Annotated in this window: 47 protein-coding genes (2 of these 47 running past the window's edge); 19 read left to right on the top strand and 28 right to left on the bottom strand. The window is 45.1% G+C overall.

Annotated features, from left to right (window positions below; translation table 11 throughout):
• Together D8S93_RS05695 and cls are read right to left on the bottom strand one after the other, a co-directional pair.
• Window positions 1-864: the 5' portion of a cystathionine beta-lyase gene (locus D8S93_RS05695; protein ID WP_152812397.1), read on the bottom strand. Its footprint begins 345 nt before the window's first position; the window shows 864 of its 1,209 coding nt (coding positions 1-864); the start codon lies at window positions 862-864; its stop codon lies beyond the left edge, outside the window.
• 241 nt (window positions 865-1,105) lie between these two features.
• Window positions 1,106-2,560 (bottom strand): cardiolipin synthase, encoded by a 1,455-nt coding sequence (gene cls, locus D8S93_RS05690; protein WP_005393277.1) that lies wholly within the window; start codon window positions 2,558-2,560, stop codon window positions 1,106-1,108.
• A 430-nt stretch (window positions 2,561-2,990) separates the two neighbouring features.
• On the opposite strand from cls, the gene D8S93_RS05685 reads away from it, so the two are divergent.
• From D8S93_RS05685 to D8S93_RS05675, 3 genes are all read left to right on the top strand, one after another.
• Window positions 2,991-4,361 (top strand): sodium-dependent transporter, encoded by a 1,371-nt coding sequence (locus tag D8S93_RS05685; protein ID WP_043884644.1) that lies wholly within the window; start codon window positions 2,991-2,993, stop codon window positions 4,359-4,361.
• A gap of 82 nt (window positions 4,362-4,443) precedes the next feature.
• Window positions 4,444-5,136, top strand: a complete 693-nt coding sequence (locus tag D8S93_RS05680; RefSeq protein ID WP_152812395.1) for a TIGR01621 family pseudouridine synthase — start codon at window positions 4,444-4,446, stop codon at window positions 5,134-5,136.
• A gap of 31 nt (window positions 5,137-5,167) precedes the next feature.
• Entirely contained in the window at window positions 5,168-6,106 is a 939-nt protein-coding gene (locus tag D8S93_RS05675) for a class I SAM-dependent methyltransferase (protein ID WP_152812393.1), read from the top strand.
• Window positions 6,107-6,322: 216 nt separating this feature from the next.
• Here D8S93_RS05675 and D8S93_RS05670 read toward each other — a convergent pair whose 3' ends face one another.
• The 9 genes from D8S93_RS05670 to D8S93_RS05625 form a co-directional block, all read right to left on the bottom strand.
• A complete protein-coding gene (locus D8S93_RS05670; RefSeq protein WP_152812391.1) occupies window positions 6,323-7,378 on the bottom strand; it encodes a hybrid-cluster NAD(P)-dependent oxidoreductase in 1,056 nt (351 codons plus the stop codon).
• Between the two features lie 81 nt (window positions 7,379-7,459).
• Window positions 7,460-9,121: a hydroxylamine reductase gene (gene hcp / locus D8S93_RS05665; RefSeq protein ID WP_152812389.1), complete on the bottom strand. Its 1,662-nt coding sequence runs from the start codon at window positions 9,119-9,121 to the stop codon at window positions 7,460-7,462.
• 174 nt (window positions 9,122-9,295) lie between these two features.
• Window positions 9,296-10,825: a nitric oxide reductase transcriptional regulator NorR gene (norR, locus tag D8S93_RS05660; protein WP_152812386.1), complete on the bottom strand. Its 1,530-nt coding sequence runs from the start codon at window positions 10,823-10,825 to the stop codon at window positions 9,296-9,298.
• A 212-nt stretch (window positions 10,826-11,037) separates the two neighbouring features.
• Window positions 11,038-11,517 carry a glycine zipper 2TM domain-containing protein gene (locus tag D8S93_RS05650; protein WP_012841939.1) on the bottom strand — a complete coding sequence of 160 codons (480 nt, stop codon included), beginning with the start codon at window positions 11,515-11,517 and terminating at the stop codon, window positions 11,038-11,040.
• 124 nt (window positions 11,518-11,641) lie between these two features.
• Window positions 11,642-12,253, bottom strand: coding sequence for a CDP-alcohol phosphatidyltransferase family protein (locus D8S93_RS05645; RefSeq protein ID WP_053807232.1), 612 nt, complete (start codon window positions 12,251-12,253; stop codon window positions 11,642-11,644).
• Window positions 12,246-12,893 carry an ATP-binding cassette domain-containing protein gene (locus D8S93_RS05640; RefSeq protein WP_152812384.1) on the bottom strand — a complete coding sequence of 216 codons (648 nt, stop codon included), beginning with the start codon at window positions 12,891-12,893 and terminating at the stop codon, window positions 12,246-12,248. The genes D8S93_RS05645 and D8S93_RS05640 overlap by 8 nt, the downstream gene beginning before the upstream one ends.
• Window positions 12,859-14,568 (bottom strand): ABC transporter permease, encoded by a 1,710-nt coding sequence (locus tag D8S93_RS05635; RefSeq protein ID WP_152812381.1) that lies wholly within the window; start codon window positions 14,566-14,568, stop codon window positions 12,859-12,861. The genes D8S93_RS05640 and D8S93_RS05635 overlap by 35 nt, the downstream gene beginning before the upstream one ends.
• Before the next feature lie 9 nt (window positions 14,569-14,577).
• Entirely contained in the window at window positions 14,578-15,738 is a 1,161-nt protein-coding gene (locus tag D8S93_RS05630) for an ABC transporter substrate-binding protein (protein ID WP_074191134.1), read from the bottom strand.
• Between the two features lie 465 nt (window positions 15,739-16,203).
• A complete protein-coding gene (locus tag D8S93_RS05625) occupies window positions 16,204-16,650 on the bottom strand; it encodes an META domain-containing protein (RefSeq protein ID WP_005393252.1) in 447 nt (148 codons plus the stop codon).
• Window positions 16,651-16,860: 210 nt separating this feature from the next.
• Between D8S93_RS05625 and D8S93_RS05620 the strand changes: the two genes are divergently transcribed.
• Complete coding sequence (locus D8S93_RS05620; protein WP_048626242.1) at window positions 16,861-17,109, top strand: DUF1289 domain-containing protein; 249 nt, start codon at window positions 16,861-16,863, stop codon at window positions 17,107-17,109.
• Between the two features lie 98 nt (window positions 17,110-17,207).
• On the opposite strand, the gene D8S93_RS05615 is transcribed toward D8S93_RS05620, so the two are convergent.
• Window positions 17,208-17,429 (bottom strand): hypothetical protein, encoded by a 222-nt coding sequence (locus D8S93_RS05615; RefSeq protein ID WP_005393249.1) that lies wholly within the window; start codon window positions 17,427-17,429, stop codon window positions 17,208-17,210.
• 413 nt (window positions 17,430-17,842) lie between these two features.
• Window positions 17,843-19,531 (bottom strand): bifunctional UDP-sugar hydrolase/5'-nucleotidase UshA, encoded by a 1,689-nt coding sequence (gene ushA / locus D8S93_RS05605; RefSeq protein WP_041852973.1) that lies wholly within the window; start codon window positions 19,529-19,531, stop codon window positions 17,843-17,845.
• Window positions 19,532-20,279: 748 nt separating this feature from the next.
• Here ushA and D8S93_RS05600 point away from each other — a divergent pair.
• Entirely contained in the window at window positions 20,280-20,795 is a 516-nt protein-coding gene (locus D8S93_RS05600) for a GNAT family N-acetyltransferase (protein ID WP_152812377.1), read from the top strand.
• A 147-nt stretch (window positions 20,796-20,942) separates the two neighbouring features.
• On the opposite strand, the gene rplY is transcribed toward D8S93_RS05600, so the two are convergent.
• From rplY to D8S93_RS05570, 5 genes are all read right to left on the bottom strand, one after another.
• Entirely contained in the window at window positions 20,943-21,221 is a 279-nt protein-coding gene (rplY, locus tag D8S93_RS05595) for a 50S ribosomal protein L25 (RefSeq protein WP_005393245.1), read from the bottom strand.
• Between the two features lie 284 nt (window positions 21,222-21,505).
• Window positions 21,506-22,855 carry an ATP-binding protein gene (locus D8S93_RS05585; protein ID WP_152812374.1) on the bottom strand — a complete coding sequence of 450 codons (1,350 nt, stop codon included), beginning with the start codon at window positions 22,853-22,855 and terminating at the stop codon, window positions 21,506-21,508.
• Window positions 22,845-23,504: a response regulator transcription factor gene (locus tag D8S93_RS05580; RefSeq protein ID WP_005378073.1), complete on the bottom strand. Its 660-nt coding sequence runs from the start codon at window positions 23,502-23,504 to the stop codon at window positions 22,845-22,847. Before D8S93_RS05580 ends, D8S93_RS05585 begins: the two co-directional genes overlap by 11 nt.
• A 76-nt stretch (window positions 23,505-23,580) precedes the next feature.
• Window positions 23,581-24,006, bottom strand: coding sequence for a PepSY domain-containing protein (locus D8S93_RS05575; RefSeq protein ID WP_012841930.1), 426 nt, complete (start codon window positions 24,004-24,006; stop codon window positions 23,581-23,583).
• A 95-nt stretch (window positions 24,007-24,101) separates the two neighbouring features.
• Window positions 24,102-25,853, bottom strand: coding sequence for a DEAD/DEAH box helicase (locus D8S93_RS05570; RefSeq protein ID WP_012841929.1), 1,752 nt, complete (start codon window positions 25,851-25,853; stop codon window positions 24,102-24,104).
• Window positions 25,854-25,974: 121 nt separating this feature from the next.
• Between D8S93_RS05570 and rsuA the strand changes: the two genes are divergently transcribed.
• From rsuA to D8S93_RS05550, 3 genes are all read left to right on the top strand, one after another.
• Entirely contained in the window at window positions 25,975-26,676 is a 702-nt protein-coding gene (gene rsuA / locus D8S93_RS05565) for a 16S rRNA pseudouridine(516) synthase RsuA (protein ID WP_152812372.1), read from the top strand.
• Window positions 26,677-27,112: 436 nt separating this feature from the next.
• Window positions 27,113-28,315, top strand: coding sequence for a Bcr/CflA family multidrug efflux MFS transporter (locus tag D8S93_RS05555; protein ID WP_152812370.1), 1,203 nt, complete (start codon window positions 27,113-27,115; stop codon window positions 28,313-28,315).
• Window positions 28,315-28,974, top strand: coding sequence for a DUF2913 family protein (locus D8S93_RS05550; RefSeq protein ID WP_046874809.1), 660 nt, complete (start codon window positions 28,315-28,317; stop codon window positions 28,972-28,974). Before D8S93_RS05555 ends, D8S93_RS05550 begins: the two co-directional genes overlap by 1 nt.
• A gap of 86 nt (window positions 28,975-29,060) precedes the next feature.
• On the opposite strand, the gene D8S93_RS05545 is transcribed toward D8S93_RS05550, so the two are convergent.
• Genes D8S93_RS05545 through D8S93_RS05535 form a run of 3 tightly spaced genes read right to left on the bottom strand, consistent with a single transcriptional unit; the run spans window position 29,061 to window position 34,351 of the window.
• Window positions 29,061-31,043, bottom strand: coding sequence for an MtrB/PioB family decaheme-associated outer membrane protein (locus tag D8S93_RS05545; RefSeq protein WP_152812368.1), 1,983 nt, complete (start codon window positions 31,041-31,043; stop codon window positions 29,061-29,063).
• A 9-nt stretch (window positions 31,044-31,052) separates the two neighbouring features.
• Window positions 31,053-32,033 (bottom strand): DmsE family decaheme c-type cytochrome, encoded by a 981-nt coding sequence (locus tag D8S93_RS05540; protein ID WP_152812366.1) that lies wholly within the window; start codon window positions 32,031-32,033, stop codon window positions 31,053-31,055.
• A 53-nt stretch (window positions 32,034-32,086) separates the two neighbouring features.
• Complete coding sequence (locus D8S93_RS05535; RefSeq protein ID WP_152812364.1) at window positions 32,087-34,351, bottom strand: OmcA/MtrC family decaheme c-type cytochrome; 2,265 nt, start codon at window positions 34,349-34,351, stop codon at window positions 32,087-32,089.
• A gap of 451 nt (window positions 34,352-34,802) precedes the next feature.
• Here D8S93_RS05535 and D8S93_RS05530 point away from each other — a divergent pair, with 451 nt between their 5' ends.
• Both D8S93_RS05530 and D8S93_RS05525 read left to right on the top strand, forming a co-directional pair.
• The gene (locus tag D8S93_RS05530; RefSeq protein ID WP_152812362.1) at window positions 34,803-35,426 is read left to right on the top strand and encodes a c-type cytochrome; all 624 of its coding nucleotides are present in this window, start codon (window positions 34,803-34,805) and stop codon (window positions 35,424-35,426) included.
• A gap of 22 nt (window positions 35,427-35,448) precedes the next feature.
• A complete protein-coding gene (locus D8S93_RS05525; protein ID WP_152812360.1) occupies window positions 35,449-36,033 on the top strand; it encodes a NapC/NirT family cytochrome c in 585 nt (194 codons plus the stop codon).
• Here the strand turns inward: D8S93_RS05525 and D8S93_RS05520 are convergent.
• Window positions 35,990-37,468: a DUF2867 domain-containing protein gene (locus tag D8S93_RS05520; RefSeq protein WP_152812358.1), complete on the bottom strand. Its 1,479-nt coding sequence runs from the start codon at window positions 37,466-37,468 to the stop codon at window positions 35,990-35,992. The genes D8S93_RS05525 and D8S93_RS05520 overlap by 44 nt on opposite strands.
• A gap of 95 nt (window positions 37,469-37,563) precedes the next feature.
• Here D8S93_RS05520 and D8S93_RS05515 point away from each other — a divergent pair, with 95 nt between their 5' ends.
• From D8S93_RS05515 to fabV, 8 genes are all read left to right on the top strand, one after another.
• Window positions 37,564-38,940 (top strand): MATE family efflux transporter, encoded by a 1,377-nt coding sequence (locus D8S93_RS05515; protein ID WP_085343134.1) that lies wholly within the window; start codon window positions 37,564-37,566, stop codon window positions 38,938-38,940.
• Window positions 38,941-39,127: 187 nt separating this feature from the next.
• Window positions 39,128-39,799: an ABC transporter ATP-binding protein gene (locus D8S93_RS05510; RefSeq protein WP_005393230.1), complete on the top strand. Its 672-nt coding sequence runs from the start codon at window positions 39,128-39,130 to the stop codon at window positions 39,797-39,799.
• Complete coding sequence (locus tag D8S93_RS05505) at window positions 39,780-42,233, top strand: ABC transporter permease (protein ID WP_005393229.1); 2,454 nt, start codon at window positions 39,780-39,782, stop codon at window positions 42,231-42,233. The genes D8S93_RS05510 and D8S93_RS05505 overlap by 20 nt, the downstream gene beginning before the upstream one ends.
• On the top strand, window positions 42,233-43,357 hold the full coding sequence (locus D8S93_RS05500; protein ID WP_046874817.1) for a lipocalin-like domain-containing protein: 1,125 nt from the start codon (window positions 42,233-42,235) through the stop codon (window positions 43,355-43,357). The genes D8S93_RS05505 and D8S93_RS05500 overlap by 1 nt, the downstream gene beginning before the upstream one ends.
• Before the next feature lie 329 nt (window positions 43,358-43,686).
• Window positions 43,687-44,838, top strand: coding sequence for a Na+/H+ antiporter NhaA (gene nhaA / locus D8S93_RS05495; protein WP_006742626.1), 1,152 nt, complete (start codon window positions 43,687-43,689; stop codon window positions 44,836-44,838).
• A 724-nt stretch (window positions 44,839-45,562) separates the two neighbouring features.
• Window positions 45,563-46,207 carry a TetR/AcrR family transcriptional regulator gene (locus tag D8S93_RS05490; RefSeq protein ID WP_005393225.1) on the top strand — a complete coding sequence of 215 codons (645 nt, stop codon included), beginning with the start codon at window positions 45,563-45,565 and terminating at the stop codon, window positions 46,205-46,207.
• 62 nt (window positions 46,208-46,269) lie between these two features.
• The gene (locus D8S93_RS05485; protein ID WP_152812356.1) at window positions 46,270-48,552 is read left to right on the top strand and encodes an acyl-CoA dehydrogenase; all 2,283 of its coding nucleotides are present in this window, start codon (window positions 46,270-46,272) and stop codon (window positions 48,550-48,552) included.
• Between the two features lie 174 nt (window positions 48,553-48,726).
• Window positions 48,727-49,929 (top strand): enoyl-ACP reductase FabV, encoded by a 1,203-nt coding sequence (gene fabV / locus D8S93_RS05480; protein ID WP_006742624.1) that lies wholly within the window; start codon window positions 48,727-48,729, stop codon window positions 49,927-49,929.
• Between the two features lie 76 nt (window positions 49,930-50,005).
• Here fabV and D8S93_RS05475 read toward each other — a convergent pair whose 3' ends face one another.
• Together D8S93_RS05475 and D8S93_RS05470 are read right to left on the bottom strand one after the other, a co-directional pair.
• Entirely contained in the window at window positions 50,006-51,688 is a 1,683-nt protein-coding gene (locus D8S93_RS05475; protein WP_006742623.1) for an aspartate:alanine antiporter, read from the bottom strand.
• A gap of 174 nt (window positions 51,689-51,862) precedes the next feature.
• Window positions 51,863-52,129: a GrxA family glutaredoxin gene (locus D8S93_RS05470; protein ID WP_005378026.1), complete on the bottom strand. Its 267-nt coding sequence runs from the start codon at window positions 52,127-52,129 to the stop codon at window positions 51,863-51,865.
• Between the two features lie 377 nt (window positions 52,130-52,506).
• Here D8S93_RS05470 and D8S93_RS05460 point away from each other — a divergent pair, with 377 nt between their 5' ends.
• Window positions 52,507-53,751: an iron-containing alcohol dehydrogenase gene (locus D8S93_RS05460; protein WP_152812352.1), complete on the top strand. Its 1,245-nt coding sequence runs from the start codon at window positions 52,507-52,509 to the stop codon at window positions 53,749-53,751.
• Between the two features lie 77 nt (window positions 53,752-53,828).
• On the opposite strand, the gene D8S93_RS05455 is transcribed toward D8S93_RS05460, so the two are convergent.
• From D8S93_RS05455 to D8S93_RS05440, 4 genes are all read right to left on the bottom strand, one after another.
• Window positions 53,829-54,683: a MurR/RpiR family transcriptional regulator gene (locus D8S93_RS05455; protein ID WP_005378021.1), complete on the bottom strand. Its 855-nt coding sequence runs from the start codon at window positions 54,681-54,683 to the stop codon at window positions 53,829-53,831.
• A gap of 311 nt (window positions 54,684-54,994) precedes the next feature.
• Window positions 54,995-56,641 (bottom strand): pyridoxal-dependent aspartate 1-decarboxylase PanP, encoded by a 1,647-nt coding sequence (gene panP / locus D8S93_RS05450; protein ID WP_152812350.1) that lies wholly within the window; start codon window positions 56,639-56,641, stop codon window positions 54,995-54,997.
• A 199-nt stretch (window positions 56,642-56,840) separates the two neighbouring features.
• Entirely contained in the window at window positions 56,841-57,353 is a 513-nt protein-coding gene (locus D8S93_RS05445) for a hypothetical protein (RefSeq protein ID WP_012841922.1), read from the bottom strand.
• A gap of 206 nt (window positions 57,354-57,559) precedes the next feature.
• On the bottom strand, window positions 57,560-57,671 hold the 3' portion of the coding sequence (locus tag D8S93_RS05440; RefSeq protein WP_152812348.1) for a lysine exporter LysO family protein. The gene runs 794 nt beyond the window's last position; the window shows 112 of its 906 coding nt (coding positions 795-906); the start codon falls outside the window, past its right edge; the stop codon is at window positions 57,560-57,562.

The raw sequence follows: 57,671 nt of genomic DNA, 5'->3' as shown, positions 1-57,671 counted from the left end.
CAAAGCTGGATGGCGGACATGATCAACTTCCGGACGAGAAGTCAGCCACTTGGCGACTTTCAAGCTACTTTCTGCGTGTTGTCTTAGGCGAACATCCAGCGTGCGAATACCACGAAGGCCTAGGTATGCGTCGTCAGGAGAAACGCACTGACCCATCAAGTAGCTTTGTTCGCGCAGTTGGGGCCAGTATTTTTCGGAAGCTACGGCTGTACCTAACATTACATCAGAGTGACCAACTATGTATTTGGTGGCGGCTTGAATGGAAATATCGACACCATGTTCAAATGGTGAGAAGTTCACGCCAGCTCCCCATGTGTTATCAAGCATCACAATAATATCGTGCTTGTGAGCAATGCGCGCCAATGTTGGTACGTCCTGCACCTCCATTGTGACTGACCCCGGAGATTCTAGGAAAAGGACTTTGGTATTTGGTTGAATCAAATCACGAATACCTTCTCCAATCATTGGATCATAATAGGTAGTTTCGATGCCCATTTTCTTCATGATGGTATTACAAAAATCACGAGTTGGTTCGTAACAAGTGTCCACCATCAGAATGTGATCGCCAGTTTCGACGAAAGAGAGAATCGCATTTGAAATTGCTGCCGTGCCACAAGGGTAGAGAGCACAACCTGATCCACCTTCAATCTCAACCATTGCATCTTGAAAAGCGAAGTGCGTGTTGGTGCCACGGCGACCATAAAATAATGTTTTATTGGTGCGGTTCATGGTGGCTTGGTTCTTCTCTGCAACCGTGTTGAATACCACGGTTGAAGCGCGTTGAACGGGTGGGTTTACAACACCGTTTGTCCACTTTTTATCGCGGCCAGCGGTAATGAGCTTGGTTTTTTTGCCCTCTGACATAAAAGTTCCCTGTCTTAAATATTACGATTTTGATTATTTAAAACATGGACGACATAACGTTTGCAAGGGAAAAGTCAACTATCACCCAATAATAGCCGAGATTATCGAGTGAAGGCGTCAAAGCTGAAAGGTTGAGTTGTAGGCTTAGAGTGTATCGCTAAGGTGAAAAACGTAAGTAGAACAAACCTCCGGCAAGATGTTTGAAGCGCTGGAGGTTTTTTTAGTCGGTGTATTTGAGGTATTAGAGGAGTGGATTGAAGAGATAGAATACTCGCTCTAAGAATCGAGAAAATAGACTTCTTTTCTCCCATTCTTCCAATACAACAGTGTGAGATTGCTTAATATAGCTATCTTGTAACCAAGACATTTGCTTCGTGAACTCTTCGTCGTCAACGGCGAGGGTCACTTCGAAGTTCAGCCACAAGCTGCGCATATCCATGTTTACGGTGCCAACTAAACAGAATTGGTCGTCAATTACGACGGATTTCGTATGCAGCAAACCACCATAAAACTCATAGATTTTGACTCCTGCACACAAAAGCTCACTATAAAACGCGCGTGACGCCCATTGCACCATCATCGAGTCATTTTTATGTGGAATAATGAGTTCAACATCAATGCCTCGTTGTGCTGTCATCTTTAACGTTTCAAGTAAGTCTGCATTGGGCACGAAATATGGCGTTGTAATTCGTACCGAGCGATTGGCTTGGTTGATTGCCAATGTTAATACTTGATAGATCAGATATTCCGGCATACCAGGGCCAGAAGGCACAACCTGAATAGGGTGTTGGAATTCACTCTCATCGATCTTGCATTCAGGTAGTCTCGGTAAATGACGTTCGCCAGTTTCGACTTCCCAATCCCAACAGTGGATAGCACTCAATACGTTTACCGTTGGTCCCGTAATGCGAACCATGATGTCCACCCAATGCCCGACGCCACTGTTTTGTTTGAAGTAAGCTGGGTCAACCAAGTTCATTGAACCTGTATAAGCAATTTCATCATCAATTACGATGATCTTGCGATGTTGGCGAAGATCAAGACGACGTAAGAAAATACGCCACATCTTCACTTCTAGCGCTTGAATAACTTCAATTCCAGCATCCTGCATCATTCGATACCAAGGACTTCTGAAAAAACGTGGACTACCTGCTGAATCGAGCAATAGTTTGACATCTACGCCGCGTTTAGCCGCTTGGATAAGTGCAGAAGCGACAGAGTCAGCCAAACCACCTGGATGCCAAATGTAGAATACCATTCGAATACTGCTCTGCGCGTTTTCGATGTCTTCAATAATGGAATGCAAAATCTCATTAGGTGACTGTTGCAGCGACAATGTATTACCGCTCAATGCAGGAAGACCAAGGCGGTTGTTACAAAGTTCATCAATTCGGTAGATGTGCCTTCCCATTGTTTCTGGGTTGTGCGCGTTACAGTCGTTAAGCTGACTGAACCACTTCTCGAATGGTGTAAACATCTCTTTTGCGCGTTCGGCCCGTTTTCTGCCTAAGTTCAGTTCACCGAAGAGGAAATAACATGCGACACCCAGAACGGGAAGGATATAAATGATCATTAGCCAAGCTAAAGACACGCTCACTGCACGGCGCTTTAAAACGACACGAATGGTCACACCTGCGACCAGTAACCAATATAGCCCGATGCCAGCTAAAGTAAGAAAGTGATAAAACTTGTCCATATACGCTCAGAGTAATATGCCCTTCTAGGATATTAAGCATAAAAGTGGGTTGGGGGAATAGATTTCCCATTTAGACGTGGGATTGACCTTATATGAGGAACGAATTTCATAACAGCTGATTCTGTTATTTTAATGTGAAAAATAAGGCCATTCTTTAACTTTTGAACAAAAAAGCAGCATTTAACCTGCGTAACTCGACACTTGTGCGATAAATGTACTTTTTTGGGGTTCCAATTTTAAAGGGGAGCTGCTTTACTTTCTAGACATAGTGCGTCGAACGCTTATTTTATAAGTGTACAATAATTTTTACATAAACTTTTTAGGCGCCTATCTCTATGCATACACAACAAACTAATTTTGGAGAAAAAGCGTGGCTACAACTAATACAGCAGCACCACGTGATACGTGGGGGTCTAAACTAGGCTTCGTAATGGCAGCAGCGGGTTCCGCTGTCGGTTTAGGCAATATATGGAAATTCCCTTACACAGCGGGTGAGAGTGGCGGCGGTGCATTCGTTGCTATCTACCTTATCTTTGTTATTTTTATCGGCTTTAGCGTGATGCTGACAGAGTTCGCTATTGGTCGTAAGACAGGTCTTTCTGCCGTAGGTGCATTCAAAACAACTGACCGACGCTGGACGTTCACTGGCGTTATGGGAGTCTTCAGTGGTCTTTTGATCATGGGCTTCTACCCAGTGGTTGGTGGTTGGGCATTGGCCTACATCTTTAAAGTGGGCGGTGGTCTACTCAGCGCGCCAGAAGCAATTGGCGACAGCTTTGGCGGTTTCATCTCAGATCCGATTCAACCTTTAATGTGGATGGGGGTTTACCTGTTCCTTAACGTCATGATTGTGATGAAAGGGATTTCGGGTGGTATTGAGAAAGCCGGTAAGGTTCTGATGCCGCTTCTGTTCTTAATCCTAATCGTTGTTTCTGTTAAAGGCTTGATGCTGCCAGGTGCAATGGCTGGCCTTGAGTTCTTATTCATGCCGGACTTTTCTAAAGTCGATAGCAATGTGGTTCTTGCTGCACTAGGGCAGGCGTTCTTCTCACTTAGCTTAGGTATGGGCTGTATGATGACGTACGGTTCTTACCTGAAGAAGAAAGAGAACCTAGTTCAAACAACCGGTATGGTTACTGCGATGGATACAGGTGTAGCGATTCTTGCTGGTGTTGCTATGTTCCCTGCTATGTTTGCCTTTGGCATGGAGCCTGCGGCAGGCCCAGGTCTTGTATTCGTTGTCGTTCCTCAACTATTTGCTGAAATGGGCGGTGTGATTGGGTTGCTATTTGCGTTGCTATTTTTCATCGGCTTGACGGTGGCGGCATTAACTTCTTCAGTATCACTATTGGAAGTTGTCGTGTCTTACCTAATCGATGAGAAAGGCATGAAGCGCTCTAACGCGGTTCTGTCTGCAAGTGCAGTTATGGCGGCATTATGTATTTTTGCGTCACTATCGTTAGGTGGAATGGGGCCAACGCTGTTTGGTACAGGTGCCTTTGATATCTTCGACTTGCTAACGGACAAAATCTTCCTAGCGGTTGGTGGTATGTTGGTTTGTATCTTTGCTGGATGGCGCCTAAGCCGTGCTGAGCTAGAAAAAGAGATCACTAATGACGGCGAAGTATCCTTCCCGCTATTTGGATTGTGGTACAACCTAGTTAAATACCTGATTCCTGTTGCGATTGCTATTGTTGCCTTCATGGGGATTAAGTCTGGCTTTGATAGTGGTAAAGGTGAAATCATGCTGCTGGGTATCGCGATCATTGGTCTTGCTGGTATTTTCTCTAGAAAGCTCTAGCTCAGGCCTTGGGGCAAGCCTCGATAGCTTTGTCCGATAACTTATGTATACTGCTGGCTCCAAACGTGGAGCCAGTTTTTTTATGTTCGATATTCTACATACCCATCCCGATTTTCTGATCATCAATAAGCATCCCAACGTCTCTGTTCATAAAGACGATGGCGACACAATGCTGCTGCAAGAAGTGGCCAAGCAGAGTGGTGATGAGCAGCTCTATCTGATCCATCGCTTGGATAAAATGACATCGGGTATTCTGCTCCTCGGACGCAACGCCAAAGCGGCCAGTGCGTTATCGCAAGCCTTCGCTGACCGCCAAGTGGAAAAGTTCTATCTGGCGATTGGCTCTAAAAAGCCGAAAAAGAAACAAGGTTTGGTCGTTGGTGATATGGAGCGTTCGCGCCGTTCATCATGGAAGCTGGTCAACAGCAAAAATAACCCAGCCGTCACCCAGTTTTTCTCTCTTGCGGCAGAGCCAGGAGAGCGCCTATTTTTATGCAAGCCACACACGGGTAAAACGCATCAAATCCGCGTGGCATTAAAATCGGTTGGCTCAGGTATTGTTGGCGACCCGATTTACAATGCAGGCAATGAGGCTGATCGCGGTTATCTGCATGCATTTTCACTTTGCTTCCAATACCGAGATGAGCAATATCGCTTCGTTTGCGATCCACGAGAATACCAAGTGCTGGGTAACAAATGGCACAGTGAAATCGTCTCTAAGGGTTTGGATACTTGGCTTTCCCCTTGGGAACTGAACTGGCCTACGATCAAATAACCGTCACAAAGAAAACTAATAAGAGAACTCGATGCAAGCATCACAACTTCCGCTGTTCTTTCAGCATCTAGAAACCGAGCTCGCGCAAGCTCCTAACGAAATTCGTCGACTGTTTCATGGTCGTGGCCGTCGTTTTGAGGGCCTAGAGCAAATCACCTGTGATTGGTTACAAGGTCAGTTGATTATCAACTTGTTTAAAGAAGTCGACGACGCGTTTCTCGCTGAGCTGAAAAACGGCCTCAATGCGTTGGCACAATCACAACTGTGGGCAGATAAGCAAGGTCGCACAATGGTTCTTCAGCACCGTTATGCCGATGGTGCGCCTTCAGAAGTGCTTGTCGGTGAATTAGACGCTCACCCTGTCGTTGAAGAAAGCGGTTTGAAATACCAATTGGATATTGGCCGCAACCAAAACTTCGGTCTGTTTTTGGACATGCGCTACGGTCGTGATTGGGTACGCGAAAATGCGAAGCATAAAAACGTGCTTAACTTGTTTGCTTACACGTGTGGCTTTTCTGTCGCTGCCATTGCGGGGGGCGCAGATAAAGTGGTTAACGTCGACATGGCAAAAGCGTCGCTGTCTAAAGGTCGTGAGAACCACAAGCTAAATGGTCATAACATCAACCAGGTAAGCTTTATGGGGCACGATATCTTTAAATCGTGGGGTAAGATTAAAAAATCTGGTCAGTATGACTTGATTATCATCGATCCGCCTTCATTCCAGAAAGGCAGCTTTGCGCTGACTAAAGATTACAAAAAGATTCTACGTCGATTGCCGGATTTGTTGGCAGACGGCGGTCAAGTGATGGCATGTGTGAACTCGCCATCTGTGACAAGCGACTTCTTGATTGAAAGCATGAAAGAAGAAGCGCCAGAGTTGACATACCGTGAGCGTCTGGATAACCCACCAGAGTTTATGGACGTAGACAGCGAAGCTGCATTGAAAGTGTTGTTATTTAGCGAGAAGTAATGACGACGAAACGAAAGTTGTACCTATCTATAATACCAGCCGTTTGAGTACGGCTGGCATTTCCGCGATACCCCGTCAATCTGAATAGCGAGACAGGAGTGTGATTCAGAGTCTATTCTCAGAGTGAGTTATTCCTAACACGCTGATATTAGATTCCTGATCTCGCCCAGGCTCGTCGGAATGACGGGAAACAATAAAAGATCGATACCAGCAGCATTAACCGATCTGCACTTCAAGATCCGCTTCGATGGTTGATGAGCAGGCGAGCACATAGCCTTGTTCAATTTCTTCTGGCGTTAGTGTTTCTAGGCTGGTGGAAGAGACGTTGCCTTGACGAACCTTGCATTTGCACGAGCCACAAATGCCGCTACGACAAGCGACGATTAATGGTAAGCCTGCGCCTTCAAGCACATCGGCCAGTACCTGACCTTTTTGCGCATCGATGGTTTGAGCAAAGTCAGGAACAGAAACACGAACAACTTCATCGGAGATCGATGTTTCTGCGCCAGTCGCTGGCGTAAAACTCTCTTGGTAGAAGTTCGTCATGTCAAAACCAAGGTCATTCAAATAGCCGTGAACATCTTGCATAAACTGGCTTGGGCCACACAGGTAAACGGTGCGTTGCTTGAAATCAGGAACAAGCTCTTTAAGCCAGTCGGCATTCAAACGACCTTGTGGATGTGACGTTCCTTCGCGGTTTTGTAGCAACAGCTTTAAATGGAAGTTGGGATACACAGTGTCGAACGTTTCTAGTTGATCGTAGTAAATCGTCTCTTCTGGGCTGCGTGCGATATGAAGAAATGCGATGTCCACATCGTTGTCGTTTTCATCGTGATTACTCAGCCAGTGTTTTGCCATCGAAAATACGGGCGTGACGCCGCAACCTGCACTGATAAGCAAGGCTTTTGTTTCGCCATCACGTAAAACGGGTGGGTGGTCAATGCAGTTAAATTCGCCCGCTGGTGGTAATGCTTGAACGGTATCACCGAGCAGCAGCGAGTCAACGATGTAGTTCGATACTTTACCGCCAGATACTCGTTTGATGGTGAGTTGAAGGTGATCGTCTTCATTGATAGAGCTGATTGAATAGGCGCGAAACTCCATTTTTCCATCAATTTCGATGCCCAAGTTAATAAACTGGCCAGGCTTAAACTGAAACAGAAGTGACTCGGTTAGTTCAGCCAACTTGATGCTGACGGTATCGTGTGTTTCGAAGTATTTGTCGATGCAACGGAGTGTGACGGGTTGGTTACCTTGCCATTCAAAAAACATAACAATCTCTTTGGTTGTGGCTATTTTTAGTTCGAAATAGATAGCGCCTCCACGTAAGGAGGCGCGTAACAAGCAGGTTTATTAAGCTGCTAGGATGGCTTTTAGATCATCTTGAACATTGCCAATACAGCGCATATCGAACTTCTCTTGGATGATCGCGATTAGGTTTGGCGTTAGGAATGCCGGTGCAGTAGGGCCTGTGTAAATGCCTTTCACGCCCAATGCAAATAGCGTTAGCAAGATAACGATCGCTTTTTGCTCGAACCAAGAAAGTACAAGCGTGAGTGGCAGTTCATTGATGTCACAGTCAAACTCTTTCGCCAGTGCAAGTGCAAGCTGGATTGCAGAGTAAGCATCGTTACATTGGCCCACATCCAATAGGCGAGGGATGCCGTTGATATCGCCAAACGTATTCTGGTTAAAGCGGAACTTACCACACGCCAACGTCAGGATGAGCGTATCTTCTGGCGCTTCAGCCGTAAAATCGGTGTAGTAGCTGCGTTCCGCTTTATCGCCGTCACAACCGCCGACTAGGAAGAAGTGTTTGATGTTGCCTTGCTTAACTTGGTCGATAACCGCAGGGGCGGCGTTCATCAGTGCATTGCGACCAAAACCAACCGTGATGTGGTGTTCGATTTCATCGTGTTGGAAACCGTTTTGCGCTAGAGCACATTCAATCACTTGGCTAAAATCATCGCCTTCGATGTGAGCCACTCCAGGCCAGCCAACAATACTACGGGTGAATAGACGGTCTGCGTATTGACCCACATTTGGATTCAACAAGCAGTTTGACGTCATTACGATTGCGCCAGGGAAGTTTGCGAATTCTTTCTGCTGGTTTTGCCATGCGCTGCCGTAGTTACCGACGAGATGAGGGTATTTCTTCAGCTCAGGGTAGCCGTGTGCAGGCAGCATTTCACCGTTGGTGTAAACGTTAATGCCTTTGCCTTCAGTCTGTTGCAGGATTTTTTCTAGGTCATGCAAATCATGGCCAGAAACAAGAATACACTTGCCTTTTACTGGCTTGACGTTCACCGTAGTTGGTTCTGGATGACCGAAGGTCGTTGTTTCACCTTGGTCGAGCATTTCCATCACTTTATAGTTCATCAGGCCAATGCGCATTGAGCAATCAAGTAGTTCACCGAGATCTTCAGGATCAGTACCTAACCACGCCATGATTTCATGATATTCGGCATAGATATCGTTGTTGGTTTGCTCAAGAACACGTGCGTGCTCCATGTACGCGGCTGCACCTTTAAGTCCGTATAGGCAAAGTAGGCGCAGGCCAATAACATCTTCATGTACTTGGTCTTTACCACGGTTAACCGCAACTTGAGGAGCAAAAGCTAAGATCGCTTCTGCACTGTTTGGTAGCTCAAAGTTAGCAACCGCAGGAATGTCAGCGACTTCGGTATCGGCGAGCGTGGCTGCAGACATCACTTGCTCTTTTAGCAATGCTTTATACGTTGCAGCTTGAGAAGTCAGCTCTAGAACACGTTTAGGGTCGAAGTTTACGTTCGTCAATGTAGAGAAAAATGCTTTTGGTGCCCATTGGTTGATTTCATCGTTAATGATATTGAATTCAAGTGCTTTTGATGCCCAAAAAGAAACCCCTTGCAGTGTGTAAACCAACACGTCTTGTAGGTCTGATACTTCAGAAGTTTTGCCACACATGCCTTGTGCAAAAGAACAACCTTTAACAGCAGGGGTTTGAATTGTCTGTTCACATTGAATACAGAACATATTGGGTTCTCCAGTGATTGTTTTAATAGTCGTGATGTTGACCACTAGAGAGCAGAATGCGTGCCAATTTTTATATCATTGATTTTTAATGATTTTGTGTGTTTTTGATAGGGCGGGTGATGTAATTAAGACAACGCATATGATGTCTTAATTACATCAGCTTCTTGTGGTTGGTTATTTATTGATCCCAAGTTTTTTACCCATTCGATATAAGTTCCCGCGATCCATTTGTAAAAACTCCGCTGCTTTTGCCCAAACGCCACCAGTTTGGCTCAAAGCATGTTCAATTAAATCACGCTGATAGCTTTCTATCAGCTCCCGCATTGGTTGGCTTTCTTTAGGCAGATAATGCGATGTGTTTTTTACATCATCGAGAGCCAATGAGGTGTCGAAATGGTTAAGCATGATCGTGCTTGCGCCTTGTTGAATGGCGTGTAAAGCCGCGCGAGTTAAAGTGTGTTCGAGCTCGCGCACGTTTCCGTACCAAGGTAAAGATTCCAATTGAGTCAACACTTTAGGATGAACGTGAAGATTGGGTGCATTGAATTGTTGGCGTACTTTTTCCAACAAATATCCTGCTAAAACGGGAATATCCCCGTCACGGGCACGCAGTGGGGGGACTTGGATTGGGAACACGTTCAAACGGTGGAAAAGGTCTGCTCGAAACGTGCCAGATTCGACCTCTTTTTCTAATTGTCGATTGGTCGCGGCGATGATGCGCACATTGACCATCAAATGCTGATCGCTACCTACTCGTTGCAGCTCGCCTTGCTGAATAACACGCAGCAATTTTGCCTGTAAAATCAAAGGCAGTTCGCCCACTTCATCAAGGAAGATAGTCCCGCCGTCTGCCAGTTCAAACTTACCGGCGCGATGGCTATTGGCTCCAGTGAATGCGCCTTTGACATGGCCAAACAGTTCACTCTCAGCCAGACCTTCAGGCAGGGCCGCACAGTTTACGTAAATCATCGGCTTATCGCTACGATGAGATTGCGCGTGCACCGAGTGCGCGACCAGTTCTTTACCAGTACCGGTCTCTCCTGTGATAAGTACCGCGTAATCTGATTGAGCAACGGTCGCAATGTTGCTTCGTAAGTGGTTAATCTGCGGACTCAAACCCACCATTTCGCCATGTTGAGAACGGGCTTGCTGGATAAGGGTTTGAGTGACGCTTTTTTGCTTCTGGTTTTGCGCTTTGAGTGCTTTTAATTGAGCAATGTTACGCAATGTCGCAGCGGTCAAAGCCGCAAAGGTTTCGATAGCGACAGGGTCAATGTCATCAAACGCGCCCACCGTTAGAGCATCCATAGTTAGTGCGCCAACAAGTTGGCCTTCTACATACAAGCTAAAGCCCATGCAATCGTGAACATCAATGCACTGGTCTTCGGTTAATAGTGTGCCGTCAAAAGGATCAGGCAGTGAACAATCGGCATCGAAACGCACCGGTTCGCGGCTATGAATAATGGCATCTAAGCGTGGATGCGCTTTGGGGAAATAGCGACGACCTAAGACCGAGCTGGATAAGCCTTTTACCGCGACAGGAGTCAGAAACCCATCCTCATCGAAGATAAACAGGCAACTAGCATCACATGGGAATACTTGCGCGACCCCATCAATGAGGTTTTGATATTGCTGTTCGTGAGAGCGATTAGAGCTGAGGTTTAGCGCGATATTAAGGAGTACGTGGTCAACAGTCGGAGTCATAACAAGCCCAAAGTTATCTGGAATGGGCTCATGCTAGCAACTTGATGTCATTTGAACATCGAAAGGTGTGGGAGATTGATGTTCCATTGACGACGATCAAACTTGATACAAATAGAATCGCGCAAGCCGATAAGTAAGCAATGTACGCTTGCGCGGATTAAGCTCTTTGAAACAAAACAGCAGACCAATGGAACGGAGTCATCGTGTTCAAATTAGCGAGGTACAACCCTTGCGTCATTACCAGACATGTTGATTTGAACCGCTTGGCCTGGCTGAAAAATCATGTTTGGGTTTGCTTCTTGAACGACAGAGATTATTTTTCCATCCTCTAAGCGAATGGTCAGATTCACACCATTTCGTTTCGCGGTTGCTTCAGCGGCTTTACTGCCGGCATAACCACCCAGCAGACCACCACCAATAGCTGCGATATCCGAGCCAGAGCCGCCCCCGACTTTTGAGCCTAATATACCACCCACGGCGGCACCAGCGATTGTACCTATGGCGTTGGATTGGGTAGAGGCATCAATGGTTACTGGTTCAACTTTTTCAATCGTTCCGTAGTAAACCTGCTGAACTTTGCGTGTGTCTGAAGAGCCGTATGCATCTCCGTACGGGTTAGGTGAGGTACAGCCGCTAAGCATAACAATACAAGACATGATGAGCAGCATACCTAGCTTGACGTATTTTTTCATATAGCCTCCGAATGATTTCTCTCCATCCAAAGAGTATATACCCCAATTTAATATATGCTTTAGTGTTATATAAAACAGGTACTTAGCGGCTGTTCTCTCAAGAAAACGTGAACTTCTAAGTGGTTTAATGGCCTTTAAGCGTATGAAACCCAGAGTAAATACGTGTGAATGTGGTAAACCAACATGCTGCACCAAAGATATAAGCAATGACGGCAAAGTGTTGCGGTAACAAACAAAATAGCACCAAACAACCAATGGTTTCAGTACCTTCGGTTAAACCGCTCATGTAGTAGAGAGATTTGTGTTTATACACTGGATTATCGATGCCTTGTTTGCCTGCCATGATGGCAAAAGCCAAAAAGCTGCTTCCCGTCCCGACAAAGGAAAAAATCAAAAATGCCCCTGCAATGGCATTTTGTTCTGGGTTTGCCAACACAAAACCAAAAGGAATCAGGGAATAGAACAGAAAATCCAAGCTGATATCGAGAAAACCACCCGCATCGGTAATGCCTTGAATTCTCGCCAGTGCGCCGTCTAATCCATCACAGATTCTGTTCAGCAAAATAAACAGCAACGCCAACAAGTACTGTTCGGCGATCAAAGCTGGTAGGGCAAAACAGCCAAGCACAAAACCAAATACTGTCGTCTGATTTGCGGTGATGCCACATTTATCGAGGTATGTCGCACTGATGGCCAGCGGTTTGCGGATGAGCTTTATACTCAGGCTATCAAGCATGGTTTGTCTCCCACGGCCAATTTAGGCAGCGGCTGCCATTAGGAATATCATCCTCATCGTGCGTTACCATCAAAGTAGGGATGTTCGCTTGCTGTAATTGTTCGACCACCCAATTGCGAAATTGTACACGCAGGTCTTTATCCAACTTGCTATAGGGTTCATCAAGTAGCGCAACTTTCGGCTTTGCCAGCAGCATACGAGTCAATGAGATACGGGCGCGTTGTCCTCCGGAGATTTGATCTGGGAAGGATTCGGCAAGTTTGGTCAATGCAATGTTCTTCAGTGCTTGCATGGCGTGTGCTTTACGCTCCTCACCTTTGATTGAGTTTGGTAGCGCGAATGCAAGGTTCTCCCACACCGTTAAGTGAGGGAAGAGCAAATCGTCTTGGAACAGAATACCGACCTGACGTTTATGGGCAGGGAGGGCATCCAACTTTTCGTTATCAAGCGTAATGGATCCAGAGTAGTTGAACTCGGCGGAGAGGTGTCCAGCAATGGCATCCAACAAAGTGGATTTACCACAACCGCTTGGCCCCATCAGAGTAACAATTTCACCTTTCTCTACGGTCATGTTGAACGCTGAGAAAAGCGTGTCGCCATTGGTTTTACGGATGGCGAGGTTTTCGAGACAAAGACTCATTCAGTAGTAAACCTTTTATAGACAAGCGGCGATACTTCACGTGTAAGCGGCTTAGTAGTATCGCAAAAGAGAAGAACAAGAATGGCAGCAGAGCTTGCCAAATGGCGTAAATCGCGGTAACACGTCGGTCAAAACCACTGGATAGAGCAACGGCTTCGGTTGTGATGGTGCTAATGCGCCCAGCTCCTAGCACCAATGTCGGTAGGTATTGCGCCAGACTTACGCTAATACCGACCGCCCATGCGAATGCAATCGCAGGTAGGAGGATTGGCAGTTTCACTTTTAACCAAGCTTGCATCGGTGTTTTACCCAAGCTGAGTGCGACGCGAGTTAAGCCGTTATCGAAGCTGCGCCACGGTCCGTCTAGCGAGAGGTAAATAAATGGGAATGCGAAGAATACATGCGCCCAGCATACCCAAAAGAAATACGCGTTACTGTTTAAGTACAGCGTCACTACTTGCATACCGAATAGCACCGATAGCTGAGGAATCAGCATTGGGATGGCGATGATGTAACCTGGCACCTGCCAGCGATAACGAAGGCGATACTCATGTGCGAACAAGGCAAGAGCTAGAGCGACGGTCGCGCTGATAACGGCAATCAGCATGCTCTGCTCCAGCGTGCCAAGAATGCTGTGCCATTCGTATTCCCAAAAACGCAGGCTATAGCGGCTCGGTATTAAATCTGGAAAGCGCCATCGTTGAGCAAAGCTCCATACCACCATGAGTGGAATCATTAGAAGTGCGAGTAGCGCAATCAGTGAAAACAGGGTCTTACCGGGTAAACGAAACCCGTTTCGACCAGAGTACTGCCAGCGTTTGAAGCCTTTGGTAATACACCATTCCATCAAGCGTGCAAATCCAATCAAAAGGTTAGCGATCGCAAACAACACTACCGCGCCTGCGGCAGCTCTTGGTAGAAGTGATAAATCTGGGTCGTTAAACCACTGCCATACCAAAACCGCAAACGTTGGTGGGTTGGTAGGGCCAATAATCAATGCAACATCGACAACCGACAAGCTGTAAGCCAATACCGCCAGCATTGGAAAGCGCAGTTTTGCTATCCATTGTGGGAACACGCACTTCCACCACGCTTGTGCCGAACTGTAGCCCATCGAATGACTGACTTTTTCAATCTTATCGACTTTCAATTGCTGAAGAATAGGAATACTCATCAACAATAAAAACGGCACTTCTTTAATCGCAAGCATGATGACCAAACCGAATGCATGCGGGTCTTTAATCAGCAATGCTAAGTCATTCACCGTTTGCGCATTGGGATCGTAACCAAACAGTTGGTTGAGAACCCTAACGCCCATACCAGTTGGGGCAAACAAGAACGCAAAGCCAATCGCAAACGCTACGTGCGGCATGGCAAGAAGTGGCGAGAGGCTTACTTCAATTTTTCGCCAAAACTTGCTGCCCCACGATGCTTGCAAAATCGCAAATGTGATCAAGCAAGCCAAGTAGCTACTGAAAATGGCAGAGTAGAAAGTAAGCCCGATGGATGTCCAAACACCCTCCCAATCAAAAACAGCGTTAAAGCCATCTAAAGAAAAGTGGTGCAAGCCGATAGGAGGCACATAACCGAGCGCAGAGACCACCACTCCGAGTAGTCCCGGAATGGTAGGCAAAATACAAACTGCGATAATGACTAAATATAGCGCTCTTAACATGGGCTCTTATTAATTTCCGTAGCGTTTCAACCATTCTTTTTCTAAGGCAGATTGCCAGCTTGGATGCGGCTCAGCGATAGATTTGAATTGTTGAGTATGTTTAGCCGAACCTGTTAGGTATTGGCTGCTTAGCACTGAAGGATCGCCCCAGATGTTAAGGTTACCTTTGCGAGATTGTGCTTCAGGGCTCAATAAAAAGTTTATCGCAACTTGCGCACCAGCACTGGCATTTGCGTTCCAAGGAATCGCTAAGAAGTGAATGTTTGAGAGTGCACCTGCGTCCATCGCATACGCTTTGGTGCTTTCTGCAAGATTACCGCTCGACTGCGCAGAGAAAACCGCGTTCGGGTTAAAGGTAATTGCCAGGTCAGTCTGACCATCATCCAGTAGTTGAAGGGTTTCTGCTGTACCGCCTGGAAACTGTTTACCACCGCGCCAAGCGACTTTATGGAACTCATCTAGGTAAGCCCATAGCGGTTGAGTAACTTGTTCAAACGTGTCATCGGTAACTGGTTGTTGCAGAGCAGGGGCGTTGTTAGACAGTTCAATGAGTAATGCTTTAATAAAGCTTGTGCCATGAAACTCTGGTGGGCGAGGGTAAGTTAGGCGATTTGGAAACGCCTTTGCGTAACTCAGCATTTCAGCAAATGATCGAGGAGGGTTATGCAGGGTTTGCTCATCATGGATAAACACTAATTGCCCCACACCCCAAGGTGCTTCCAGACCTTCAGTCGGCTCTGAAAAATCCACATCAATTGGCAATGATTTATCGACGTATTGCCAGCTTGGCAAACCTTCAACAAAAGGACCAAACAGCAACTGGTTATCCTTCATTGATTTGAAGTTCTCGCCATTGATCCAAACCATATCAACACTGCCACCGCTGTTTTTGCCTGCCGCTTTTTCTGCGATAAGTCGAGTGGTGGTCTCAGAAATATCGGTGACTTTAACGTGGTTTAGCGTCACGTTATAACGCGATTTTAGCTCTCTACTCGCCCACTGGATGTAGCGATTAATTTCTTGGCTTCCGCCCCAAGCATGAAAGTAGACGGATTGTCCGTCGGCTTGTTGTTCGATTTTTTGCCATTCACTAGCAACCGATGAGTTGGTAAAAGAAGATGTCGCGAAAGTGGTGGCTAAAATGCCAACGGTACTGAGTAGCTTTTTCATATCTATTCCGTGTTATGTCTTTTTATTCTCGTTTCCGACGTTATTGACGTCTAAACAAGTCGCTCCGCTTTGTTACAAGGATAGTAATCCATCTCTCTCTATTATCAATGCCAATCCCAAACGGAATCACTCATTGATTCAAAGAATTATTCTCAATGTGAAGCAAAACGAAGAAAGGACAATTCTGGTGTCGTTTTAGGTATACAAGAGCGGACCGCTTGTTTGACGATATTCTTTCAAGTAATTGAAAATTATTGTCCTCAAGCAACTTCGATATGTTGATTTGGAAGATTGAACCCGCGTCGTAGACGTGGCGTTGAGGGCGTAAAGAGGGAAAGAGTTTGTCGTTTTAAACAATTTTGCCAACCGAAACGTGCGAAACAGAGATCCTGCCTGCTTTGATATGGATTAGGGGCATAAAAAAAGCAGCCATTTTATGGCTGCTCTTAGAATATGAAATGGGACTTAGTTTACCCAATCACGCAACTGAAACGTTAGTTCGTGATCGTCATTTTTAAGCATTAACCCTTCTTTGGTTAGCGTTATATCACTCCATTCAGTAAGAGTTTCAGACATCGCTTGCTCAATTTTCATTTGGTCATCCATACACATCTTCATGGTCATTCCCATTTTTTCGATGCGTAGTTGATTGTTTTTTAGTTCAGCTTGACCAAAGAAGTTGTTACACCCCGCGTTACCATTTGCAGTCAGATTTTCTCCGATTTCTAAGCGAGGCGCTTGCTGACGTTCTTTTAATTCGATGTTTTTACCATCAATCTGAACCAGCTCCCAATTATGGTGCTGTAAATCTTGAGCCGTAATTTCTTTCACATTGTCACCGTTGCTAGCACATGCAGTCATAAGAACAGGAAGAGAGATTGCTGTAACTAACGTTTTTAGGCTAAGCTTCATTTTATAGACTCCGTTTTTAGAAAACGTGGTAAGTATAGGTAATAAAACACTGTTTTTGTCAGCATAAGGTAATAGTTTCGTATTACTGTGACAGAGTCCAGTTTATATACTCAAACGGCTTCAAGGTGCAAGATGTATAGCACTGTTGGGAGCGTATATTGAAGTCGTTATAATATCATTACAGCACAGCGAGCAAAAAACGGTTAGAGCATGGAGCAACTAGAGTTTTTTACCGTCCCAAACCCTTGCGTTGGTATTTGTAGTGTGGACGAAAAAGGGTATTGCAAAGGATGTATGCGTAAAAGAGAAGAGCGATTTAACTGGCTCACTTATACGCCTGCTCAACAGTTGCATGTAATTAAGCTATGCCGTCAGCGCTATAGAAGAAAGGTATTGGCAGGGAAGGGAAAGGCAGAAGAGTCTCAAGAAGAATTATCACCACAGCAAAATCTCTTTTAAATTTCGAATTATCCCGGCTCGGCAATAATCAATGATGAGCCGGGACTGTATTAGCTCTTACTATGCGGTGCGTGTAAGGCAAGTTCGCTAAATTCGCGCTACTTCATTGACCAACGGTCACTGACCCATCCCCCAGCATGTTCGTCAAAGTGGCTTCCTGAAAATCGATGATTGAATTCAACATCTAATTTACTTGTCGGGCGTTCATCCATCAGCTGATGAATGTATCTCGCCATAGGATCCGTGCAAGCTTCGCGCTCTCTACGGGTAACCACTTCTTTGATCATTTGAAGTCTGTAGCTATTGCTGGCTCGTTTCATTTTTGACCTCCTGAACTCGATGGCAGCAGTTTGAACATATTGACGTCCAGATCGCTGCTCATTGGTGAACGCTTGGCGGCGAATCACCTTCGTTTTAGGTCAAAAAGACAAATTGTTTGAGAGCAGTGTTTGTAACGCCATTCACATCTTTCCTAGAATCATCCACTAAGCTACGAAACTTCATAGCGAAAAGTTAGTTGATGAATCTGTATTTTCGAAAGACCTTATCAAACATAGAAGCCCAGCACATGGGCGTCAACAACACAAATGAATAATTTTTGAACACTTTATGAAGGGCGATAATTTTCAGCACTTTAACGAAAATAAAAAACCGAAGCGTCACGCTTCGGTTTTTAGGGAGGCTCTGACGGAACAACTTCTAAAAGCGCTTCACGTCAGAGTGTAAGGTGTTTTTAGCTATTAGTTGCTGGGCAACCTTTCACAGCTTGACCGTTACTGAAATACTTGATGTTTTCTAAGTTCTTGTTGTAGCTATCCGCAGAGATCTGTGGGTTATTTACGAAGAACTCACGTAAAACGTATGCATCGGTTAGCTGGGTAGATTGAACATCGATGATTGGATAGTTATCGCCACCAGCAGCACTGAAGCTGATTACAGAGAATGTGTACGTTGCGTCTAGATCGAAGCCTTTATTGTTAATGTCGGTAATGGTTACTGAGCCAGCATCACAATTTACATCTAAAGTGATGTTATCTAGTTGAGCGTAAGCACCAGAGCCTGCAGATTTCGTCGCAACCACATCTAGGTATTCTTTAACTTCTTTACCTGTCATAGTTGCTTTAGTCACGAAGTTACCGAACGGCTGGACTGTAAGTACATCACGGTAAGTGATGTCACCATCTTGGATTGAATCACGCACACCGCCAGAGTTCATCACACCAAAGTCAGCACCTACCGTTTTGTAAGTACGGTATGCCTCGCCCAGTAGATGACCTAGGTTAGTTTGTTGAGAGCGAACTACGTTACGATCACCTTCTAACTTACCCGTCGTATTAGAAATCTTCTCATCTAATAACTCTTGACCTTGCTGTTGGTATGGCAGTAGTAACGCTTTTACCGTCGCATCTTGTTGAATGCGTTCACCGATCACTTCATCGTTGTCGTCCAAAAGGTTTACAGGAATCAGTGCGTAGTTCGCTAAGTGAAGCTTGCCGTCGTAATATTCGAAGTCCGCACGACCCACATATTTACCCCACTCATGCGCTTGCATAATCCAAGTGCCTTTTTGTTGGTCCGGCGCGCAATCATCACCAGGTTTGAAATCAGCATACTCATTGGTACCTGGCTCCATACACACTGGGTTTTGTGAGTGACCACCGATGATAGCGTCTAGTTGTCCCTCTTCAAGAGAGCGAGCGAGCTTCACGTCCCCTGGTGCTTCACTACCATTGTTACCATCTTGGTAGTGACCCATGTGCGTCGTTGCAAATACTAGGTCTACTTTTTCGTTTTCTTCGATTTCCTTAAGTACTTTTTTGATTTCAACTTGAGGGTCTTCGAAGTGGATGTTTGATACGTTGTCTGGATTAACTAGCTTCGCTGTGTCCTGGGTGGTTAGACCAATAACAGCGATCTTAAGGCCGTTGATAGTAAATACTTTGTAAGGGTCGAAGTAACGCTCATTGGTATCTTTCTTATAGATATTCGCAGCCAGCATAGGGAAGTCAGCTAGCTCAGCTTGCATGTCGAGAATATCTAGTGAGTTATCAAACTCGTGGTTACCGACAGCCATTGCATCGTAACCAAGTAGGTTCATCCCTACGAAGTCTGGAACCGCATCTTGCATGTCTGATTCTGGTACGCCGGTATTTATATCACCGCCAGACAGCAGAATGGTTTCACCGCCTTTTGCTTCGACTTCTGCGCGAATAGATTCGATTAAAGTGTGACGCGCAGCCATTCCATATTCGCCGTCGCTGTTATGCCAAAAGCGACCGTGGTTATCGTTAGTGTGGAGAACGGTGAACTTAGTACAAGAATCTGCAGTCTCGCAGGTTACTGGAGAATTATCGCTGTCTGAGCCGCATCCTGCTAGCGCAGCGCCCACTGCCATTACCAAAAGAGATTTGGAAAACTTCATAAGGGATCCTTTCTTTGTGATTTTGTTATTGTTACGGCGTGAAATATACGGAATTAATGTGAAACTTTAGTGATCTATCTCTTATTTATACTTCTATCGGAGACATGAATTAATAAGCCTGCAAACTACGTCTCCAATTAAACAGAAATAGTTTTTAGTATATTGAAATTAGAGGGAGGGGGTTATTTTGTGAAGTGGCCAATTGAATGAATGTGGTTTGTGTGAATCAATGCGCATTTTTGCGAAGTATAGCGCTGATTTTGGTGATTATTTTGCCAAGTTCATGTTTTTCTTAGCAGCCATGACACAAATCGTTATAAATTTTCGCTCTGATGATGAGGGAAATGTTTTGTATATAAAATGATCACTGTAAAACCCAAACTCGTTTGATCTTGGCTTACTCTGTTTAATACAACCAGAAATGGTATTTCTCTCTTTACTATAATTGCGACCGTTTAGAAATCTTATGCCTTAGATATCGTTTATTTATTCTTATTCGATACCTTACCGTGTTTATCCCGCTTTCGATACCCGGATGTTAAAACAAATAGATTCAATCTAATGAGCGAAAGTGAAACGTAAATAACGTGGCGTTTTCTCGAATATTACGATGTGCACTATCATTGAATTAATGAAAATGAAATGGAGTAATGTAAAGCGTTGCATCTGTGGCTGCTCGCTTTGAGCTTCGATTCAAAGAGTAAGGTTGAAAGAATTTGTAAGTGGCGAATTTTAAGAAAGGATAGTAATGAGATACACAGTAAGGAACGCCGTCAGAGAGGAAGCAACTCAAATCGCCAAGATACATGTTGATTCGTGGCAGGTAGCATACAAAGGGTTAATGCCACAGAGCTACATCGATCAGTTTACGATTGAGCGCCGAGAAAGGATGTGGACGCGAGTCATGACTGAGCAACTGGCCCAATTGATCGTCGTTGAGAGACAAGGGGAAATCGTCGGCTTTTTAAGTTACGAACTACCTAACCACACCTGTGAAGATAAAACGGCGTGGGTAACATGTTGCTATGTCTCTCCTTTGCATTATGGGCAAGGGGCAGGGAGTGCATTGTTAGATGAACTAGAAACGCGTCTACTATCTACGCCCGTTATGCAGATAAGCCTGACAGCACTGGATACCAATAAACAGGGGCTTAACTTCTACAAGAAGTGTGGTTTTGTACGGACTGGAGAGGAAGAGGCGGAAATCATTGACCGTATGACGCTGACGGATCTCATTTTAGTGAAGTACATTGCCCGTTCGTAAATCAATTGTTATATGCCACATATAGTAAAACCCCGGAGGTGGTAAGACTCCGGGGTTTTGAAATTTTTTAGATGTCTCGGTTGGTAAGTCCGATTATCTTTAATGCAAAAGGTTTGGATTTAATCCGATTAATTCCTTGGTAGGGAATTAGATACGGATGAAGTCCATGTGTTCAACTTTTGGTTTGAACGCGTGACGTTGAACGTCTTGTGGCTTAACTTTAACTTCTTTGCCATCGATAACTAGAACTAGGCCTTCGTAGAATTCAGGCTTGTCCATTTGGTTTACGATGTCATCGTGGTTAAGAACGATAGCTACTGCTGCTTCTTCACCGCCGTATACAACTGCAGGGAATTTGCCAGCGTGACGTAGGCGGCGGCTCGCACCTTTACCTAGTTCAGTACGTACTACTGCTTCGAATTTCATAGTATTTACTCTCAAATTAGTAAAAATCAAATGTTCACAATCAACAATGCGACCTTGTTGTTCGTGGTAAAGCTTGAAACAGGAACTGTTCAAGCGAGCGCGGATACTATCATTCCACTTATAAATGGGCAACCCAAATCGTATCCAAATCAACAAAAAAGTATGATTTGGCTAGGTGTAAGGCTATCCCTTTTAACGCTTTGCTTGGATTTTGTTCACATCGGCTCCATTTTCATCGGTTTACTAATCATGGCCCAAAGAACAAAGTTTATGCGTTATATGCTTTATGTTCGGCTGAGATGTAAGACTAAAGATGCTTTTAAGCCACCTAAAGCGCTCGCTTCCAGTGTTAATTGACCTCGGTAACTGTGTGCCATTTCACTGACTATATTTAGACCAAGACCTGACCCAGGGGTTGCTTCATCCAATCTAACGCCTCTCTTGACTACTTGACTCAGTTTCTCTTTAGGGATACCTGGTCCGTCATCTTCAATGATGATGTGTATATTGTCTTTATCCTGAGAGGAGTGCACACGAATCATGTTGTTGGCCCACTTATAGGCATTTTCAAGCAAGTTACCCAGCATTTCGTCGAGATCGGTCTGCTCTACCGCTACATTCAGCTCTGAATCAAGTTCATTAACTAAGGAGATATCTCGGCTCGCATACACTTTATCAAACGCCATTGAGATAGCATCCACACGCTCTGCTGGGTTCGATTTCACTGATAAAATATTCATAGACCCCGCCATGCGGGCACGGCCCAGATGGTAATCGATATGATCTTGTATTTGATTGATCGGAGTACGCAGACGGGATTGCGTATCAGGTTCTAACGTCTGTACTTCATTTTTTAGGACAGAAAGTGGGGTTTTTAGCGCATGTGAGAGATTGCCTGCATGATTCCTAGCTCGTTCTAACAACTCCTGGTAATGGAAAAGCAGAGCGTTGAGGTCGAAGATAAGAGGAGAAATCTCTTTCGGATAGGTTTCTTCTAGACTCTTTTTGTTACCAGACTTCAGCTCGGCCAACTCTTTTTGTAACTTCGTAAGCGGACTCAATGACCATGCAATTTGCAGCAAAATGACGGCAAGAACCCCTGCGAATAATAAGCCTAAAATAAGCCAGAGTTGCCCGATTAGCGTTTGCAGGGTGCTTTTGATAGGCTCTTCGTCAATACCAATAATGATATGGATAGGCCCATCGTAATCTGGTAAGTACAGAGCTTTTTCTATGGTAATCAGCTTTTCGCCTCTCGCGCCGTAAGCATCGTTATCCAGACCTTTGTATTCGATTTTTTTGTCCCACAAAGAACGAGAACGCTCGAGACTCGTCTCAGTAGAGGCACTCCAATATAAACCACTGTAAGGCCGGTTAAATCGAGGGTCTGAGAGCAGAGCAGCGAGTGAGAGGTGCCCAGTCTCATCGACTTCTAACTGAGCGGCGATTTCATCCATAAAAATACTCAGCTGTGAGCGAGTGTCGTCAACCATATAGTTGTACACTTGGGTCGGTATCGTCACACCAGCTGCGAGGATCATTGCCGTCAACCAAACGATCGCCGCTAAAACGAGGCGACTTTTGATACTCAGTCGTTTTATTGCGTTCAACGGTAGCCTGTTCTTATTCGGCATTTAATTGGTATCCCAACCCTCGGACAGTTTTGATGATCTTTGGCGCGATTTTTTTGCGAATTCGGCCGATAAAAACTTCGATTGTGTTGGAGTCACGATCAAAGTCTTGTTTGTAAATGTGCTCGACGAGTTCGGTGCGAGAAATTACTTTTTCTGGGTTATGCATAAAGTAAGCGACCACTTTATACTCCAGTGCCGTTAAGCTTACTGCTTGCCCTTGCCACATTACTTTAGAAGTGCGCGTATCCAAGCTCAAGTCGCCAATTTGCATCACAGGAGAGGCGTTACCTGATGCTCTTCGTAGTTGTGCGCGAATACGAGCGATAAGCTCAACCATTTCAAACGGCTTAGTTAGGTAATCGTCTGCACCTGCGTTTAGACCTTCAACTCTCTGCGTTAGGGTATCGCGAGCACTCAGGATAACGACAGGGGTATTGATGTTTTCATCACGAATGCCTTTTAGCACGGTGAGGCCATCCAATTTCGGCAGTCCTAGATCAAGAACAATAGCGTCCCATTCTTCCGATGTCGCGCGATACAGAGCGTCTATGCCATCTTGAGATAATTCTGGTACCCAGCCGGTACTTTCTAATGTTTCGATGATTTGCTCGCCTAAACGAGGGTCATCTTCAACGACAAGTATTTTCATATTGGTGATTCTTATTATGTTTGGAGTGTTATCGAAGTAAGTTACGCATTGCGTCGGGATTACGCATTAGACCAGTTTAGTTGTTTTGTGGCTTTAACGCTTTGTTAAAGCTGCGACCTTTGATCTCAAGCATTTCCAGCGTGGCGGCGTCATACTCAACTTTCAGGACGCTATTGTTGTACAGGATTTTCAATTCATACACCCAAGCATCATCATCTTCTTCAAGCTCGACCTTGATGATACGGCCGTATAGGTCGTTTTCTACTGCGGCGTAAAGGTCCGAAAATGGTCGTATATATCCTTGTTGAACCGCGCGATAGACCTCATCTTGATCTTCATCGAATTCAATACGTGTTCCAGGCTTTTCGACATCTTGCACGATGGCGTGACCATTTTGTGAGGCATAGTAGTCGTCATGCTTGGCGAAACTTGGTGCACACATCAATGTCGTGATAAGGCCGAAAAGTAACGCAGAATGTTGAGAAGTCGTTGCTTTATACATAGTCAAACCTTTTCTAGAACGTTAGCCGCAGTATATCGGATATAGATGAACAGAGAGTGAATCATCGAGTTCAGTTTTACTAAATGTTGCGGACGTTATTTCAACTCGTCTTCAAAAATTTTGTCTCGCAATTTCCAAAAGCGACCGGATTTCCTTGCAATAACAAACTGAGGCAAACGGAAACGATGTTGATTGGCAACAACACGTGTCGGTGAAGCCTCTTCAAAAGGGCGATGCTTGTCTGCCAAGTGAGGGCGCACAAATTGGTCTTTAAACGTTTGTTTTTGTTTTTTGGTACTCAATGACCAAAACTCATGAACTAACGCATTGCCTTCTCCTTGGTATGGTTCACCAGAATACGTCACCTTGAGTTGAGATTTACCGTCACTGGACTTAAATACTGACAGGTCCATTTCTGTGCATTCAAATATCAATGCATCTTTTAGATTAAGGGCTTCTTTTAATTTTTTATCTGGATCAACAAGCGTTGCGTCACACTCATGACAAATGCGCGCAGCGATATCGTTGTCGGCACCACATTCACCACAGTATTTGGCACGAAAACGGTATCCACAGTGTTCACGTTCGCCTGTGTCTTCATCTTCAAAGTAACCTTGGCAACGTCTGCCAAAGTGTTCAACCAAGAAACCGTTACTATCCAATTTACCCCAGAAGTTGTTATTGAATCCGCAAGCCGGGCAGGGAATCGTGATAATTTCACTGTCAGAGTCTGGTTTGGGATCACCGACTTCAGGTTGGTATAAATCGTAGCTGTTGCCTGCGTAATCAAGCACTAAACATTCTGATTTTCCGTCTGATAAGCGTAATCCTCGCCCTACAATCTGCTGGTATAGACTGACTGACTCTGTTGGTCGCAAAATCGCGATTAAATCGACATGCGGCGCATCAAACCCGGTAGTCAGTACCGAAACATTGACCAAATATTTTATTTGACGATTCTTGAACGCTTGGATGATCGCGTCACGTTCCGGCGTAGGTGTATCACCAATGACGATTTCAGTTTCGCCTTCTGGCAGTAAACTGTGGATCTCTTGTGCGTGTCGGACAGTCGCGGCGAAGATCATGACACCTTGACGTTCTCTCGCATATTGCATGATTTGCTCAACAATTTGCGGAGTGGCGCGTTTGGCTTTATCGATCACCATGTCCATTTCTGCTTCTTTGTAGCGTCCGGTGTTTGCGGGTTTTAGTTGCGAGAAGTCATAAGACAAAACAGGCGCGTCCATCATTCGTGCCGGAGTGAGGAAGTTTTCGTCGAGCAAGTAACGGATCGGCAGTTCGAAAATACAATCGCGGAAGAATCGAGGCTCTTCGGTGCGTACTTGACCTCGGGTATGGTACTGATAAATCCAGCCCATTCCTAAACGATAGGGCGTTGCAGTTAGTCCCAGCACCTTAATGCCTGGGTTCAGTTCTCGTAAGTGAGTAATAACTTTTTGGTAGCTGCTGTTTTTGTCATCCGGCACACGATGGCACTCATCAATAACGAGCAGAGAAAACTGGTTTTTGAACGAATCTAAGTTACGTACGACCGATTGAACCGAAGCAAACACGACTTGCTGATCAGTTTCTTTTCGTCCTAATCCCGCTGAGAAGATAGAACCTTTTAAACCATAACCTTCATACTTCGCGTGGTTTTGCTCGACCAGCTCTTTAACGTGAGCGAGGACTAACACTCTCCCTTTCGCAAGGCGAGCAAGCTCTGCGATCACCAAGCTTTTTCCGGCACCAGTAGGCAGCACGATCACTGCTGGTGTCGAGTGTTTACGAAAGTAGTGAATGACTGCTTTAACCGAGTCGGCTTGATAAGGGCGAAGTGTGTACATGAAAATATGTGAAATTGCTCAACTATTCGAACGAGGAACGCTATAATACCTGACTTTTATACCCAAGTGACCTTTAAACCGAGATTTGGAGGTTACTTGGGTATAATTCAATGAGGTATTCATGCGTTTAGATAAATATTTGTGTGACGCTCTGGGTGCAACACGCAAACAGGCAACAAAGATCATCAAAAGTGGTGACATCACCGTTGACGGTGAGGTTCAAAAAAGTGGTGCATTTAAAGTACCTGAAGGTGCGGAAGTAATGTGGGAAGACCGTGTTATTGGTGCTCCTGGCCCTCGTTACATTATGTTGTACAAGCCTGCTGACTTTGTTTGTTCACATGAAGATGGCTACAACCAAACTGCATTCGCATTGCTTGATGAGCCTAAAATTGAAAACCTTCACTTTGCGGGCCGATTAGATGTCGACACAACTGGCTTGGTGTTGATTACGGATGATGGTAAGTGGTCTCACCGTATTACCTCACCTAAGCATAAGTGTGAGAAAACGTACCGTGTTTGGCTCGTCGATGCTATTCAGCCTGATTATGCGGAAAAGCTCGAACAAGGCATCATTTTGCGCAATGAATCAGAAGCAACATTGCCTGCTCGTTTAGAAATCGTGAACGAGGCCGAGAATGAAGTATTGTTAACTATCGAGGAAGGTAAGTATCACCAAGTGAAACGTATGTTCGCGGCGTTAGGAAATAAAGTTGAGTACTTACATCGTGAGCGTATTGGTTCTATCGAACTTGATGAGGCACTAGAACCAGGTGATTATCGCTACCTCACGCAAGAAGAAATTGATTCTATTTGGAATTAATTGTCAGCATGGGAAATTCTTTAGTTCCCAATAGGAACTAGTCTTTTGGTAGGAATTGGCTCAAAATAAATTTTCCTACCAAAATTAGTGCCTAGACAATTCCGGTGTGCTTACTCATCTCAGTGATATGCCTTTGCATTTAGCTGAGGCATGCATACTCTTATTGCAAAGCCTTCGGCTACGGTGAATGGAATGATGGTGTCAACGCCATCATTTTTACTGCATTGTGTTTGTTTCCCATAAACACATTTCGCTTTCACATGCTTTTCTATGTCGAGTTCGTCAAGGTCACACCTTGGTACATATTTGCCCTTATGATTCTCGAACGTTGATAGAACAGACCTTTGGCTTCTAGATTCAACGATATGAGAACCGTCCGTTACGTTCACTTTGCTCTGAAAGTATTGACGAAAGGGCTCCAACAAGAGGTAAAAGAATGACAGAAAAAGCGCAAAGCGCTCCGCAATCCCAAATCAGTTTTCTATTGTTTCTTGTATTAGGAGCGATTGGTGCTTTGACGCCTTTGGCGATCGACATGTATTTGCCTGCAATGCCAACCATCGCGAAGGATTTGGGTGTTGCGCCTGGTGCGGTTCAGATTACGTTGACGGCATATACGGCAGGTTTTGCGATTGGCCAGTTAATTCACGGGCCGCTTGCCGATAGTTTTGGCCGTAGACCTGTACTGATTTTGGGTGTGCTTTTCTTTGGATTAGCGGCGGTAGTGAGTGCGACCACAAACGGCATTGATGCATTGACTTATGTGCGAACAGCGCAAGGTTTTGCTGGCGCGGCAGCGGCGGTCATTATCCAAGCCGTCGTGCGTGACATGTTTGACCGTGAAGACTTTGCCCGTGCAATGTCTTTCGTCACCTTAGTGATCACCATGGCACCCTTGGTTGCGCCTATGATAGGTGGTCACCTAGCGATCTGGTTTGGTTGGCGTTCGATCTTTTGGGTGTTAGCCATTTTCGCTGTGGTGGTAATTCTACTGGTACTTTGGAAAATCCCAGAGACGTTGAAACCAGAAAATCGTCAGCCGCTTCGTTTTCGCACTACGATGAGAAACTATGCCAGATTATGCTCCAACTCTGAAGCGATAGGTTTGATGCTTTCTGGAGCGTTTTCATTTTCCGGAATGTTTGCATTCCTGACTGCGGGCTCGTTTGTTTATATTGATTTATATGGTGTTCGACCAGACCACTTTGGTTATTTATTTGGTTTGAACATTGTTGCGATGATCATCATGACCAGTATTAATGGTCGCTTGGTGAAGAAAGTTGGCTCTCATGCCATGCTTCGTTTTGGGTTGTTCGTGCAACTTTTGGCGGGGATTGGTTTATTCGTAAGTTGGTTAATCGACTTCGGATTATGGGGCATCGTACCTTTTGTTGTGCTGTTTATCGGTACATTGTCGACGATAGGTAGTAACGCGATGGCGCTGCTTTTAAGTGGCTACCCATCAATGGCAGGTACAGCATCGTCTCTGGCGGGGACGTTAAGATTCGGTATCGGTTCATTGGTTGGTGCGCTGGTGGCATCACTACCCGGTAATGTGGCGTGGCCGATGATCATTGTGATGTTTGCTTGTTCTGTGCTTTCAGCACTGTTTTATTGGACTTTAGGAAGAAAGGCGTAATGTCGAATTACACCAAAGAAATTCAAAACTTAGTTAACTCAGCACTTGAAGAGTTAGATCAAGAGCATCGCTCAGGTAAGTTAGCCAATGCCCCTGTTGCGAATAACCATTATTTAGTGCGCTGGGTTACCAAAGCACTTAAATCTCAGCGTTTCGGTCGAGCCGTAGGCGATGACTTAACACGTTGGCAAAAAGCGGGTCGTTCAAAGGGTAATGACGCTGGTTTGTTGTTTATCTTCAAGCGTATTTCCGCTTTTTACGCTCAGTTTTTTCCTGAAGGTGAAGAGTCCAAAGTGATAAAAGACTCCGATATTGAATCATTTCTTGATTTGATGGAGCAAGCTGGCTGGGAAGTATCAACGTCTGAGCAACTTGTTGGTTGTGGCAAAATCCAAATCTTCACGGAAGGTCAAAACTCTTTGGCGCTATGTGCAGATCAATGCGAAAGCTGCTTCGACGGCGAGCTGCTCGTCAAACCAATGAGCTGGTTTGTACGTGGCAACCATGCTGAGTTTGTTGAGAAAGCAGCGCAAGCGGGCTTTATGGTGCATAAAGTGACGGACTACAAATCGATGGTGAAATACCACGGCGAGTACCTTATCTTTCCTGCAAACGAAGGTAACCAATTGGCTGAGATTCCGTTGAGCTTCCAAGCTTAATCAACTTCTCACAGCAGTAGAATTGAAATACGAAAGCATCAGGCGTTTGAAACGTCTGATGCTTTTTTTGTTACGTCACTCTGTGTTTAAAAGCGATATTTCCAATAGACGCCGCCATATAAACCTTCATAGCTTTGCAAAACGTCGCCCATCGTTTCGGTTTCGTTATTAAACAAGTAATCCTCTTCTGAGTAGTCTTCATAACGGAGGTTAAGCTGCATGTTTTGATTTTCAGATACTTCATAGTCAGCGATGACTTCAAATCGGTACGAGTTCGCCTCGTTATCAGGATATTGGTAGCCACCAGATGTGGTTGAAGATTTTCCATCAGCTTGGCTGTAGCTGTAATCAAACGAGATAGAAAGTTTGTCGTCTAGTAGCTGCTCTTTACTCACACCAAAACCAATGGTTGTGATGTCATCTTTGAGTTTGGTGGTGTAGCGATTCCAACCGACAACGTCAGAGTTTGCTTGTTGTTGCTCGGAGCGGATGATCTGTTGATTGTAAAAAACATGCCCGTTTAGTCCGTCGAGTAAATTGAAGTTGACGCTGATATCGTAGCCGTAATCTTCTCCTTCGCTTAAACCTATATCGGGTTTAGCATAGTCGTCGTTTCCGTACCAAAGCTCAGCAAGTAACTGGACATCGCTTGTTACGTCATAGCTGCCGTCGCCACGGAGCTCAATCCTCTCTTTATCGGCTAAATAGTATTGGCGCAAATTAGGCGAGTCGCTGCTGTCGTCCTGCCAATCAGAGCCATCGCGAAAAGAGTAGGAGACTTTACCACCTAATTGCCACGGTCTATTTGGTCGGTACTGGGCCCCAACAAAAACGCGTTGTTCATCGGTACGTTTCCTATCAGCATAACTTCGCTCATCTTGTCTAAAATGGTAACCCGTATTCAATTTCACATCAGAAGTAACACGATGCTTGAGTGTTGCTTCCAGTTTGGTTTTGGTGTGGTCGTATTTTTCTCTCGTCGATCCGATGATGGTGTTTCTATCGGAGTTATCGTTTTTATCTGAATAGTCCGCAGAAATGGCGAAAGCAGTGTCTCGCGAAAGTTTGTTGTGGTAATCCGCGCTTATTTGCCAAGTGTTAGTTTCGCCATGGAATGTATTGGAGTTAACGGGGGACTGTGGAAACGGATTTAACCCACCTTCAGAAGACGTCTGTGACCAAAGTAAGCGGCCGCTGAACGTTTGTTGATTCAACCGATAATTCCCCGTGACAGCAAACTGGTGAAAGTCGTTGTCAGGCTCATACACGAGGTGGTTAGCGTAAGGATTGGTAGTGCTGCCGTAATAGAGTGCGGACTTGTCATTTCTAAAAAACGAGCCGCGATACGCAATATCCACCAGCCAAAAATCTTCCATGTAGCTTACTCCTACTTGAGTATTTAATGTTTCATGGTCGACGGCTTTGGGTATGAATCCCGGCGCGTTGGCGTAACCCGGAATAGTCGATGAATAAAGCGAAGTTGTGCCTTCTTTACGTTCGTGCTTCATGGATGCATATGGCTTCCATGGCGTATGTGGTGTGTACTTGAGTTCTAACTTAAACGTCTCTCGCGTCACTGAGTTTTCATATTTCGATAGGTCACCACTAACGAGTGCATCTTCTCTTGGATGATACGCACTGAGTGAGGACTGATTCCAGAAATACGGAGTTTCACTGTAACTGCCGAGGATACGTAATCCGTCGTACTGGCCCATTTCCCACTGCAGTAAGAAGCGTTGCAAACCAAGATCTTCGACGACGATTCGATTGTAGAACCCGTCGTCTTCATATTGTTCGATATCGGCGTTTAGGCTCGCGTTAAAGTGTTTGTTGTCAGAGTTTGTACCGTAAACGGGCGGATTCCAATTATAGAATCGAGAGGAACCGTCGTTGTTAAGGTAACCTACGCCCGCGCTGACTTCTCCACTCCATGTACCGTCGCTGCTGCATTCACTGCACTGCCAGCGGCTAGTGTCGGCTGGTTGAGAACGTTGTAACGAATAATCGTTGGCGTGCGCTTGCACAGCAAAAGCAAGGGAAATAGCGATGCACAGTTGAGATAGTTTCATGCCTCCCTCCTAATAACTTAATGTTTGACCACGTGGGTGGTTAGAGCCATGCACTTGATTGTGGCAGTTCAAACAACTTCCGCCGCGCACTCTCAAGTCGTTTTCAGGAATGGCTACGTTTGCATGTGGCGCACGGTGACATTCCTGACATAGCATTGGCAGCCGTTTATTGAGCAGGGCTTTGTTCACTGAACCATGAGGTGTGTGGCAGGATGTACAATCTTCAGTTACAGGCTCATGCTCCCATAAGAATGGGCCGCGTTTTTCTGCATGACACTCGTAACAAGCGTTATTGACGGTTGACCAGTTCAGGCTCGCTTCATTTAATGCCTGATGTGGATTGTGGCAGCTAGAACAAGTCATGACGCCGTCAATGATAGGATGACGACTGCGTTTGTGGATATCCGATTTGGTGCGGGAGTGGCAATCGGTGCATTTGTCTGCTTGCATTTCGGCAACCATCATCGGATCGTCTTTTTGATGCAGTTGGTGACAGCTTGCACAAGACAGCCCTTCAAAAGCGTGCTCACTGCTATGCCAAGTCGAGCGTTTCGCATCTTGGTGGCAAGATAAACACACGCTGTTTTGCTTTTCGGCCGGAACAGGGGAGTTTGGCCCAAAGGTGATCATCGGCTCACGAACTTGTCCTTTTCGCGGATTGCGCGCGTGATTGTTTGCTGGGCCATGGCATGCTTCACATTGTTTATCATTCATTGGCCCATGCAAATTCGCTGACTTGCCGTGGATGTTGTCGAAAATACCGGTTGCAGGTTTGTCTGAGGTATCGTCATGGCAACGAAGGCAGCCATCTGCTCCACGGCGTGAATATTTCCCCTCAGAAAATTTGGTGTCCAATATAGTTTCAATTTCTTCTTGAGTTAACGTCGCCGCTTTGGGTTCTGGCTCGGCGACATCTTCCGAACTGACGGTGAAGATGACGCCTAACCCAAGTATCCCAGCTACCAACCACCGCAGAAACATTGCTTTCATAGCTCTTCCTTTTCTTGTCCTTAATTGTCAAAGCATTATGTTCAATGACGAATTCAACGGTAGTCGTATACCTTGTGAACCTTATCTACCCCTTGTGACTGACCAATGGCATGGCAAGTTGCACATTGCTCGGAGCCCATGGCTTGTGCTGCTGTGTCTGCTCCAAATACGGCGCCGTGATTCAGCATATGGTTCAGAGTCGCATCTCCTGCCACACTATCCGGGTCAGCATTAGCTAAAGATGACTCTAAGTGACACGCGCCACAGGCGACTAATGCAGGACTAAAGTACTTACCACTCGCAAGAGAAGGGCGCGTATTTTGTTGGCTAGGTAAGTTGTATTGAGCATTGGTATGGCAGGTCTCACAGTTGTTGACTGCGCCAGGGAAAGGCGCTTCACCGCTATGAGCGGAGCCAAAGGCGTGGAATGAGTGTACGTGGTACTTTAGATCAGCTGCCATTCCAGGATAAAACGCAGAACGTTCAGAGTTATGGCAATTTTTACATTGTTGGAAGTCGGTTGCGGCATGCGGATGCTCACCAAGCTTATGGATAGTCAGCTCTTTGTGACAATCGTTACACGATGAAATGTCCGCGGCCACTGGCAGTTTGTGTTGCTTGTTGATACCAGACACATCAAACGAGCCGGATGCGTTATTGGCGGCAATGACGAAAGGCGATTTGATAAGATCGAGGCCTTCAAACGTGACGCATTCGGCGAGCTCGCCATCTCTACGGTTGGCGCAAAGTGGCATGTCGGCGATGTTAACCGTCAACGTAGAGTTGGAGATTGGTTTAATCGCAGCGTCAGTGAAGTCTTTATGACACAAGAATAAGCCTTCACCTTGAGCCTCACAGCCGTCACCAAGTGCTCCATCATCGGCGACGTTGAGACTGTTGTTTGCAACCATCGGACCTTGGCCGTTATCCCAGTTCAGCAACAAATTGAGGTGCCCATGTTCATTAATGAAAGGGGTCAGTTCGTTGATGGAGCCAATACCTGAGCCCGCTTTCGACACTCTTAGTTCAACCTCAAACTGGTCATCAATAAATCGCGCGCTTTCAACGTTGATTTCAAGCGAATCACGTGCCTTTGCAAGATTCTCTAAACGCATTACGTGAACAGTTTTAGCACTTCGGCTCGCGTCTTGGCCGATGATTGGATCGCCATTGTCATCTCGGTCATAAGGTCGGTGACAGCCCGAGCAGGAGTTTTGTGGCTCGCCGTTTCTTACCCAAGCCGTACCGACTTGGTTATCATGCGCGCCTCTGTCTCGGTACAAGTGACAGGTCTCACAGGCAACTTGGCTCGGGTGTTCAAACCAATTGTTGGCGTCTGATGCTTTCGCGACATCGGTTGAATGGCAGGTTGTACAGTTGCGGGCATCTTGCGGGAAAGGGTTGCCTTCAATGACTAAACCATTGATGTCGGTAACGAGCACGTCATTCTCGTCGACAGGCTGTTTGTAAGTGTCGGTGTTATTTCTGTCGCTACCTAATTTGAAAACATTACCGTGGTATTGATGAACAATGGCAGCGAGAGGGCGTCTGGCTGGCGCAGCGCCAGGGTTACTGTCATTGTGGCAAGCGGTACAAACGGCAGTGTTGTTATCAATTGAGCGATAGCCCGGTCCATGATGAAGCGGTTCGCCCATATGACAGTTTTCACAGGTGCCTGTTTCAATCACATTGCGGGAGACAGCCGTATCTGAACTTTCTTGCGGCACCCATTCAAACACGTAGGTAAAACCGTTGCCTTGCTCGCCATACGCCATGACGATTCGGTGGAGTTTATTCGCATCCCAAGCGATAAAACCATTGTTGCTAGAAGAGTCGGCAGTATAAGGATCGGACACTTTCAAAACGTCAGGAATGGCAAACGTGTAGCGATACCCTTCGTCTGTTTTTACTAGTGTTCCATCCCAAACACTCTCCATGCTGGCACGGTTATTTACGGTATTACTTGAGTGATGGAAACTCTTCCAATAGGTATTGCCATGGCGCCCATTGAAGGCAAAGGCTGGATCGCTCGAGTTTTGTGTATCGACACGAGAGGGCATTGCTTTAAGAAGTGCGATGCGAAAATCTTTCGTTTCGTCTAGCTCATAAGATCTGCCACTGCCGTCTTTGACGGTAAAATCGACCACCAGTTTGGTTTCTCCGGTTTCTTGAGTGACCAATGATGGCTCGGAAACATTGATCTCGAAATCACCAAGTGCAGGTGGTGGTGTATTTTGATCGTTTTTGCTGTCTGGACCACATCCGGTGAGCAGTAAAATAAAAAATATTAATGTAGCGATCGACTTTAAACCGTTCATAGTCCCTCTCGATTCGTCCTAAAGTAAGTGGGAATGCGTTGGAATGGTTAAATATCTCAATAAACAATTGATTGAAATATTAATTTTATATTCAAGCCAAAAGCAAAATATCCATATTTACATCGCTTGAATAAATCGAAATACATGGCTTGTAAGAGTATAGACGCAATATGAAATATTATTAAAATAAACCGCTTTTTCTATGTGTGAATTTTTGATTTTAAATTATTATTTTTTAAATCAATTGTTTGTATTGAAGTTTGTTGTTCTTGAAGAGGTCGGTGCAGAAAAAGTAAGGGTATTGAACTACGCTACTTTAAATGGTTGACGGCTTAATATTTTTATCTTGGATATCGTTGGTTTTAAGTCGCGTTTATAAAATGATTTTCTTATCGTTTATTCGCTGTCTGGTTTTGATTAACAAAGATAATTACTACGGAGTCAGTCTAATATGCACCAACTAATTAAATTCTCACTAAAATTTTCCTCGGTGTTAGCCATTAGCTCAGTTTTGGCCTCCCACAGTTTAGCGTCACCAAGTGAGCTAATTTCACAACATGAATGTGAAGCTTGTCATGGGCCAAACGGTGTTAGCTCAGACACGAATATTCCTACCATCGCAGGGATTCCCGAATTCAATTTTTTTGACCAGATGCTACGTTACCTAGAAGGTAGGCCTGCAAATTCTGTTAGTCACGCTTACGGAGACACGAGCAAAAAAGGCGACATGGTGTCGATAGTTAAATCTTTATCTGAGGCGCAGATTGAAGAGTTAGCAAAACATTATGCTGGGCTCGAGTTTGTGCCAGCTAAGCAGTCTTTTGATCAAGCGTTAGCGATGAAAGGTAAGGCTATCCACGCGAAAAGCTGCGAGAACTGTCATTCGGATGGTGGCAGCAACGCTCTAGACGAAGCGTCGATCTTAGCTGGTCAGCAGAAGGGATATCTCGCCACGACATTGAAACAGTTTAAGCAAGGGAAACGCTCCGTTGATAAGAAAATGGACGAAGCATTCAAAGGGCTTAGTGCCGATGATTTAAATGCGCTCGTTGAATACTATGCGAGTTATCGCTAGCGCTGTTTTGGGATGAACCCCGATGAGTTTATGGCGTAAACCAAACAGGAAGTGGATGCTCGGCATACCAATTGGTGGCTTGTTGGCGTTTATCCTTGGTGGGTTGGCAGTTAGTGTTTTTCACTTTGGTATGGATTACACCAATCGCAACGAGTTTTGTTATAGCTGCCACATTGGGATGGATACGATAGTTGAGGAGTATCAAGCATCCCCACACTTCAAAAATGCTCAGGGTGTGGTTGCCGCTACGTGCAGTGATTGCCATGTCCCTAGGGAGTTTTTTGCCAAAATAGCATTGAAAATCGGCGCTACAGCAGATATCTATCACAAACTGACTGGTGATATTACACTTGAGAATTTCGAGGCAGAACATCGTCCGAGATTAGCAGCTGAAGTTACAAAGCAGTTTATCGAGAATAAATCAAAGCAGTGTCGATATTGCCATTCTGTTGACAAGATGGATTTCGAAGCGCAAGGACGAACCGTTGCGCGTCGACATCAAATGATGGAAAGTCGAGATCAATCGTGCATTGATTGCCATGCGGGGATTGCCCATCACCTGCCTATTTCTCTAGATTCTCCGGAGACTGTCCCACCTGAGGAGTAATACTGATACTTTCGGCTTCTTTCGCGATGGCTTTGACCATGCCTTTGAATATGAATAGATGAGCTGGCATCATGGCAAACCAGTAAAGCAGCCCGAGAAACCCCTGCGGGTGCCACCAAGCTGTGATATCCAGTTCTCGTTCATCACCATGGTCTTTGATGGTAATTTCTAAACGTCCAAGCCCTGGGCCTTTCATACCAAAAAAAAGTGAGAGGAACTGATTTTCTTCGCAGCGAATCACTTTCCAAGAGTCAATAAAATCGCCGACCTTGAGCTCTGGCCCCGGAGGAGAAACGCGGATCGGTTTCCCGCCACCAAAAAAGATGTCGAGCCATTCACGTGTGCGCCACAAAATGTTGGCAAAGTAATAGCCTTTTTCGCGACTCCCGATTTTTTGAGCCACTTTCCATAATGCCGCAGCGGAGGCTTGAGTTTTTATGCTCGCACCGGCTTGTTTAGGGTAGTAGCCATACCCTGGTTGCCATCGACGAAGTGCCGCTGGTTCAAAGCCCCAAACATTGCTGCGTACAAACGTGCCTTCATCTTGAATGGTATCGGATACCGCTTGCTCGTAGCTGATCAGCGTTTGCGGAAATCGTGCTTCAATCGCTTTGGAATCGGCAATGTAGTCATGCTCTAACCCCGCGAGTAATGCTTTGCCGATGTTTGCTGGTACAGAGGTGACCAAGCCGAGCCAGTACGATGCCATTTTTGGGGTAAGCAACGGTGTCGACCATAGCCGATAAGGCTTGTTGGTGATTCGGCATATGACTTTAAACTGCTCGCGGTAGCTGAGTGTATCTGGCCCACCAACTTCATAAATTTGGTTTTCTTCTGGGGGTGATGCTTCGGCCAGCTGCAATAAATAGTGATTGAGGTTGGGTAGGGCAATAGGGTTGGCTTTTGAGTCGACCCATTTAGGCGCGATCAAAATAGGTAAGTTGTAGACAAAATCTCGCATGATCTCGAAAGCCGCGGAGCCGGGGCCAATGATGACGCCTGCACGCAATTCAGTTACTGGAACGCCAGACTGTCGGATAATTTTGCCCGTTGCTTTGCGTGCGGCTAAATGGCGCGAGTTTCCGGTTTGCGGTTGGATGGCACTTAAATAAATGACATGTTTGACACGGCTTTGCTCCAATGCGTATTTAAAGTTCAAAGCAAGGTTTAGCTCGTACTCAACAAAGTCATCGCCTTGTGCCATTCCGTGCACTAGGAAAAATACCAAGTCAAAATCGTTCACCACAGCGAGCGTGGCTTCTGCGTCGGCTAGGTCCAGATACCGCAACGTTAAATTAGGATGGGGCCGAGTCCTTGACTCCAAATAATCGATATGTCGCGCTGCGGCCGTGACGGCGTAACCTTTATCTAAGAGTAACGGAAGAAGTTGAGAACCAATGTAACCCGAGGCGCCTAGCACCAACACCTTTTTCATTATCTGTCCTTTTAATCGTTGGTGGAATAAACACCACAGAGTATAATCATGAGACACTTTCCCCATTCTATCAATAAGTTGTCGTTGGAGCGCTTGTGACTTTTCTCTCTCAACTCTCAATACATGCAGATAAAGCATTCTTACGTCGCTTATTCGCGATCGCGCTACCAATTACACTGCAAAGCATGATGTTTTCTAGCCGAAGCCTCGTCGATGTGCTTATGCTCGGCCAACTTGGTGAAGCTGAAATAGCCGCTGTTGGGGTTGCGGCGCGCGCGACGTTTGTTACTACCATCATGTTAGTTGGGGTGACGACGGGTGGTGCGTTACTGACCGCACAATATTGGGGGGCAGGCGATAAAGTCGGGGTACGTCGCAGTACGGCTTTAACATGGATGATAGCCATGGTGTTTGCCGCCATTGCCGTTGCTTTGTTTGTTATTTTCCCACAGCCAGTCATGAAACTGACTACAGACTCACAAGAAGTGATTGAGTTAGGGGCCAGCTATCTAATTATTTCATCCGTTAGCATGTTTGCTGTTGCGTGTGTCGCTAGTATGTCGGTGGGCTTGAGAGCGATGCACCAACCGGGGCTGAGCACATTTTTTAGTGGTATAGGCATTCTGTCTAATGTTTTCCTCAACTGGGTGTTAATTTTTGGTCACTTAGGTTTTCCTGCTTTAGGGATTACAGGGGCAGCCATTGCAACGGTTATCAGTGGCGCTATCGAAGTCGGTTGTCTATTTGGCTATTTATGGCTGAAGAAACACATAATTGCATTTGGTTGGGATGATATACGCGCAGGTTTGGTTGTAGACAAAATAACGCGTTTCTTGAGCCTTTCCTTACCGACCACCTTTAACTTTTTGGCATGGGCTGGTGGATTGTTCGCTTACCATGCCATCATGGGGCAAGCGGGTGTGCAAGGTTTGGCAGCGTTGTCGGTGATGACGCCCGTTGAGTCAATCGCATTGGCGATGATGATTGGCCTATCGAATGCAGCTGCGGTTTTAGTGGGTAACCAACTCGGCGCGAAAAACTTTGAACCTGTGTATTACCAAGCTTGGGCTACGGTCATTTTGAATGTGTTTATCGCATTTGTGGTCGCTGTTGTATTGATCGTGTCCAATCAATGGATCCTTAATGCGTTTAGTGCACTGACAGCGGATACTCGCCAGTTAGCTGAACAGTTTATGGTGATTCTTGCTTTAGGTGTCGTATTACGCTCGGTACCGATGATGGTCATTGTTGGGGTATTACGTGCGGGTGGTGACGTTAAGTTTTGTTTGTATCAAGACATTCTTGCGCAGTGGGTGATCGGGATTCCACTCGCGGCATTTGCTGCGATTCAGCTCGGTTGGGACCCACAATGGGTTTACTTACTCTTTTTGACCGAGGAAGTTGTGAAGTGGACGATTTGTCTGCCAAGAATGGTGAGCCGAAAATGGATGAAAAACCTTATCGGTCAATAAAGGTAAACAGAGCTTTCTGCAGCTGCAAAAATCTGCTCAATACGTCAACAAAATTAGGAACAGAAAGTGAATCGAGTTGCATTTGTACTCTCATAGTGTGATCAAGCATTCAAAATACTTTCTACTAACAGGATTTTAGTGTAGATTCTGATCCCAATTTTTAAATACCATCCGAGCGGCATAATCAATGTTAAAACTGTCAGACCTATGTAAAGGCTATGTAGATGGGGGAGAATTTCACCCTGTATTACAAGGGGCAGAATTAACATTACAGCAAGGTGACCAAGTCGCTCTGATGGGAGAAAGTGGTTCGGGTAAAAGTACTTTGCTGAACTTAATTGCCGGACTGGATACTGCAGACTCTGGTGAAGTTCAGTTTCCAAATTTTGCCATGCATGATGCGCCAGAGCATTTGAGAACCCTTTATCGCCGCAACAATATTGGTAATATCTTCCAACAGTTCAACCTGCTTCCTACGCTCAATATTGCCGACAATATTCGTTTTTGTCGTCAGTTAAAAGGTTTGCCAGAAGATAAAGAGTTGTGGCGTCAAATTCTTTCTGCTCTGGATTTAATGCCTCTGCTAGGCCGTTACCCGGAAGAAGCATCTGGTGGTCAGCAACAACGTGCTGCTATTGCTCGCGCACTCTATATGGAACCTAAAATCCTACTCGCTGATGAGCCAACTGGTAGCCTAGACGAGCGAAACGCAGAAGCGGTAATGCGCTTATTGACGAGTCTCGCTCGCCAACTGGAGTGTACTTTGCTGTTAGTGACGCACAGTGAAAAAGTGGCGGCCCATATGGAAGGTAAGATTCGACTTCAAGGAGGGCAACTGCATGTTATGGCCCGTAGTTAAGGCACTACTCGGTCATTACCGTCGTTACCCACTACAAATTATTCTTGTCTGGCTAGGGTTAACCTTAGGCGTGTCCCTTCTTGTTGGTGTTACTTCTATCAACCAGCATGCAAAACAAAGTTATGCGACAGGAGAAAAGCTTTTCTCCAATCCTTTGCCATACCGAATCCGAACTAAACACTCTGCCAATAAAATCCCTCAAGGTTTCTATATCCAGTTGCGTCGAGCTGGGTTTAACCAATGTGCGCCGTTTGACGTGCTGCATCTAGATGCTAAAACCGATATGAGCTTGATGCTGGTGGGGATTGATCCTGTCGCGATGATTCCATTGCAGCAAGGCAAATCTTTGGGTGAGATGCCCGTTCTATCATTAATGAAACCTCCTTATCCCATTCTAGTCAGTCAAGATTTGGCCGCTTACATGAGTTGGCAGGATGGGGACTTTATTGAGATGAATGACGGAAGTCGTCTCGGACCGATTCAAGTCGATAAAAACAAAATGCTCTCAGGGACTCGACTGGTTACTGATATATCGTTGTTGCGTATGCTCAAGCGGAGCTCAGGTTTATCTGCGATTTCTTGTGGTGAAATGCCAGAGGAAAAGCTAATAGCACTGAAAAATATGCTTCCCAATGGCATGACGCTCGTTAGGAATACGCGTACGGAGCTTGAGTCGTTAACTAATGCATTCCACATGAATCTCACTGCGATGGGGATGCTGTCATTTTTGGTCGGGTTGTTTATTTTTTATCAAGCGATGTCTTTGTCATTTATTCAGCGACAACGTTTGGTGGGTATTTTGAGACAGACGGGGGTCAACGGAACGCAGTTGGCTCAAGCATTGTTGTTAGAGTTGTCGTTGCTCGTCTTTATTGCGTGGGCGTGTGGTAACTTTTTTGGTTTGATCTTGGCAAATGAGCTGATCCCTGCAGTCTCATCGAGCCTGAGCGATTTGTACGATGCCAACGTAGGCTTAACAATAGGATGGTCTTGGCAGTCCAGCTTATATAGTCTGATCATGGCAGCGATGGGCGCATTAATATCGTGTTTGTGGCCATTGATTCGTTTGTTGAAGTCACAGCCAATTCGTCTATCTTCTCGACTGTCATTAATGCGATTTGCAGGGCGTGAGTTCTCTTGGCAGGCTCTTGCTGCGTGTGCGTTTTGTGTCGCGGCAATCGCAGTGTATCAAGCACCGAAAACACAAGAAACTGGCTTTGCCATTATTGCGCTGATGTTGGTTAGTGTGGCCTTGTTCATGCCATTTATTATGTGGCATATGTTCCAGAGCTTTTCTTACACCATGCGTTGGGTACGTGTACGTTGGTTTTTTGCCGATGCAGCTGCGAGCATGAGTTATCGCGGTGTGGCAACAATGGCGTTTATGTTGGCACTGGCGGCAAATATCGGCGTAGAAACGATGGTAGGCAGCTTTAGGGATACAACCGATAAATGGCTCAGCCAGCGATTAGCAGCGGATATTTATATCTATCCGACAAATAACTCAGCAGCTCGGATGAGTGCGTGGCTGCAAAACCAACCAGAAGTCAACTCGGTTTGGTGGCGTTGGGAAAAAGATATGCCAACCGAACATGGTGCTTTGCAAGTGGTGAGTACAGGCTCTTCTGAAGGTGAGCTAGATGCACTGACGGTAAAACTAGGTGTCCCGAATTACTGGTATCAACTGCACGCGACCAAGAGCTTGATGGTGAGTGAATCGATGGCCTTGAAGTTGGATATTCGCCCAGGAGACTTCATTAACTTGCAGGAACCACTGGGTGGAGACTGGCAAGTCGTTGGTGTTTATTACGATTATGGAAACCCGTATAACCAGGTGATGATGTCGCACCGGAATTGGCTGTATGCATTTGCAGGGACGGGCAATGTTGGCCTTGGTGTAGTGTTAAAAGATAGCGTTAATGGGGAGGGGCTGAAAAATCGCTTAGAAAATGTATTCCGCCTCCCGCAAGACCGTGTGTTTGATAATGGTAATATTTATAGTCAGGCAATGAGGGTATTTGATCATACCTTCGCTATTGCAGGAACCTTGGGCAACATCACACTGATTATTGCTGTGTTTGGTTTATTCTTCGCGACATTGGCGGGCGAGTTGTCGCGGCAGCGGCACTTCTCTTTGCTGAGATGTATGGGTGTATCCGGAAAGGAACTTGTCGCATTGGGTGGTTTGCAGTTGTTTGTCTTCGGGGCCATTTCCGCGATTATTGCGGTGCCACTTGGTCTGGCACTTGCACACTTGATCGTTGATATTATCATTAAGCAATCATTCGGTTGGTCTCTGGAGCTTCAAACGATCCCTTGGGAATACGCTCAAACTATTGCTTGGGCGATGCTTGCCATCATGATTGCCGGCGCATTGCCAGTTATTAGAATGATTAAGAGTACGCCAATGAAGTCATTAAGGGACGCGTTGTAATGAAAAAAGTGGGCTCTAAAAAACGCTTGTTAGTTTCAACGATCATTGTTATTACGTTTGCCTTTTTGACTGGGGCTGCTTTTTACTCAACTTTTTGGTTGGAAGCGACAGCGACACAAGAAAGCGAGCTTAATTCTATTCTAACGCGTGAAAATCAAACGATTTTCGAACCTGTATTACCTGACGAGCATGTCTCTTTACCGTCAGACTTTCGTTTTCATCCTGAGTACCAACATGAATGGTGGCACTACTTTGCGAAACTGAAAGATGAACAAGGGAAAATATACAATGTTCAATGGAGTTACTTCAGGGTCGCGACAGACGAGCGAGAAACCAGCGGATGGCAAAACCCTCAACTGTACATTTCACATGTTGTCGTTAGCCATGGTTCGCACGTCTGGAAAGAGCAACGTGTAGCGAGAGGCGGGATAGGCCAAGCTGGCATGACTAATCGTCCTTTCAGGTTATGGATTGATAATTGGACGTGGCGTTCACTTGGTGCAACGCCTTTCCCTGGTAACTTGAATGTGACTACCGATACGTTTGGTTTAGATCTCAATACTATGACAAATGGCCCCTTTGTCGTGAATGGAGACAAAGGTTTTCAGGTTAAACACGCGTTGCAATCTGTTGCCTCTTTCAGTTTTAGTGCGCCATTTTTAAAGGTGAAAGGGAGTTTGAACATTAATGGCAAACGCTTCTCTGTTGCTGGTTCTGCTTGGGCTCAGAAAGAGTGGGGCAGTGGCTTAATTGGTGAAGGGCAACAGGGTTGGGATTGGTTTGTATTCAATTTAGATGATGGTCGAGCACTGACTGTCAGCCGCTATCGCCACCATGGACAAACACCGCACGTGTTTGGCACCTTGTCCACACGCTCAGGTAAAGTCATCAATCTCTCAGATGATGATATCAGTATTAAACCAATGCAAGTGACCAGTTTATCAAATGGAAGAAGGCTGCCTTTGCAGTGGATTATTAATATTCCAAAGCATCAAATTAACTTGACCACTCGTATTATCAAATCAGATATGTGGCTTCCTTTTGTTATACCGTATTGGGAAGGTCCTACCTTAGCTTCTGGCTCCAACGAGGCTTGGGGCTTTATGCAGCTCACCGGTTATTAAATTCTGATAAAAACCACCCCAATGGGTGGTTTTTTAGTGGATGAAACTTCCTGAATTTTTCTCAAAAGTATGGGGTTATCATGACAGTACATGCCATGTTATGCTGATTTTCTCATAATCTTGATAAACATTTGGCGCGATAACCACAAGTACGCGCTGTGATCAAAATTGAGTGTTATGTTGGAAAATACGATGTATAGTAAACTTCATATCGGAAAAATCGAAGTTTATACTCTGAAGAAGCGATTATTCTAAAGTTTTCGACCGCTATACACTCTTATCATTCTTTGTTAATCGTTTATTAAGATAATAAATATAAGGACGAAACCATGAACGATGTCATTCGTGACTTTTTCAAAATGGAATCAGCTGGTGGTATTCTTCTCGTGATTGCCGCGGCAATTGCGATGACCATTGCTAACTCACCGCTGGGCGAAACTTATCAATCTGTACTGCATACTTATGTATTTGGTATGTCAGTTTCTCACTGGATTAATGACGGCCTAATGGCTGTTTTCTTCTTACTCATTGGCCTTGAAGTTAAGCGAGAGCTACTTGAAGGTGCGTTAAAATCAAAAGAAACCGCAATTTTCCCTGCGATTGCAGCGGTTGGCGGTATGTTAGCTCCTGCTCTTATTTACGTAGCCTTTAATGCCAACGATCCTGAGGCGATTTCTGGTTGGGCAATTCCAGCGGCGACAGATATCGCTTTTGCTTTAGGTATCATGGCGTTATTAGGTAAGCGTGTACCAGTAAGCCTAAAAGTGTTCTTGCTAGCGCTTGCTATCATCGATGATTTGGGTGTGGTTGTTATTATCGCGCTATTTTACACCGGTGACCTGTCGACCATGGCGTTGCTTGTTGGCTTCATCATGACTGGTGTCCTATTCATGTTGAATGCGAAGGAAGTAACAAAACTTACGCCATACATGATCGTCGGTGCGATCTTATGGTTCGCGGTGCTTAAATCTGGTGTTCACGCAACATTGGCAGGTGTAGTGATTGGTTTTGCTATCCCACTAAAGGGAAAGCAGGGCGAACATTCTCCACTTAAACATATGGAGCACGCGCTTCACCCATACGTGGCATTTGGTATTCTGCCTCTATTCGCATTTGCCAATGCGGGGATTTCGTTAGAAGGCGTATCGATGTCAGGTCTAACTTCAATGCTGCCACTCGGTATTGCTTTGGGTCTACTGGTTGGTAAGCCTCTAGGTATCTTTACCTTTAGCTGGGCAGCGGTAAAAATGGGCGTTGCTAAGTTACCTGAAGGTGTTAACTTCAAGCATATCTTTGCGGTATCTGTGTTGTGTGGTATTGGCTTTACAATGTCTATCTTCATTTCCTCTTTAGCGTTCGGAAATGTAAGTCCTGAATTTGATACCTATGCTCGACTCGGTATCTTAATGGGTTCGACGACAGCAGCATTACTTGGCTATGCCTTGCTGCACTTTTCTTTGCCTAAGAAAGCGCAAGCGTAAGATAAAAATGCGCTATTTTGTAAAGCCTCCCACTCGGGAGGCTTTTTTATACCCATAGTTCAGTACATCAGCGACTTAATAGCGACACTTTCGTATTGAGCGGATGTCTAGACCATGGAGATGAACGGAATCATCGAAAAAGGTAGGTTGGTAGATCTGCGGGCGAAAAAAAGCCCAGCCGAAAATTTGACTGGGCGGATACAAACATAGGAGTTAATAAGAAAAAAGCAGCAACGTAACAATTAGATGGAAACAAGTTTGACGGCCAGTGAAACTTAAAATGCCCTAGTTGTTACATTTATTCAGACCGAGCCTTTTCCAAACAGTTCCATTTTTTTTCAAAAAAATTCGATTTAATTCTTTCTGCCCGCTTGTATCGTAAAGAAGTAAGAGAAGAGGCGAACAGCGTAACCAACTTAATGGCGGTTTGAAACTCGATAGCCCTCTTTTCTATAGTAGCTATAAACTTAAATTGCATTTCAAACCCGCACCTCCTGCTCCGACCGCCCAACGACATTGCTAGCGTTTCAAATACGATGGTTTGCGAAACTTGGTCATTTTCTTCAGGCGAGCATCATTTGCTTATTAGACTTAAATTCAAAAGATTAGATCACACCTTCTAAGTTCTGGTCAGACCAATTGGTGAAAGTGTGATGTTAATCATTTGTTAATCTAAAGTTTCAGGAGTATATTTTCAAACAGTTGTTTAATACGAGTGATTAAAATGGCCCCGAGAACATCAACAAAAGAAAAAATACTCGATGTCGCAGAAGGACTCTTTGCTGAACATGGTTTTAATGATACTTCGCTAAGAACGATAACAGGTAAAGCGAACGTCAACTTAGCATCGGTAAATTATCACTTTGGCGATAAAAAAACGCTAGTTAGAGCGGTTTTAGATAGATACCTAGAAGCGCTCATGCCGAGCATTAAAACCTCACTAATAGAGTTAAACACGCGTGATAGCTACGACATGGACGACGTCTTTGAATCATTGCGTTTACCTTTGCGTACATTAAATGATGTGCGCCCCAATGGTACTGCATTATTCATGTTGTTAATTGGCCGTGGTTACACAGACGTACAAGGTCATCTGCGTTGGTTCATCACCACTCGATATGAAGAGGTACTTAACCTCTTCACCTTCTCGATAATGAAGGCAAACCCGGAACTATGTGAGGAGCAGCTGTTTTGGCGACTGCACTTCACACTAGGTACCTGCGTATTTACGATGGCTTCAAGCCAGGCTCTTTCGGAGCTTGCTGAAAGTAAATTTGAAAAGGAAGTCGATGTGAAATCTGTCGTCGATTTACTGATTCCTTATTTGTCAGCAGGAATGTCAGCGAAGCAGTTGGCACAAGACAAATAAGAAAGTTAAACCAATAATAAAATTATGCCCAGAGCGGTTACGTGAACAAAAGGATCTGAACTATGAGCTCTCTACGAAGAAAATGGATTAGTGACCCAGCTTTTAAAGTGTTCAAAAAAGTATTGCCACCTCTCTCTAGTACTGAGAAAGAGGCGATGGAAGCGGGTAGTGTATGGTGGGATGCCGAACTATTCTCAGGCAAGCCAAACTTCACAACATTGCATCATTATCCAACGCCGACACTGACAGCAGAAGAGCAGTCATTTATGGATAATGAGCTTGAAACCCTTCTCGAAATGCTTGATGACCAGAAGATTGTCAAAGAAGACAGGGATTTACCGCCTGAAGTATGGGAGTACTTACGTAAAGAGCGATTTTTCTCACTGATCATTTCAAAAGCGTATGGTGGTCGTGAATTTTCCGCTTTAGCGAACTCAACCATTGTTTCTCGTATTGCGACTCGTAGCATCAGCACCGCTGTATCGGTAATGGTACCGAACTCTCTTGGTCCAGGTGAGCTTTTATCGCACTATGGCACGCAAGAGCAAAAAGATTACTGGTTGCCTCGTTTAGCTGATGGTACCGACATTCCTTGTTTTGCATTAACAGGGCCCGAAGCGGGATCTGACGCCGGTGGTATACCAGATCAAGGCGTAGTTTGTTATGGCACTCACGAAGGCAAGGAAGTGCTTGGCGTGCGAGTTAGCTGGAATAAACGCTACATCACACTTGCGCCAGTGGCGACAGTGCTCGGATTAGCATTTAAGCTACAGGATCCAGAAGGGCTACTTGGTGATAAGAAAGAGGCTGGAATCACATGTGCGCTGATCCCCGCTGACCATGAAGGTGTCGAGATAGGCGAGCGCCATGATCCTCTGGGGTCTGCATTTATGAATGGTCCGACTCGTGGTGAAGATGTCTTCATCCCTATGGACTGGTTGATCGGTGGCGCTGATTACGCAGGTAAAGGTTGGCGTATGCTGGTTGAGTGTCTTTCTGCTGGTCGTGGTATCTCTCTCCCAGCGCTTGGCACAGCGATTGGTCATCTTACTACACGTACAACCGGTGCTTATGCTTACGTGCGTAAACAGTTTGGTATGTCGATCGGTAAGTTTGAAGGTGTCGCAGAAGCAATGGGGCGCATTGGTGGTCTTACTTACCTACTAGAAGCGACACGTACGCTGACGACGACTTCTCTCGATATGAAAGAAAAACCTGGGATCGTAACCGCGATTGCCAAGTACCACATGACGGAAATCGCGCGTACTATTCTAAATGATTCGTTTGATATCCATGCGGGTCGTGCGATTCAAGATGGCCCAATGAACTATCTTGCTAAACATTATCTCGGTATTCCAGTTGCTATCACTGTTGAAGGCGCGAATATTCTGACTCGTAACCTGATGATTTTTGGTCAAGGTGCGACTCGTTGTCACCCATATGTACTGAAAGAAATGGAAGCCGCGGCGAATCCAGATTCTGAACAAGGGGCGAAAGAATTTGACAACTTGCTCTTTAAACACATCAAACATGCGGTAGGCAATACATTTGGTGCATTTGGCGCGGCGCTAACTGGTTCTCGGTTTGTCAAAGCACACATGAGTGGCCCAACACAGCAGTACTACAAAGAAATCACAAGATTAAGCCGAGCGCTTGCTGTTAGTGCTGACTTCGCGATGTTAACACTAGGCGGTGATTTGAAGCGTAAAGAAATGATTTCCGCACGTCTGGGTGATGGCTTAAGTTATCTATATATGGCGTCTGCCGCACTGAAAAAGTATGAAGATGAAGGACGTCAACAAGGCGATCTAGATTTTGTCCACTACGCCGTTCAACATTGTTTGTATAACGCATCTAAGTCATTAAATGAGGCTTATACCAACTTCCCTGTGAAATACGTTGGCGGTGTGCTGAAAGGGTTATTGTTCCCACTTGGCAATCATTTCAATAAGCCAAGCGATGAACTGTGTGTGAATCTGGCGGAAGCGATGATGACGCCAGGAGCACAACGTGATCGACTCACGCATCTTTGCTACATCGGAAAATCCGACGACGACAGCGTAGGCTTAATGGAGAAAGCCTTCCTCGCAATGTACGAAATCAAACCTTTAGAGCGTAAGCTTATGAAGGCGGCGAAGGATGGGAACGTGGCTCGTAAAGGTCTTTTACACGACCGTTTGCAGCAAGCATTTGAAGCTGGCGTGTTAACTGAGCAAGAAATTGACCAAATCATGGCGGCAGACAAATTGCGTTACAAGGCGATTCAAGTTGACCACTTTAGTCATGACTTTTCTGAAGTACGAACCGATTGCCCAAAAAAGTCGCATTTGAACCCGGCGGCATAGTAAACCGTTAATACTAAGAAAAGCACCTCAATGAGGTGCTTTTTTGTGTTCTTGCTGAGTGGATGTTGGGATAGTGCTCCAACCACTTGCCTTTTCAGAGCATTTTTACAGAAATTAGATGCGAAATCCCGACGAAACTTTTATCCTAACAAGGTTTTTTAAAGGAAGTTGAATATGATCATCAAACCTAGAATTCGTGGATTTATCTGTACTACAACGCACCCTGTTGGTTGTGAAGCTAACGTAAAAGAACAAATTGCGTACACTAAAGCGCAAGGCCCAATCAAAAACGCACCTAAGCGCGTTCTTGTTGTCGGTGCATCAAGTGGCTACGGTCTATCTTCTCGTATCGCTGCGGCATTTGGTGGCGGTGCATCAACTATCGGTGTTTTCTTCGAAAAAGAAGGTACGGAGAAGAAACCAGGTACGGCAGGCTTCTACAATGCGGCTGCTTTTGAAAAGCTAGCGCGTGAAGAAGGCCTGTACGCAAAAAGCCTAAACGGCGACGCTTTCTCAAATGAAGCGAAACAGAAAACTATCGAACTGATCAAAGAAGATTTAGGTCAGATCGATATGGTGGTTTACTCACTGGCTTCCCCAGTACGTAAAATGCCAGAAACTGGCGAGCTAGTTCGTTCAGCGCTTAAGCCTATAGGTGAAACTTACACATCAACTGCTGTTGATACCAACAAAGATGTGATCATCGAAGCAAGTGTTGAGCCAGCAACAGAAGAAGAAATCAAAGACACAGTAACCGTTATGGGCGGTGAAGACTGGGAACTTTGGATCAATGCACTGTCTGATGCTGGTGTTCTTGCTGAAGGCTGTAAGACAGTCGCGTACAGCTACATTGGTACTGAGCTAACTTGGCCAATCTACTGGGATGGCGCACTAGGTAAAGCGAAAATGGACCTAGATCGTGCGGCGAAAGCGCTAAACGACAAGTTAGCAGCGACAGGCGGCAGTGCAAATGTTGCTGTACTTAAATCTGTTGTAACTCAGGCAAGTTCCGCAATTCCTGTTATGCCACTGTACATTGCAATGGTATTCAAGAAAATGCGCGAAGAAGGCGTACACGAAGGCTGTATGGAACAAATCTACCGTATGTTCAGCCAACGTCTGTACAAAGAAGATGGTAGCGCAGCAGAAGTGGATGAGATGAACCGTCTACGTCTGGATGATTGGGAACTTCGTGACGACATTCAGCAGCACTGTCGTGAACTATGGCCTCAAATTACGACTGAGAACCTAAAAGAACTGACTGACTACGTAGAGTACAAAGAAGAGTTCTTGAAACTATTTGGTTTCGGTGTTGAAGGCGTAGATTACGAAGCGGATGTAAATCCAGCGGTTGAAGCTGATTTTATCCAAATCTAATCGAATGACTGATTAGACAACCGATATACAAAAGGCGCTCATTGAGCGCCTTTTTTGCTTTCATCAGTCAAAGTTATTAACTTAATATTATCAGGATCGTACCGGCTAACGTCATCAGAATATTGGCAATCGCATAGGTACCCGCATAGCCAAGAGCTGGGATGGTGGATTTAGCGTAGTCGTTGACGACATCCATAGCTGGGGCACAAGTTCGGGCACCAATAATGGCACCGAAGAGCAGGGCACGGTTCATCTTGAGTATGTGCGCGCCCACTAAATAGGCCAATACCACAGGCACAACACTAACAATGAATGCTAGACCAATCACTTTTGGACCAACTTGAGTCAAGTGTTCGAACATCTTTCCGCCTGCACTTAGACCTATTCCCACCATAAAGAACATCAAACCCAAATCTTTGACCATATTCAGCGCCCCCTGCGGGACATAGCCGAAAGTAGGGTGATTTGCTCGTAAGAAACCAAGTGTAATACCAGATAACAAAAGACCTACCGCGTTACCCAAGCTGAACGAAACCTGGCCGAATGTCATCGTGATGAGGCCAAACAGAATACCCAAAATAAAGAAGCTGCAAAAAGCGAGTAAATCGGCCATTTGACTGTGGATCGAGATGAAACCGATTTTTTCCGCGAGTCCATGTACTCGGCTTTTCTCGCCGCTCACCTGAAGGACGTCCCCTTTAGCGAGCACAATGTCTAAGTCCATCGGCATTTCTATTTGCGCACGTACCACGCGGTTTAAGAAACAGCCAAACTCAGATAAGTTTAAATCAGATAAACGCTTGCCTGCGATAGCGTCACTTTTTACGACAATTTCTTCTTCAACGATGCGCAAATCAAGCAAGTTACGATCAAATACTTCTTTTCCGTTGCGGAAGCTAGGATCCAAGCGAGCATGGCTATCAGGGAAGCCAACCAGTGCAATTTCATCACCCTCTTGCAAAATGGCATCACCATCTGGATGGGCGAGAATACCGTTACGGCGGATTCGCTCAATGTAACAGCCAGTTTGACGATAAATGCCCAGTTCACGCAAGTTCTTACCGTCAGTCCAGTCAATCAATTCTGGGCCGACTCGGTAAGCACGAATAATCGGTAAGTACACTTTTCTTTGGCTTGAATTTCCAAGGCCACGTTCTTGAGCAATTTGCTGCGCAGAATCAGACAGATTCTGCTTCTGTAGTTTTGGCAACAGCTTCGCGAACATGATCATGCTTATTAGGCCGACCAGATAAGCCATCGCGTAACCCACGGATAGATTTTCTAATACCAAAGAAAAATCCATATTGCGCGGTATAGTCGCAAGGCCAGAGTTAAGAGCATCTTGAGCACCAACTAGCACTGGTGTTGCTGTCAACGCGCCGGCCATCATACCGGCTGATAAGCCAAAGTCGAGGCCGAAATAGTGGCTCAAGCCATACGTTAAGCTGACTGCGGACACGAGAACGGTCATACTTAAAATAAAGTAATGCTTACCATCTCTGAAGAATATGCCAAAAAAGTTTGGTCCAGCTTCAATGCCAACGCAATAGATAAACAGCATAAAGCCAATGGTTAATGCTTCTGCATTGAATGAGAAGCCAAGGTGACCCATTACCAACGAGGTAATTAGAACGCCTATGGAGTTGCCTAGTTGTAATTTGCCAAATCGGATTTTTCCGATGGCAAGGCCAATGGCTAATACGACGAAGATTAGAAGGATAGGGTTTTGCTCAAGAAGGTATACGACGTCTATGTTCACTGTGTGGCTCGGTAAAGTGTGTGCCAAAAAGATTAAGAATTGCGAATTGTAACTAAATATAGCAAAAAGATAAGTGAATTTTTTTAGGTTTTACCATTAGTTGACGTAAGGTAATAACCAACTGAAAAATAATAAAAAAGCCGCATGAAGCGGCTTTCTTAAAAACTGTCTTTATTACTCGTCAAATAGACCTAGGTGCTCTTTCGCGTATGCTTCGAACTCGTCGCAGCCACCGATGTGCTCTTGGTCGATAAAGATTTGAGGAACAGTTTCAACTGGTTTACCAACTGTTTTCTCAAGATCTGCTTTAGAAATACCTTCAGCATGGATATCAACGTAACGGTAGTTGAAGTCGTCACGCTTCGCTTTTAGCGTTTCTGCGTGTTCTTTTGCACGAACACAGAAAGGACATGCAGGGCGACCAAAGATAACAACGAACATAATCTTATTTCTCCTAAATCTATTCTTTTTTGAAAGCGTACAAAACATAGCGGCTGAGTGCGCTCTCTTTTGTTGCAGTAACTATGCCCGATCCAGATACGGAAATAAAGCGGCAATTACCTCTTGGTTCTATAGGTGAAATCTATCGAATAAAAACTAAACGCGCTCCCTTATTCTATGGCTCTAAAGTATGTGAAGTGACGCATAAAAAACATACATTTTAAGGGGTTAATGATGGCAAGGTGGAATTGGTCAATTTTTTTTATTCAAAAACATAGCAATCTAATCTGGCTATACGCAAATGACTTCAACTCTTACATAAGTGTTAAATCAGAGGGCAAGAGGTTATTTGGGTATATTATTTTGGGAGGATGTGTATGTTTCAGTTTATGACTGCAACAAGGATTATATTTGGTGAAGGTGCACTTCAGTCTTCATTATCCGTTATCAACCAATTTGGTTACAGTGTTTTGCTGGTAACCGGGAAGGAAACCCAACGAGCCACGCCCATCATTAACTACCTTAAAGCTCAAAATATGCGTTACCAACACGTAGCAATCAATGGCGAACCTTATATCACAATGGTAGAAGAGACCGCGGTACTCGGTAGAAAATTCCAGCCTGATATGGTGATTGCTATTGGCGGTGGCAGTGTCATCGATATGGGTAAAGCTCTAGCCGCTATTATTCCTAATCAAGGCAATGTTTACGATTACGTCGAAGTGGTAGGAAGAAACGTACCATTGAAGGCAAAACCTCTTCATTTTATTGCAATTCCTACGACAGCAAGCACGGGTTCAGAGGTGACTCGAAATGCGGTGTTGAAGTCTGGACAAGATAAAGTGAAAGTGAGTCTTCGAAGCCCAGATATGCTGGCAGACGTTGCCATTGTGGATCCGACGCTCACTTATGGAACCGATCAATACACATCCGGGCGTGGCGCGATGGATGCGTTCACTCATTTGATGGAAGCGTATGTGTGTGGTGAGCCAAACCCTCTTACAGATATGGTGTGCGAAGAGGGACTTCGTCGTTTAAGCCGTTCAGTGATTGCTGCTTGTAAGCAAGATAATCATAAGGCTCGGTCGGATTTATCGTTCGCTGCGTTGCTCGGTGGCATGGCCATTACTAATGCCAAATTAGGTGCTGCGCATGGGCTTGCGTCGGCGTTAGGAGGTAAGTTAGATGCTCCCCACAGCGTGATCACGGCGCGTCTTGCACCGCATGTGATGCAGGAAAATATTAACGCCGCGAAGCTCGCTGGCAGGAATGATGTGATAAGTCGTTATCGTAAACTTGCCCAATTGGTTACCGATCGTGCGAACGCGAATGAGCACGATGGGGTTCTTTGGGTAAATATGGTGTTAGATAAGTTAGCGTTGCCGTTACTTGGCCAATTCGGAGTATGCCAAACTTCTTTTGAACAAGTGGCGAACGATGCGCTTAAGTCGATGGCGATCAAAGGCAACCCGTTACCCCTTAATCAGGAACGTTTGATATACATATTGCAGCAAGTCTGTGATTGCAGTGGAGAGTGTGTGGCAGAGAGCACACAACACGTGAGCTCTGTAGAAGTGCTTGAATCAAGAACGGACTTATCGAGTGTGAACGACTTGGGTTGATGTATTGATCTAAAGCACATTGAAAAAAAGGGGAGCGTTGAGCTCCCCTTTATTAAACTTTCACTAAACAGCAGGACTTAGTACTGACTTAGCTTGTCATAGCGACTGTCTTTCAACGCATCTTTTACGCGTTTTAGGTTCTCTCGGAAACCTGTACCACGGCGAAGTGTGAAGCCAGTTGCCAGTACATCAATCACCGTCATCTGTACAACTCGACTCGCCATTGGCATATAAACGTCGGTATCTTCAGGAATATCAAGCGTAATAGCGAGTGAACTTGCCTTTTCTAGCGGTGAGTCCTTTGCTGTAATCGCAATGACCGTCGCGCCGTTTTCACGAGCAAGGTTTGCTATTTCGACCTGACTCTTCGTTCGACCTGTGTGAGAAATAAGAACCACAACATCATTATCACTGCAGTTAATACAACTCATGCGCTGCATGACAATGTCTTCAAAACAAGTAATTGGAATGTTAAAGCGAATAAACTTGTTTTGTGCGTCTCGGGCTACAGAAGATGATGCACCAAGGCCAAAGAATGAAATGCGTTTCGCTTGCGTTAGCAAATCGACCGCACGGTTCACTTGCATTGGATCTAAACTGTTTTTCGCGACATCTAAACACGCCATGGTCGATTCGAAAATCTTATGGGTGTACGCGTCTGGGCCATCGTCTTCTTCCACGTTACGGTTAACGTAAGGGGTACCGTTGGCTAGGCTCTGTGCCAAGTGAAGCTTAAAATCTGGAAAGCCCTTGGTGTCCAGACGACGACAGAAGCGGTTTACAGTGGGCTCACTAACATCAGCCATTTTAGCCAACGTTGCAATGCTTGAATGAATTGCAGTTTGTGGAGACGCCATAATTACTTCCGCAACTTTGCGCTCTGACTTACTGAAATTCTCCAGGTTTTTTTGAATTTTTTCTAATGTATTCATAGTGTTCACGAGGGTATAGAGAACAACTCGCTGGCTCTGTTAACGAAAGGAAACACGAAGATTCCAGGGTAGAGTGGGGCGTTAACGAAAACAACCAGCGCCATAGAATCAGTATAAACCTGATCTTCAATCAGTCTAAACCAATAACGGATACTATTTAGTGAGAATTTGACAGGCCTCAAACAAAATGTTGTAAAAACTACAGAATTGGATGTGTAATCGATGTTTTGTTGCGCCAGTCGCACGAGAATGATGTTTGAGTTACATCAAAACGAAAAAAAATTTCAAATTGATGTAACTCTTTCGGGCCATTAAGACGATTGGATATCAGTGACCACCTGCTGAATTCTTTCCATCAAATTTGGTGCTTGCTTGGCGATTTCACGCTGTTCATCAAGCACCGAACTCAAAATCTCTTTGGTCGTCAGCGGATTAGCCAAAACCACTCGGAACACAATCGTGTTCACGCGCTGCCATTGGTCTGGGTTCAGTCTTGTACGTGAAACAAACGATTTGCCCGTTTCGCGCTGACGCTTTTGAATAAACTGTGTTAATTCATTAATCAGTTCATTCAGTTGTTCTTTTTGTGAACCTTCCGCTTTTGCTAATGCCTCACGGATGAATGGCGGCAAGTAGCGGTACGTGAGGAGACAAAGCTCTGGTTCAGAAACCAATTCGAAATCATCTTGCTGCTTGATTAAATCTGCAAAGTAGCGAGCTTTTTCAATGCTTTGGTCTATCAGCAGCTCATAGCCAGGGCGGCTGATGATGTGCATTGCGGCATAGACTAACATTGCCATGCCCGAACGAGAGCCTTCTAATGTATGGCTGCCTAGGTCTTTTGAGCCTTTACGCAAGATATATTGAGCGTGATGCTCTATGGATTTCATTGCGTCAGGATCTTTGAACAGAACCATACCAGCGCCCATCGGGATGTAGAGTTGCTTGTGCGCATCAATGGTTACTGAGTCTGCCATTTCCACACCGTTAAGAAGGTGACGGTGGTGATTAGACATAAGTGTTGCGCCACCCCATGCGGCATCCACATGGAAATGACAACCGTGAGCTTGGCAGACTTCTGCGATTTCAGGTAGCGGGTCGACATTACCTGTCTCTGTTGTACCAGCTACACCAATAACAGCAATAGGCTTGATGTTTTGTTTCTCTAGTTCAACAATTTTCGCTTTAAGGTCGTCGACAATAATACGGTTGTTGGCATCCGTTTTAACCGCAACCAAGCCTTCTTGACCTAAACCTAGTACATCGGCTGCTTTCTTAAGGGAGTAGTGACCACGCTCAGACACCAATACCGCTAAGCCATCGTAGCCATAATGCTTCATGGCTTTAAATAGGCCTTCTTTCTCAACGCCTTTAAATGAACCATTGGCTCTTAACGCCTTGTTACGTGCTACCCAAAGTGCAGTGATATTGGCAATGGTACCGCCGGAGCAAAATGCGCCCAATGAGTGGTTTGCGCTATGCATCCACTGATCGTAAAACGTATCGCTCTGACCATAGATCAAGCGATGTAGCATGCCCAAAACTTGACGTTCAAGCGGGGTAAAGGCTTTAGAAGTCTCTATCTTTACCAGGTTTTGGTTTAAGGCGATCATGATCTTTGACAGTGGCATCAAGAAATAAGGCAGCGCCGATGTCATATGACCAATGAAGCTTGGTGAAGAAGTGTGAACGGAGTGCGACACCAAAGTGTCGAGTAAGTGTTCTGTATGATCTGACACGAACTCTGGTTGCTCAGGAATCTGAGCAGAAGAAAAGTCTTTTTCGATTTCGCGTAAAGGCTTTTCTTCTGCCACGATGTGTTCACGAAGAAATTGATTTAGGTTTCGCGAGAGGCTCTCGTCAATTTTGGTTAACGTTGAGTCAGGACCTTCTGGGACAGTGAAGATCTTTAGCAAGCTCTCAAAGCTAACGTCAGCGGTTTTTTGTTCCTTAACCATAGCAAAGAATCTTTGTAGTTATTTTGGTAATGCGAGCGGCACAATCTAAACTAAAACGGGCGCAAAGTCCCGTTTTAATTATTGAAACCCATGTTGCTGAAATGAAAATTTTAGGTGAGGATTACAATCTTCGCATTAAAAAATCGTTGATTTTAATGTGTTAAAACACTCGGTGTTTTCGAGCATCCCCAACGATTAATTAATCACACTTCTGCTTTTCAATCTTCTCTATTGACTGATTGTACTTATTAAGCGCGGTATCAATTTGTTGTGGATGGCTAAGCAGGTCGGCGAATGCTGAACGAAGCTCGTAGTTTTTTGGGTGGTTAGTCGATTGACGGTCACTAAACGTTTGTTTTGCGACTTCACCTAGCTTATCACTTCGGCTTGCTAGCTGCTTAACGTCGTGTTGTTCTAATTTTAGCCATGCTTCGATTGGCTGTTCTGTTGCAACACGGCTAGGATCGTTCTCTAGAAAGTAGTGAACTGCTTCACGGTTTAATTCAAAGTGATGTTTACGGCCGTCCAAGAACCACTGGCTAACTTCTTTTAGATCTGGATACTGGGTAACCGTCAAATCAACAAGATCTTGATACCACTGTAGTGAGGCATCAACATAGCCGTCGTATTTGCTGGCAAGACATTGTTGATCTGCGGCAAACGTAAAAGTTGAGCTTGTAGCGAGGAGCGCTGCAACGACAAAGCGTTTCATTCTTCTTCCTTCTGGTTGTTATCCCTTTATTAACGCAAGGCACATAAGTTGATGTTTCACCCTTCTTTCTCTTTAGTCGTGATAAATCATTGGGCTAATTGACAAAAGGAAAGCGGATTATTGCCAAAATCTTGATCACTTTGACGTTAACTGGGTATTTGAATTTTTGCCGTATTGTAATGGATGTTAAAGCGAAAACCTGAGATCTAGCTAGCAAGTGATACAAAGAAAAGCATCATAACTGGTACCAGTAAACTCAAAATAAACCCACTAACGATGGCGACTGGGACACAACGCACACCACCTGTAGTCTGAATG

The sequence above is a fragment of the Vibrio sp. VGrn 2 genome (genome assembly GCF_009361695.1).
Classification (GTDB): Bacteria; Pseudomonadota; Gammaproteobacteria; order Enterobacterales; family Vibrionaceae; genus Vibrio; species Vibrio diabolicus.
This window is presented reverse-complemented; position numbering and strand designations above follow the sequence as displayed.

Bases quoted from the DNA above. Each gene is read 5' to 3' on its own strand.
- ushA (WP_041852973.1), bottom strand. From the start codon at position 19,531: ATGAAGTTTTCCAAATCTCTTTTGGTAATGGCAGTGGGCGCTGCGCTA.
- hcp (WP_152812389.1), bottom strand. From the start codon at position 9,121: ATGTTCTGTATTCAATGTGAACAGACAATTCAAACCCCTGCTGTTAAA.
- D8S93_RS05620 (WP_048626242.1), top strand. From the start codon at position 16,861: ATGGAGCAACTAGAGTTTTTTACCGTCCCAAACCCTTGCGTTGGTATT.
- D8S93_RS05645 (WP_053807232.1), bottom strand. From the start codon at position 12,253: ATGCTTGATAGCCTGAGTATAAAGCTCATCCGCAAACCGCTGGCCATC.
- D8S93_RS05555 (WP_152812370.1), top strand. From the start codon at position 27,113: ATGACAGAAAAAGCGCAAAGCGCTCCGCAATCCCAAATCAGTTTTCTA.
- D8S93_RS05570 (WP_012841929.1), bottom strand. From the start codon at position 25,853: ATGTACACACTTCGCCCTTATCAAGCCGACTCGGTTAAAGCAGTCATT.
- D8S93_RS05460 (WP_152812352.1), top strand. From the start codon at position 52,507: ATGTTTCAGTTTATGACTGCAACAAGGATTATATTTGGTGAAGGTGCA.
- D8S93_RS05445 (WP_012841922.1), bottom strand. From the start codon at position 57,353: ATGAAACGCTTTGTCGTTGCAGCGCTCCTCGCTACAAGCTCAACTTTT.
- D8S93_RS05575 (WP_012841930.1), bottom strand. From the start codon at position 24,006: ATGTATAAAGCAACGACTTCTCAACATTCTGCGTTACTTTTCGGCCTT.
- D8S93_RS05625 (WP_005393252.1), bottom strand. From the start codon at position 16,650: ATGAAGCTTAGCCTAAAAACGTTAGTTACAGCAATCTCTCTTCCTGTT.
- D8S93_RS05680 (WP_152812395.1), top strand. From the start codon at position 4,444: ATGTTCGATATTCTACATACCCATCCCGATTTTCTGATCATCAATAAG.
- D8S93_RS05670 (WP_152812391.1), bottom strand. From the start codon at position 7,378: ATGTTTTTTGAATGGCAAGGTAACCAACCCGTCACACTCCGTTGCATC.
- D8S93_RS05635 (WP_152812381.1), bottom strand. From the start codon at position 14,568: ATGTTAAGAGCGCTATATTTAGTCATTATCGCAGTTTGTATTTTGCCT.
- D8S93_RS05585 (WP_152812374.1), bottom strand. From the start codon at position 22,855: ATGCCGAATAAGAACAGGCTACCGTTGAACGCAATAAAACGACTGAGT.
- D8S93_RS05500 (WP_046874817.1), top strand. From the start codon at position 42,233: ATGAAAAAAGTGGGCTCTAAAAAACGCTTGTTAGTTTCAACGATCATT.
- rsuA (WP_152812372.1), top strand. From the start codon at position 25,975: ATGCGTTTAGATAAATATTTGTGTGACGCTCTGGGTGCAACACGCAAA.
- D8S93_RS05530 (WP_152812362.1), top strand. From the start codon at position 34,803: ATGCACCAACTAATTAAATTCTCACTAAAATTTTCCTCGGTGTTAGCC.
- panP (WP_152812350.1), bottom strand. From the start codon at position 56,641: ATGGTTAAGGAACAAAAAACCGCTGACGTTAGCTTTGAGAGCTTGCTA.
- cls (WP_005393277.1), bottom strand. From the start codon at position 2,560: ATGGACAAGTTTTATCACTTTCTTACTTTAGCTGGCATCGGGCTATAT.
- D8S93_RS05505 (WP_005393229.1), top strand. From the start codon at position 39,780: ATGTTATGGCCCGTAGTTAAGGCACTACTCGGTCATTACCGTCGTTAC.
- D8S93_RS05510 (WP_005393230.1), top strand. From the start codon at position 39,128: ATGTTAAAACTGTCAGACCTATGTAAAGGCTATGTAGATGGGGGAGAA.
- rplY (WP_005393245.1), bottom strand. From the start codon at position 21,221: ATGAAATTCGAAGCAGTAGTACGTACTGAACTAGGTAAAGGTGCGAGC.
- D8S93_RS05540 (WP_152812366.1), bottom strand. From the start codon at position 32,033: ATGAAAGCAATGTTTCTGCGGTGGTTGGTAGCTGGGATACTTGGGTTA.
- D8S93_RS05550 (WP_046874809.1), top strand. From the start codon at position 28,315: ATGTCGAATTACACCAAAGAAATTCAAAACTTAGTTAACTCAGCACTT.
- D8S93_RS05580 (WP_005378073.1), bottom strand. From the start codon at position 23,504: ATGAAAATACTTGTCGTTGAAGATGACCCTCGTTTAGGCGAGCAAATC.
- D8S93_RS05600 (WP_152812377.1), top strand. From the start codon at position 20,280: ATGAGATACACAGTAAGGAACGCCGTCAGAGAGGAAGCAACTCAAATC.
- D8S93_RS05520 (WP_152812358.1), bottom strand. From the start codon at position 37,468: ATGAAAAAGGTGTTGGTGCTAGGCGCCTCGGGTTACATTGGTTCTCAA.
- D8S93_RS05535 (WP_152812364.1), bottom strand. From the start codon at position 34,351: ATGAACGGTTTAAAGTCGATCGCTACATTAATATTTTTTATTTTACTG.
- D8S93_RS05630 (WP_074191134.1), bottom strand. From the start codon at position 15,738: ATGAAAAAGCTACTCAGTACCGTTGGCATTTTAGCCACCACTTTCGCG.
- fabV (WP_006742624.1), top strand. From the start codon at position 48,727: ATGATCATCAAACCTAGAATTCGTGGATTTATCTGTACTACAACGCAC.
- D8S93_RS05675 (WP_152812393.1), top strand. From the start codon at position 5,168: ATGCAAGCATCACAACTTCCGCTGTTCTTTCAGCATCTAGAAACCGAG.
- norR (WP_152812386.1), bottom strand. From the start codon at position 10,825: ATGACTCCGACTGTTGACCACGTACTCCTTAATATCGCGCTAAACCTC.
- D8S93_RS05485 (WP_152812356.1), top strand. From the start codon at position 46,270: ATGAGCTCTCTACGAAGAAAATGGATTAGTGACCCAGCTTTTAAAGTG.
- D8S93_RS05650 (WP_012841939.1), bottom strand. From the start codon at position 11,517: ATGAAAAAATACGTCAAGCTAGGTATGCTGCTCATCATGTCTTGTATT.
- D8S93_RS05640 (WP_152812384.1), bottom strand. From the start codon at position 12,893: ATGAGTCTTTGTCTCGAAAACCTCGCCATCCGTAAAACCAATGGCGAC.
- D8S93_RS05470 (WP_005378026.1), bottom strand. From the start codon at position 52,129: ATGTTCGTTGTTATCTTTGGTCGCCCTGCATGTCCTTTCTGTGTTCGT.
- D8S93_RS05685 (WP_043884644.1), top strand. From the start codon at position 2,991: ATGGCAGCAGCGGGTTCCGCTGTCGGTTTAGGCAATATATGGAAATTC.
- D8S93_RS05490 (WP_005393225.1), top strand. From the start codon at position 45,563: ATGGCCCCGAGAACATCAACAAAAGAAAAAATACTCGATGTCGCAGAA.
- D8S93_RS05545 (WP_152812368.1), bottom strand. From the start codon at position 31,043: ATGAAACTATCTCAACTGTGCATCGCTATTTCCCTTGCTTTTGCTGTG.
- D8S93_RS05615 (WP_005393249.1), bottom strand. From the start codon at position 17,429: ATGAAACGAGCCAGCAATAGCTACAGACTTCAAATGATCAAAGAAGTG.
- D8S93_RS05455 (WP_005378021.1), bottom strand. From the start codon at position 54,683: ATGAATACATTAGAAAAAATTCAAAAAAACCTGGAGAATTTCAGTAAG.
- D8S93_RS05525 (WP_152812360.1), top strand. From the start codon at position 35,449: ATGAGTTTATGGCGTAAACCAAACAGGAAGTGGATGCTCGGCATACCA.
- nhaA (WP_006742626.1), top strand. From the start codon at position 43,687: ATGAACGATGTCATTCGTGACTTTTTCAAAATGGAATCAGCTGGTGGT.